This window comes from Paragemmobacter kunshanensis (genome assembly GCF_011059185.1).
In the GTDB taxonomy this organism is placed as follows: domain Bacteria; phylum Pseudomonadota; class Alphaproteobacteria; order Rhodobacterales; family Rhodobacteraceae; genus Paragemmobacter; species Paragemmobacter kunshanensis.
The window spans coordinates 112,303-167,379 of record NZ_JAALFE010000008.1; the positions used below are offsets into that span (position 1 = coordinate 112,303).

A 55,077-nucleotide genomic window follows, 5' to 3' on the forward strand; every position below is an offset into this window, starting at 1 on the left:
GCTTCGCGCTGTATATAAGTTGGGGATCAGGGGGCTGCAAGCACTCGCCCCGATGGAATTTCCGGGCAATCCGAAGGAATGGGCCGATGGCGATACCAGTTGAAATCCGGGGTCTGCGCTACTTTCCCGGCCTGCTCGATCCCGATGCGCAACAGTCACTTGTGGCCGATCTGCGCAAGGTGGTTGCCGCGGCGCCCCTCTATGCCCCCGTCACGCCCGGCGGTCGCCCGATGAGCGTCCGGATGACATCCGCCGGTCGCCTGGGCTGGATCACCGATGCCCGGGGCTACCGCTATGAACCGCGCCATCCCGCCGGTCAGCCCTGGCCCGCGATACCGCCGGATGTGCTGGCCCTCTGGCACAGCCTTGTCGGGCTGCCGCGCGAACCGGATTGCTGCCTCGTGAACTTCTACGGCGAAGGGGCGAAGATGGGCCTCCACCAGGACCGCGACGAAGGCGACTTCTCCTTCCCCGTCCTGTCCATCAACCTGGGGGACGAAGCGCTCTTTCGCATCGGCGGCACTGATCGCAAGGATCCGACGGAAAGCTTCTGGCTGAAATCCGGCGATGTCCTTCTGATGGGCGGCCCCGCCCGCCTGGCCTGGCACGGCATCGACAGGCTGCGCTTCCGGTCCTCGCGCCTCTTGCCCGGGGGCGGGCGGATCAACCTGACCCTGCGGGTCGTCGCCGACGGTTCTATTTCCCCATCGTCCAGCTGACCGAGGCCCGCTTGCCGGTATAGTATTCCCCGATCAGCCCGATCGTCAGGCAGGCCAGCATCACATAGATCGGATAGTCGATCGTCGTGTAACGCGGCGCATAGTTCAGAAAGATATAGCCGCGTCCCTGGTCGATCGTATGGAACAAGGGGTTCCAGTCGAAGAAGGCCAGCACCGCCGTGGGCATGGCATTGGCCACGAACATCTTGCCCGAGGCGATCATGTTGATCCGCGTGTAAACCGCGGCAACCATCCCGAACAGCCGCGGCTGCCAGGGATTGGCGGCCCGGAACATCATCCCGATGGCAATCCCCGTGGCCCAGGACAGGATCAGCATGGCGACCATGCCCACCGGATCGTCAAAGGTCAGCGGCGTGATGACGGCGTGATAGACATAAAGGATGATCGAGGCGGAAAAGACCTGCAGATACAACGTCCCCAGCGCCGCCGAGGCAACGGCGATGATCGTGTTCATCGGGGCATGCTTCATCATGGCCGAAGTCGGCCCATCCGCCCGGATGACGGCGTTCATCGTCTTCACATGGGTCATGTACAGGAACACGCCCGACATCAGGAACAGGATGTAATCCCCCCTGATGGAATTCGGCCGCGCGCCCGCGAAGGTGAACATCACGTAAAAGCCGATGATCATGATCGAGGACTGGATCACGTTCAGCACAAGGCCCATCACCGCGCTGGTATGCGATTTCCGCACATTGTGGACCGCGCCGTGAAAGACAAGTTCCAGCATCCCGAATGCTGTTCTTGTCCGGGTTCGCCTGACATCAGCCTGAAATCGCACGTCGCGTCCCTCGCACCTCTGCCTGCCTTCGCCCCTCTTGGCGGCAAAGCTTTCGGCAAGCTTGCCCGGGAAATCTTGCCCTCGGCTTTACGGCGGATGATAAGGCGGGCCAGTGTCCAGTTCAACTGCGGTGCCGTGTCACCGCATAGCCGAGGTGTGAAATGCAGTTCGACCGCCTGATCCCCTGTATCCGCCGCCTTGCGCTTGAGGCAGGCGACCGCATCCTCGAAGTCTACAACAGCCCCGAATTCGAGGTGAAGGCAAAGTCGGACGCCTCACCCGTGACAGAGGCGGACGAGGCGGCCGATGCCATCATCTCGGCAGGCCTGCGCGCGGCTTTTCCCGATCTGCCCCTGATCACCGAGGAACAGGCCGAAAGCCACGCCCTTTCGGCCCGCACCTTCCTGATCGTGGATCCGCTGGACGGCACCAAGGAATTCGTGCAGCGCCGTGGGGATTTCACGGTGAACATCGCCTATGTGCAGGACGGCGTCCCCCTGCGCGGCATCGTCTATGCCCCGGCCAAGGGCCGGCTCTTCTACACGCAGCCCGATGGCACCGCCGTCGAAGAGAGGGGCCCCTTCGACAAGGCCGAACCCGGCCCCCTGCAGCCCATCCGCGTCTCCAAGCCCGACAATGCCGCGCTCATGGTGGTCGCCTCGAAATCGCATCGCGATCAGGCGACGGACGATTACATCGGCAAGTATTCGGTCCGGGATTCCCGCAGCGCAGGCTCCAGCCTGAAATTCTGCCTTGTCGCCACGGGCGAGGCCGACCTCTACCCGCGCCTTGGCCGCACGATGGAATGGGACACGGCGGCAGGCGATGCCGTGCTGCGCGGGGCAGGGGGGCATGTCGTGCGCTTCGACACGCATCAACCGCTGGAATACGGCAAGCCGGGCTGGGACAATCCCTTCTTCATCGCCCATGCCCCCGGCGTGATGCTGCAGAAATGATCGCCCGCACCGGCCTGGCTTTCGTGGCCCTCTGCCTTGCCCTGCCTGCCCGGGCCGATTTCATCGAAACGGAATGGCTCGTCTCCGCTTTCTCGGGCGAGGCGTGGTTCATCGACCCGGCCGCCACGATCGGGGCCAGCCAGTATTTCGAAAGCGGATATGCCGAAGGCGTCTTCTACAGTTGCGATTTCGCCGGGCAATCCATGGTCTACACCCCCTGGTCCGTCGAAGACTTCCTCGCCAATCCCGAATTCGCCGATTTCGCCCGGCTGACCGACCCCCGCCTTGCCCAGGCCGAGGAACTCTTCGTTCACCGCATCACCTGCGAGGGATCGGGGGATCCGGCCCTGCGCCGGACGCTTTATCCCTTCGTCACGACCAATGGCCGCGATGTGGCCTTCTACCCCTTCGAAGGGGGCATCTTCACGCTGGAGCCCGTCAAGTGACCGTCCTCATCGCCATTCCCGCCCGCTACGCCTCTACCCGCTATCCCGGCAAGCCGCTGGTGGAACTGAACGGCCCCGATGGCCCGAAGACCCTGATCCGCCGTTCGTGGGAGGCGGCGATGGCCGTCGGCGGCGTGGATCGCGTCGTCGTGGCCACCGATGACGACCGCATCGCAGGTCATGCCCGCGCCTTCGGGGCCGAGGTGGTGATGACCTCCACCACCTGCCAGAACGGCACCGAACGCTGCGCCGAGGTTGCGGCGCAACTTCCCGGCTTCGATATCGTGGTGAACCTTCAGGGCGACGCGCCCCTCACCCCTTCCTGGTTTGTCGAGGATCTGGTCTCCGGTCTCCGCGCGAACCCTGCGGCCGAGATTGCCACCCCCGTCCTGCGCTGCGAAGGGGCGATGCTGGCCAAGCTTCTGGAAGACCGGCGCAATGGCCGCGTCGGCGGCACGACCGCCGTCTTCGATGCGGCCCGGCGCGGGCTCTATTTCTCGAAAGAGGTGATCCCCCACACCGCGCGGCCCTATGCCGATGATGAACCGACACCGGTCTTTCACCATGTCGGCGTCTATGCCTATCGCCCCGCCGTCCTTGCCGCCTATCCGTCCTGGCCTGTCGGCCCCCTCGAAACGCTCGAAGGGCTGGAACAGCTTCGATTCCTGGAGAACGGCCGCCCCGTCCTCTGCGTCGAGGTGCAGTCGAAGGGGCATGAGTTCTGGGAGCTGAACAATCCCTCCGATGTTCCCGTCATCGAATCCATGATGTCCCGCAGGGGATGAAATCTGCGCGGCTTCCCGCAGCCCTGACGGGAAACTGTGCGCTGGACCTTGCGATCCGGGCACAGCCGCAGTAGCGCAGGGCGGATTGTTTCCATATGCCGAAAATCGCTGCTATTCTGCCATAATGCTGCGTCAATCTGCGTGTGTTAGGGATTATGATGTCGGCGGGTGAATCCCCGATCGGATGCGGGGGCAAAAGTGGGTGCTGAAATGAAAGTCAAGAAGGTCACGAAGGCCGTATTTCCTGTTGCCGGTCTTGGAACGCGGTTCCTGCCGGCCACGAAGTCGATCCCGAAAGAGATCATGACGCTCGTCGACCGCCCCCTGATCCAGTATGCGATCGACGAGGCGCGCGCCGCCGGGATCAAGGAATTCATCTTCGTCACCTCACGCGGGAAATCCGCGCTCGAGGATTACTTCGACAACGCCCCCGAACTTGAAAGCGCGCTGCGCAAGTCCGGCAAGGATGACCTTCTGGAGATCCTGAAGGAAACCAACATGGATAGCGGCGCGATTGCCTATATCCGGCAGAACCGCCCGCTTGGCCTTGGCCATGCCGTCTGGTGCGCCCGCCGCCTGATCGGCAACGAACCCTTCGCCGTGCTTCTGCCCGATGACGTGATCGCCGCGGAAAAGCCCTGCCTCCAGCAGATGGTCGAGGCCTATGAACAGACCGGCGGCAACATGGTTGCGGCCATGGAAGTGGCGCCGGAAAAGACGAAATCCTACGGTGTGCTGGATATCGCCGAAGACATGGGTGCCATCGTCAAGGCCAAGGGCATGGTCGAAAAGCCCGCCCTCGGAACCGCGCCGTCCAATCTGGCGGTGATCGGGCGCTATATCCTGTCGCCCAAGGTGCTGACGAACCTCAACCGCATGAAGCAGGGTGCCGGTGGCGAAATCCAGCTGACCGATGCCATCGCCGAGGAAACGGCCGAAGGCCGCGTCTTTGGCTATCGCTTCCGCGGACAGCGCTATGATTGCGGATCAAAGGCGGGCTTCCTGCAGGCGACGGTTGCCTTCGGCCTGTCTCGGCCCGATCTGCGGGACGAATTCTCGTCCTACCTGCACGAGATGCTGGCCCTGCAGAAAGCCGCCCAGTAACCGGGCAGCGGCCAGGGTGGCAGCCTCGCCAGCCGATCTTCTGTCTGCCTATCGCCTGCGCTGGAAACGGCGCAGGTTGCTTGCCCGCGCCATTGCCAGCCGCCATGACCTGATCGCCCGGCGCGATCGCACCTCCGCCATCGGGAAGGGCGCGATCCTCGGTTTCTCGACCGTCCGCAACGAAGCGGTCCGCCTGCCGTGGTTTCTCGATCATCACCGTCGTCTGGGCGTGTCGCATTTCCTGATCGTCGACAACGGCTCGGACGATGGCACGACCGAACTCCTCGCCGATCAGCCGGACGTATCGCTCTGGGTCACCTCTTCCTCCTACAAGGCGTCCCGCTTCGGGATGGATTGGCTGACATGGCTTCTGATGCGCCACGGCCACGGCCATTGGTGCCTGACGGTCGATGCCGACGAACTTCTGATCTACCCCTATTGGGACAGCCGCGATCTGCGCGCCCTGACGGAATGGCTGGATCGGCAGGACCGGCCGATGTTCGGCGCCATGATGCTGGACATCTACCCCAAGGGCCCGGTTGCCGATCACCCCTACCACGCGGGCGAGGATCCGCTTGCCGTTCTTCCCTGGTTCGATCCGTCAGGCTACGGGATCCGGGTCCAGCAACCCATGGGCAACCTCTGGATCCAGGGTGGCCCCCGCGCGCGGATGTTCTTTGCGTCGGAACCCCGCCGCGCGCCCACCCTGAACAAGGTGCCGCTGGTAAAGTGGCATTGGCGCTATGCCTATGTGAATTCCACCCATTCGCTGCTGCCCCCCCGGCTCAACCGCATCTACGATGTCGACGGGGCCGAAGCGCCCTCGGGCCTGCTTCTGCATACCAAGTTCCTGCAGACCGTTGTTGATCGCGCCCGCACCGAAAAGGCGCGTGGCGAGCATTTCTCCAACTCTGCGCAATATGACCGCTACTATGATGCACTGACCGAGAACCCAAATCTGTGGTGCCCGGCTTCCCGCCGCCTGACGACCTGGCGCGCGCTGGAATCCCTCGGTCTGATGTCGCGGGGGGGCTGGATCTGATGCGTGAAATTCTCCGCATGCACCCGCGCGCATCCGCGCCAATCTCCAGCAATTGTTTACTTATGAAGGCTCTAACACTAGAGTTGCGCGAAACAGGTCGCTGCGCCTGCCCAGGGGCGGCGATCACGTCGCGAACGAACCGGGGTTTTTCGGGTCTTGCAGATCCTTCGCACGGGGCATCGCGAAGGGTCGCATTGGGGAGCAGGCAGGTCGAGTGGGTTTGATTGGTGCATATCGTCTCAGGCTGCGCCGGAGAAGTCTGCACGTCCGCGCCGCCCTGAAGCGGCGCGAACTCCTGTCTGTTGTGAACCGCACGGGTGCGATCAGAAGCGACTCGATCATCCTTCTTTCCACCATGCGGAACGAACGGATCCGCCTGCCCTATTTCCTGCGCTATTACCGCGATCTGGGGGTCAATCACTTCCTGATCGTCGATAACGGATCCGACGACGGGTCGCGCGACTATCTTCAGAACCAGCCCGACGTATCGCTTTGGTCCACCGACGGAAGTTATCGAAAGTCCCGCTTCGGGATGGACTGGATCACCGCGCTGCAGCGCAAGTATTGCCATGGACTCTGGACGCTGGTCGTCGATCCTGACGAATTCCTGGTCTATCCCTTCTGCGAAACCCGGCCCCTGCGGGCGCTGACGGACTGGCTCGATACATCCGGGGTCCGGTCCTTCTCGGCCATGATCCTGGACATGTATCCCAAGGGGCCGCTGGACACCCAACCCTATCGCGAAGGCCAGGATCCGTTCGAAATCGCCCAATGGTTCGACAGCGCGAACTACTCGGTCAAGCGCAATCCCGGCAATGGCAACCTCTGGATCCAGGGCGGCCCCCGCGCGCGCGTCTTCTTCGCGGAAGAACCGAAGCAGGCCCCCGCGCTGAACAAGATCCCGCTGGTCAAATGGAACCGCGCCTATGCCTATCTCAGTTCCACGCACATGCTCATGCCGCGTGGCCTGAACCTCGTCTATGACGAATGGGGTGGGGAAAAGGCCTCGGGCTGTCTCTTGCATGCCAAGTTCCTCGATACCTTCGCCGCCAAGGCGGAAGAGGAGTTGCAGCGCGGCCAGCACTATGCCGACAGCGCCGAATACCGCGCCTATCGCGAAGGGATGAAGGCCCATCCCGATCTTTGGTGCAAATGGTCGGAACGCTATATCAACTGGCGCCAGCTTGAAATTCTGGGGCTCATGTCCAAGGGGAACTGGGCATGACGCGGCAGGAACCCAACGGCACACTCGGCTTTGTCATGCTGTGCCACACGGCGCTGCATCGCGCCGCCGATACCGCGCGCCACTGGGCCGAACGCGGCTGCCCCATCGTCATCCATATCGACAAGCGCGTCTCGAAATGGAGCGTCGAGAAACTTCAGGCCGATCTTGCCGATCTCGACAATGTCCGCTTCTCGGAACGCTTCGCCTGCGAATGGGGCACCTGGGGCATCGTCGCCGCCACCCAGGCCGCGGCCGAGGTTCTGTTGCAGGATTTCCCTTCGGTCCGGCATGTCTATCTCGCCTCCGGCTCCTGCCTGCCGCTGCGCCCGGTTCGGGAACTGATCGCCTATCTCGACGAACGTCCCCGCACCGATTTCATCGAATCCGTCACCACCGAAGAAGTCGGCTGGACGATTGGCGGGTTGAACATGGAACGCTTTACCCTGCGTTTCCCGTTTTCCTGGCGCACCCAGCGCTGGCTGTTCGACCGCTATGTGAAACTGCAGCGTCGGCTGGGTTTCCGGCGCAGCATTCCCAACGGCATCGTGCCCCATCTGGGCAGCCAGTGGTGGTGCCTTACCCGCCAGACCCTGACCGCCATCCTTCAGGGCCCGGAACGCGCGCTTTATGACCGCTATTTCCGCCGTGTCTGGATCCCGGATGAAAGCTATTTCCAGACGCTGGTCCGCCAGGTTTCCAGCAATGTCGAAAGCCGCTCCCTGACGCTGTCCAAGTTCGATTTCCAGGGCAAGCCGCACATCTTCTATGACGATCACCTGCAGCTTCTGCGCCGGTCCGATTGCTTTGTGGCGCGCAAGATCTGGCCGAATGCCAACAAGCTTTACGCCACCTTCCTTTCGGATGATGCCGAAGGGCAGGCGGGCGGCGAACCCAATCCCGGCAAGATCGACCGGCTGTTCTCCAAGGCCGTCGAACGCCGCGTGAAAGGCCGCCCCGGCCTTTACATGCAAAGCCGTTTTCCCAACGAACATTGGGAAAACGGCCGCACTGCCGCGCCCTATTCGGTATTCCAGGGCTTCTCCGACGTGTTCGAGAATTTCGAAGGCTGGCTCGGCAAGGTCACCGGAACCCGCGTTCATGGCCATCTCTTTGCCCCTGATCGCGTCGAATTCGCGGGGGGCGAGGCCGTCTTCAACGGCGCGCTCTCCGACAGCGCCGCACTGCGCGATTACAACACGAAATCCTTCCTCGCCAATCTGATCTGGGCCACCCGCGGCGAACGCCAGTGCTTCCAGTTCGGGCCGGGTGACAATCAGGAACTCAACTGGTTCATGGCGCTGGATTCCAATGCCCAGATCTCGGTCATTTCCGGCGCCTGGGCGGTGCCCCTGTTCAAGTCGAACCTCAACTTCGCTGATATCCGCCGCGAAGCGGCCCGGTTGCAAAAGATCGAACTCGAACATCTGTCGATCCTGCGAAACGGGGCATCCAAGGCGCGCATCCGCATCTGGAACCTGGCGGAATTCATCGAGAACCCGATGGAACCGCTGCAAACCATCGTGGATGAGATCAGCCCCCGCTCCCTGCGCCGCCTGACCGAGGCGCCGCGCATGACCGATCTCGAAGGGTTCGGTCAGTTCCTGCAGAACCTGCGCAATCAGGGCATGCAGCCCGTCCTCATGGGGGATTTCCCCGCCACCTCCGATCTGCGCCCCTCCGAAGCCCGCAGGGGCAGACCCTATCTAGTGAAGTAGTCCAGTGACCCGCCCCTTCGACAGTTTCGTGATGTTCGCCGAAATGCGGACAGGTTCCAATTTCCTCGAAGCCAATCTGAACGCCATTCCCGGCATCATCTGCCATGGCGAGGTGTTCAATCCGGTCTTCATCGGCAAGAAGGACCAGACAGAGTTTCTGGGCATCACCCTTGCCGAACGCGAGGCAGACCCTGCCCGCCTGCTGCGCCGCATGCGCGAACGCACGCCGGGCCTGTCGGGCTTTCGCTATTTCCACGACCACGATCCGCGCATCTTCGATCTTGTGCTGGACGATCCGCGCTGCGCCAAGATCGTGCTGACGCGCAACCCCGTCGAAAGCTATGTCAGCCTCAAGATCGCCAAGGCGACAGGGCAGTGGAAACTGACCAATCCCAAGAACCTCAAGCAGGCGAAGGCGCGGTTCGAACCGCTGGAATTCGAAGACCATCTCGAGGAACTGCAGCAATTCCAGATCCGCCTTCTGAATGCACTTCAGGCGCGCGGCCAGACGGCCTTCTATATCGACTATGAAGATATCCCCGATCTGGGCGTGCTGAACGGTCTGGCCGCCTTTCTTGGCGTCGAAGGCCGCCTGCAGGCCATCGATTCCTCGCTGACGGTGCAGAACCCTGAACCCATAGCCGACAAGTTGATCAATCCGGCAGAGATGGGGAAATCCCTGTCGCGGCTGGATCGTTTCAACCTGTCGCGCACGCCGAATTTCGAACCCCGCCGCAACGCGGCCATCCCCGGCTATGTCGCGGCGCAGGATGCGCCCCTGCTGTTCATGCCAATCAAGGGCGCGCCCGTGCAGCCGCTGATCGACTGGCTTTCCACGATCGGCGGGCTGGAACGGGATTTCACGCACAAGACCCTGCGCCAGTGGAAACGCTCGCGCCCCGGCCATCGCAGCTTTACCGTCCTGCGCCACCCGCTGGACCGCGCCCATCGCGCCTTCTGCGCCCTGGAACAGGGCGGCTTGCAGCCGGAACAGCGCGGCATCCTTGCGCGCGTGCATGGCGTGAACCTGCCGCGCCCCGGCACGCCCTTCACCGATCCGGCGGAACGCCGGGCGGCCTTTCTGGCCTTCCTGAAATTCCTCAAGCGCAACCTGTCGGGCCAGACCGGCTTTCGCACCGATGCGGGATGGGCCAGCCAGACCACAACCCTGCAAGGCTTCGCTCAGTTCCAGCCGCCCGATCTGATCCTGCGGGAAGAGACGCTCACCGAAGGGCTGGCCTTCCTGTGCAGCGAGATCGGCCTTCCCGCGCCGCAGCTTCTGCCCCTCCGCGATGCCTGCGATGACGCGCTGGACGCCATCCGCGATGGCGAACTGGAAGAGGCCGCGCGCGACGCCTATCAGCGCGATTATCTGGGCTTCGGCTTCTATCCGAAACGCTGACGCCGTCAGGCCGCCTGCGAGGCCCGCGCCTCCGTCAGGATCGCATGGATCTTGGCCGGGTCGCTGTTGGCCCGCAGCTTCGACACCACCGCCTGATCGCGCATCGTCCGGCTCACCAGCGCCAGCGCCTTCAGGTGATCCACGCCCGAATCCTTGGGCGCGAACAGCGCAAAGACAAGGTCCACCGGCTGCCGGTCGACGCTGTCATAATCCAGCGGCTTCTCCAGCCGGATGAAGATGCCCCGGATCTGGGTCAGGTCTTCAAGGCGGGCATGGGGCAGGGCGATGCCATGCCCCACGCCTGTCGGTCCAAGACTCTCGCGTTCCTGCAGGCCATCAATCGTCTGGGCAGCACTCATGCCATAGGCCTGCGCGGCAAGCTCTCCCAGTTCCTGGAAAAGCCGCTTCTTGCTCGTCAGCTGCCCGATGACGCGAACGGCCCCGGGGATCAATAGTTTGGAGAGGTCCATGAACTTTCGTTGGTCCTGTGCCCGGCCCGTGCGGGCGTCATTTGCTGTTGCGCGGGTCGATCCAGCCGATGTTCCCGTCTTCGCGACGGTACACGACATTCACGCCGCCATGTCCTTCATTGCGGAACACAAGCATCTTCTGACCACCCAGCTCCAGCTGCATCACGGCTTCGCCGACGGTGATCGAAGGAATCTTCGTCTCCATCTCGGCAATCACGATGGGCTGCGGCAGGTCCGAGTGGTCATCATCCTCGGGCTCCTCAGTTGGCGCGAGGATATATGACGACCCTTCGGCGAATTCAACAGGGGCCGTCCGGGCGCTGTGGTGGTTGCGCAGCCGCCGCTTGTAGCGGCGCAGCTGCTTGTCCATCTTCTCGCGGCAGGATTCGAAGGCGGCATAGATCTCGTTCGCATGGCCCTTTGCCTGGGCCGACAAGCCGGTTGAAAGATGGATCGTCGCTTCGCAGACATGTTCATGCGCGGCACGGGAAAAGATCACGACGGCATCAGTGGGGCGCTGGGCATATTTCTCGACGACTTCGCCAAGCTCGGCCTTCACATGGGTCTGAAGCGCTTCCCCGATGTCGATCTGTTTCCCGCTGATCTGATAACGCATGATGCTTCCTCCGCGTGAATGCGATCCAGCCGCCCGGCCGTTCCGAACGGGCGGATCCTCGTTAAACTGAGTTGGGATTGAAGGTGCGATCCATCAAGAGAGCCAACCGTCAAAGCGGCGGTGTCGGCAGATCCGGACATGGCGAATAGCGCACGCATCACGGGTATTTGGCATCCGCCACGGCCATCTTGTCAACCGAGTCGTAGGGATGGGTTCCCGACCCGCCCGCAAGGGGCAGGTCTCAGCCGATGCGGAAATTCTGGCCCAGATAGACGCGCCGCACCGTTTCGTCGCGCACCACCTCATCGGTGGTTCCGCTCATCAGCACCTTGCCGTCATGCAGGATATAGGCGCGGTCCACGATCTCCAGCGTCTCGCGGACATTGTGGTCGGTGATCAGCACGCCGATGCCGCGCGATTTCAGATCCTGCACCAGATGCCGGATTTCGCCCACGGCGATGGGATCCACCCCCGCGAAAGGTTCGTCCAGAAGCAGATATTTCGGATCCGCCGCCAGACAGCGCGCAATCTCCACCCGCCGCCGTTCCCCGCCCGAAAGCGCCAGCGCCGGCGCGCGCCGCAGATGGGTGATGGAGAATTCCGACAGCAACTCCTCCAGCCGCTCGCGCCGCTTGTGGCGGTCGGAATGGGTGATCTCCAGCACGGCAAGGATGTTGTCCTCCACCGACAGGCCGCGAAAGATCGAAACTTCCTGGGGCAGATAGCCGATGCCCAGCCGCGCGCGGCGATACATGGGCAGCAGCGTCACATCGCGCCCGTCGATCAGCACCTCGCCGCCTTCGGGCGTCACCAGCCCGGCGATGGCATAAAAGCAGGTCGTCTTGCCCGATCCGTTCGGCCCCAGCAGCGCGACAACCTCGCCGCGGTTCAGATGCATCGAAACATCCCGGATCACCGGCCGCCGACGATAGCTCTTGCGCAGGCTCCGAATGGCAAGCCCCGCGGAACCCGCGGTCACCGTCAGATCCGGACCGCCCTTCAAGGATTGGCCTTTCCCGGCACGAAGACGGTCTGCACCCGTCCCTCCATGCTGCCCGTTCCGGCATCCAGGTCATAGACAAGCCGGTTGCCCGATATCGTCGTCTGCCCCTGCGTCAGCAGCACGTCGCCCGTCATCACCACTTCGCCCGATGCGATGGTATAGACCGCCGCATCCGCTTCGGCGGCATCGGTCGGGCTGGCAAACATCACGCGACCATCCAGGAAAACCCGGGAAACGCCGGTTCCATCGGGCAGATACTCGATCCGGGCCGTTCCGGCCGAAATCGTCATCTCGCCCTGCGTGACCTTCACATTCCCTGCGAATGTGGCCTGTCCGCTGCCCTGATCCACGCTCAGGCTGTCCGAAGTCACCTCGACCGGCAGCGATGTATCCTGACGCAGGCCCTTCAATTCGATGCTGGTCTGCGCCACGACAGGCAGTCCCGCGATCGGCACCAGCGCCAAAGTCAGAAAAAGGGCGCGCAAGGCCGCGGGCATGGGATCCTCTGATTGATCAAAATTCACTCTGCCGGTTGATATACCAGCTTCACCGCCCCGTTGAAAACCAGAAGATAAGATTGATTGCCATCCCCGGCCTGCGTCAGCCGCATGGATTGGGCGGTAATGCGCCCCGCCGGCCCTTCCGAGGTGACAGGCACGTCCGACCGGATATCCGTCACGTCAAGACGCGCGGTCATCGCCTCGGATGCCACGCTGTAGCCCGTTGCATGATCCAGCCGCACATGGCCGCTGAAGGCGATCTCCTTGCCCGAAGGATCCATCCGCGCCGTCTCGGCCACCAGCGCCGTGCTTTCCCCATCGGGCGTGGTCAGGCGGGCGCGCACGCCCGTGGCATTCGCGCCGCCCCCGTCTTCCCCGCCCGGTCGCGCTTCGTCCGCCGTCACCTCCAGCGCGGCGCCGTCGCGCGTCGTTCCGGCATAGGTGGGGGCCGTGATGCGCGGCTCGCGCAGGCGGGCTTCCACATCGACATCGGCATAGGGCAGGGCGTCTTCGGGATTGATCCGGTTCGACACAAGAAACAGCGTCGACAGAATCGCAAGCGCCGCCAGCGGCAGCAGCACCTTCAGCGCCGCCACCAGCCGCGACCAGCCATCAAGCGCGGCCCGCCGCGCCATCAGGCAATCCCGGCGCGCAGGCAGTCATGGATATGCAAAAGCCCCGTCACGCTCTGGCTTCCTTCCGGATCGACCACGAACAGGCAGGTGATCTTCCTGTCATTCATGATCCGCACCGCCTTTTCCGCCAGCGCCTCGGGCCCGATCGTCCGGGGCGCCGCCGTCATCACATCCCCCGCCGACAGGTCCAGCAGGCCCGCCATGTGGCGGCGCAGGTCGCCATCGGTGATGATGCCCTGAAGGTATCCTTCCGCATCCGTGACGCCAACCACGCCAAACCCCTTGGCCGACATGATGAGCAGCGCTTCGCTCATCGGGGCGTCATGGGAAATCAGCGGCGCGTCGGCATGCATCAGATCCCGCACGCGCGACAGTCGCGCACCCAGCTTTCCGCCCGGATGGAACACCCGGAACTGATCCGGCGTAAAGGCCCGATGCTCCATCAGCGCCACGGCCAGCGCATCCCCCAGCGCCAGCGTCATCGTCGTCGATGTCGTGGGCACGATCCCCGTCTCGCAGGCTTCCGGCGCGTCGGGCAGCAAGAGCGCCACATCCGACTGCCGCAGCAGGGTAGACTCTGCCCGCCCCGCCACCCCGATCAAGGGGATGTCGAACCGCCGCGTATGGGCGATGATATCCGCCAGTTCCGGCGTCTCGCCGCTGTTCGAAAGCACCAGCGCCACATCGCCCTTCATCACCATGCCCAGATCGCCATGGCTGGCCTCGGCCGGATGCACGAATTGCGCGGGCGTGCCCGTCGATGCCAGCGTCGCCGCGATCTTGCGCGCCACATGCCCCGATTTGCCCATGCCCGACACGATCACGCGGCCCTCGGCGCGCAGGATCATCTCCACCGCCGCCGAAAACGCCCCGTCAAGGCTGTCGGCCAGCATGCCCAAGGCTTCCGCCTCGCGCCGGATCACGCGGCGGGCGGTGGTCAGGAAATCAGTGGTGGAAGATGTCATTGGGCTCTTCCCATCCCAGCAGGTCCAGTTCCGCCCGCGCGGGCAGGAAGTCGAAACACCGCTGCGCCAGGTCCATCCGCCCCTCGCGCACCAACCGCGCCTGAAGCGCATCCTTCAGCGCATGCAGATAAAGCACATCCGACGCCGCATATTCCTTCTGCGCCTCGGTCAGCACCTCGGCGCCCCAGTCGCTCGTCTGCTGCTGCTTCGATACATCCACCCCCACCAGCTCCAGCAGCAGGTATTTCAACCCGTGCCTGTCGGTGAAGGTGCGGATCAGCTTCGATGCGATCTTCGTGCACCAGACCGGCGCCGTCGTCACGCCAAAGGCCTTCTGCAGCGCCGCGATGTCGAACCGCCCGAAATGGAACAGCTTCAGCGTGGCGGGGTCCACCAGCAACCGCTCCAGATTCGGCGCGGATCTCTGGCCCCGCGCGATCTGCACCAAATGCGCGTCGCCATTCCCGTCCGACAACTGCACCACACACAGCCTGTCCCGCCGCGGGTCCAGCCCCATCGTCTCGGTGTCGATGGCGACCACCGGGCCAAGGGTCAATCCGTCGGGCAGGTCGTTCTGATGCAGGAAGATGGCCAAGGTCCGCGTCCTTTCGGCAATGTCTGCGGCTGCATTACCGACGCCCCGCGCAGGGGTCAACGGAAACGGGCCGAAATGGCAAAAGGGCGCAGGTTTCCCCGCGCCCCTTGGCAAGATCGACATGGTGCCCAGAAGAGGACTCGAACCTCCACGCCTTGCAGCGCTGGTACCTGAAACCAGTGCGTCTACCAATTCCGCCATCTGGGCCCAAGTCGATGGAGCGCGATGTAAAGAAGCCCGCAGGTGGTGTCAACGGGCGGCGCGAAGAATCTTCACCCCGTCCCCAGATAGGCCGAAAGCGCCGGGGGCGGATCGGCGAACAGCGCCTCGGTCGGCATGGGCGGATGGGCGCGCCCTTCGGCCACCAGCATCGTCAGGCCCTCCAGTCGTCGCGCATCCTGGGGGTCATGCGTCACCATCAGCACGGTCGCGCCCGTCTCTTCCGCCACCGCGCGCACCAGCGCCAACATCTCGGCCTTCAGCGCGGGGCCCAGCGCGGCAAAGGGCTCGTCCAGCAACAGCAGGGGCCGCGCCCGCAGCAACGCCCGCGCCAGCGCCGCCCGCCCCTGCTGCCCGCCCGACAACTGCCCCGGCCTGCGCCCGCCAAGGCCCGCCAGCCCCGTCCGCTCCAGCGCCTCCACGATCCGCGCCCGCGCCGCATCGTCCAGCCGCCCATCCGGCGACAGGCCAAGGGCAAGGTTCCGCTCCACCGTCAGATGCGGGAACAGGTTCTGGTCCTGAAACAGGATCGTCACCGGCCGCTGCCCGGGGGGCAGGTCGCCGATCTCTGCCCCGTCCCAGAGGATCCGCCCCGAATGCGGTGCCACGAAACCGGCAATCGCGTTCAGCAGCGTCGATTTCCCCGCGCCCGAAGGCCCCAGCACCGCGCAGCGCGCGCCTTTTGGCAGGGTCAGATCCGCCTCCAGCCGGAAACCCGGCTCTTCCAGCACAAGTCGGTCAAGCTGAAGCATGGCGTCCGATCCCGTCAAACAGCGCGAACAGCGCAAAGGATATCCCCATCAGGATCAGCGCCGCCGCCGCCGCCGCCTCCATCCGGTAGCTGCCCATCAGCCCGTGGATGAACAGGGGCAGCGTGGCGTTATTTTCCGCCGCGAACAGCGTGATCACCCCCAGATCGCCCATCGACAGCGCCGCCGTGATCCCTGCACCAAAGCCAAGCGGCCGCGCAAGGCACGGCAGCGTCACCAGCCGAAACCGCGCCCACCGCGTCAGGCCCAGCGCCTGTGCCAGCCGGTCATGCCCCTGATGCAGCGCCCGCGCCTCGGGCAGCAGCAGGCGATAGGCATAGGGCAGCGCCAGCGTGGCATTCACCGCAATCGTCACGGGCAGCGCCATCGCCGATGGCGAAGCCACCCCCCGCAGCGCAAGGAACAACCCCGTCCCGATCACCAGCGAAGATGCCGCCAGCGGCAAGGTCGCCGCCGCATCGAACAGCCGATGCCCCGCCGCCCGCCGCCCCGCCGCCAGCGCGAGCACCAGCGCCGCCCCCGTCACCAGCACCGTCGTCGCCAGCGCCACCAGAACCGACCGCAGCGTCGCCGCCCACATGCCGCCCGGCAGGTCGTCCATCCCTGTCAGCCCCCGGATCACCAGCGCGCCCAGGGGCAGCATCAGGAACCCCGCCGCCAGCGTGATCGCCGCCACATCCATCCCCTTGCGCCAGCCCCCCGGCGCGGGCATCTCCACCCGTCGCCCCAGCCCGGTGCCAAAGCCGGTATCCCGGATCAGCGACCAGCCCAGCGCCAGCGCCGTCAGGCAGAGCGCGAATTGCAGCATCGCCAGCGTCGCCGCCCGGCCCGGCGCGAAATCAAAGCGCAGCGCCTGATAGATCGCCAGTTCCACCGTCGTCGCCGCAGGCCCGCCGCCCAGCGTCAGGGCCACGGCGAAACTCGCCAGACAGATGGTGAATACCGTCAGCATCGCGCCGGGCAGCGTGGCCTGCAGCATCGGTGCTTCCAGATGCCGGAACTGCGCGCCCGGCGTCAGGTCCAGCGATTGCGCCAGCCGGAACCGCTCGGCCGGAATCGCCTGCCAGCCCAGCAGCAGCATCCGCGTGGCAAGGGGCAGGTTCAGGAACACATGCGCCAGCACCACGCCATGCAAGCCGTAAATCGACAGGCGCGGCAGGCCCAGCGCCGCCAGCCCGTCATTCATCACCCCCGCACGGCCAAAGATCGCGAGCAAGCCCAGCACCGCCACGATCACCGGCAGCAAGAAGGGCGCGCCCATCAGCGTGATCAGCGCCCCCCGCCCGGCAAAGCGCCGCCGCGCCAGGGCGCGGGCCACCGGCACGGCCAGCAGGCCCGAGATCACCGCCGACAGCGCCGCCTGCGTCACGGTAAACCGCACCGCTGCCCAATCCGCCGCGCCCGGCATCGCCGCGCCAGCATGAAGCGCCACCACAGCCACCGTTCCCAGCGTCATCGCCCCCAGCAGGGCGGCGACCAGCGCCGCCCCGACAGGTGGCCTCAGCGTGCCAATGCGGCCTGCCATTCGGCCAGCGCCCCCTCGCGCAGAGCCAGGGCCTCATCCGCCGTCAGCAGAAGCGAGGTTTCGGGCGTGATCAACGTCTCAAACCCCGCGGGCAACCCCGCCGCAGGCGTCACCGCCGGATACATCCAGTTCGTCGTCGGGATCACGGCCTGAAACGCCTCACTCCCCATGAAGGCCAGAAAGGCATCTGCCAGATCCGGCTGATCCGTCGCCGCCAGCTTTCCCGCCACCTCGACCTGCAGGTAATGCCCTTCGCTGAAGGCCGCCGCCGCCTTGCTGGCGTCTTCCTCGGCAATCAGGTGATAGGCGGGCGATGTGGTATAGGACAGGACCATGTCCGCCTCGCCTTCCAGGAAGAGGCCATAGGCCTCGGACCAGCCCGGCGTCACCGTCACGATATTGTCGGCCAGCCCTTCCCAGATTTCCCCCGCCCTGTCGCCATGGGCGGCCTTCACCCACATCAGCAGCCCCAGGCCGGGTGTAGAGGAGCGGGGATCCTGAATGATGATCTTCACATCCGAAGCCGCCAGTTCCTCGAAACTCTTCGGCGGCGCGGGCAGCTTGGCCTTGTCATGCACGAAGGCGAACCAGCCCCAGTCATAGGGCAGGAAAACCGGGTCATCGAAGGCCACCGGCAGGGCGTTCTTCCATCCCTGCCCATGGGGTGCAAACAGGCCCGTGGCGGCGGCGGCGGCGGTCAGGTTGGTATCCAGCCCCAGCACGATATCCGCATCCGATGCCGCGCCTTCCATCTGGATCCGCGCCAGCAGCGCCGCCCCATCGCCTGCGGCCACGAATTGCAGATCGCAGGCGCAACTCGCCTCGAACGCCTGTTCCACCGCAGGGCCGGGCCCCCATTCGGCGGTGAAACTGTCATAGGTCAGAACAGTCAGCACGGGCTTGTCCTGTGCCGTGGCCATGGTGGCAACGGTGGCAAGTCCCAGCGCAAGGATCGAAGTCTTCATGTTTCTCTCCAATTGCGACGGGTGGTCGGAGATGGAGAGATCCATGCACCTTCCCTCCGCCGGTATGATCCGGTTCAGGTTCAACGGGTCCGCTTGCGCATCTCAGCCTGTGGACAGGCACCCCGAGGTGGGGCCGAAGATAGGCAAAGCCCCGGCAGGTGCAAGCGGAAATCGGGGGGGCCATCCGCCCCCCCCGAACCCCCCTTCTCCCCGGCTTTCCGCCGTCGGGCGGATCTGTTGCCGTGTCATGGGTATTTTCGCCAAGGTGAAAGGGCTTTGCGCCGCGCGGGGGATTGGCCTATGGACAGGTCCGGATCAGACGGAGCAGGCAGGCATGTCCTTCAACACCTTCGGCCATATCTTCCGCGTCACCACCTGGGGCGAAAGCCACGGCCCCGCGCTGGGCTGCACGGTGGATGGCGTGCCGCCGGGCGTTGCGTTGAGTGAGGCCGACATCCAGCCCTGGATGGACAAGCGCAAGCCCGGGCAGAACAAGTTCACCACCCAGCGCAAGGAAGCGGATGAGGTGCGCATCCTTTCGGGCGTGTTCGACGGCGTGACCACCGGCACACCCATCCAGTTGATGATCGAGAACACCGACCAGCGGTCCAAGGATTACGGCGACATCGCCCAGGCCTTCCGCCCCGGCCATGCCGACATCACCTACCACCAGAAATACGGCCTGCGCGACTATCGCGGCGGTGGCCGGTCCAGTGCCCGGGAAACCGCCGCGCGGGTGGCTGCAGGGGCCGTGGCGCGCGCCGTGCTGGCGCGGATGGTGCCGGGGCTGCGGATCACCGGCTACATGGTGCAGATGGGCGGGCGTGGCATCGACCGGGGGCGGCTTGAACTTGCCGAGGTGGAACGCAACCCTTTCTGGTGCCCCGATCCCGTCGCCGCCGCCGATTGGGCGGCCTATCTGGATGAGCTGCGGCTGTCTCACAATTCGGTCGGTGCCGTGATCGAGGTGGTTGCCGAAGGGGTTCCGCCGGGGCTGGGTGCGCCGCTTTATGGCAAGCTCGACAGTGATCTCGCCTCGGCCATGATGTCCATCAATGCGGTCAAGGCGGTGGAGATCGGCGATGGCATGGCCGCGGCCAGCCTGACCGGGGTGGACAATGCCGATGAGATCCGCATGGGGCCGGATGGGCCGGAATTCCTGTCCAACCATGCCGGGGGCATCCTTGGCGGCATCTCCACCGGCCAGCCCGTCATCTGCCGCTTTGCGGTGAAGCCCACCTCCTCCATCCTCACCCCCCGCCGCACGATCAACGCCAGCGGAGAAGAGATCGACCTCATCACCAAGGGCCGGCACGACCCCTGCGTCGGCATCCGCGCCGTCCCGGTGGGCGAGGCGATGATGGCCTGCGTGATCCTCGATCATCTGCTCCTGGATCGCGGGCAGACCGGCGGTATGCGTGGGCGGATCGGGTAATCCGCACGCGGCCAGGTTCAGACAGGGCGGCGGCTGACCTGCACCGCAAGGATGCCGGCCGCGACGATGGCCGCTCCGACGATATCCGTCCCACGCAGGGATTCACCCAGCAGCAACGCCGCGATGGCCGTGCCAAAGGCCGGGTTCAGGAAATGGAACGTCGCCGCGCGTGTCGCCCCGATGCGGCGCACCAGCGCGAACCAGATCAGCGTCGCGGCAAGGCCGGGGATGAAGATCTGATAGGCAAAGGCCAGCGCCAGGGGCAGCGTCGGTGTCAGTCGGAAGGGTTCCGTCAGTGCGGCGATCCCGGCCAGCGCGGCGGATCCCGCCAGCATCTGCAACCCCACGATCAGAAGCAGCGGCCCGAACCCGCCCTGCGCGCCCGAGGCCGATCGCAGGGTCAGGGTGGCAATCGCCAGCGCCAGCGCCCCCATAAGACACAGTGCCGTGCCCAGAGGGTCTGCCCCGCCCGACAGGCGCGTTCCCATGATCAGGGCGGTTCCGGCAAATCCCGCGATCAGGCCCGCCAGGCCAAGCGGCGGCAGCCTTTCGCCCCGCAGCGCCCAGGACAGGGCCGCCACCATCAGCGGCATCGACGCCGCGATGATCACGGCCAGCGAGGCCTCCACCCATTGCATGGCAACGAAGTTCAGGCCCAGATAGGCGGCATTCTGCAACAGCCCGAAGGCCGCGACGGATCGCCATTGCGCGCGCGTCAGATCGAACCGCGCCCCCAAGGCCAGCGCCACGCCGATGGCAAGCCCGCCGGAAATCGCAAAGCGCAACGCCAGCGCCGCAAGGGGGGCCGCATCGGCCACGATGATGCGGGCAGTGGCAAAGGCCGAAGACCACATCAGGGCAAAGATCAGCCCCATCGACAGGGCGCGCAGGTCCATCGGGTTCTTCCATGTGAAAGGGCCGCCCGTTGCGGGGCGGCCCTGCATCTGGCCATGGCCTGCAATCAGGCGTTGACGCTGTCCTTCAGCGCCTTGGCGATCGAGAACTTCACCTGCTTGTCGGCGGGCTTGGTCACGGTCTCGCCGGTGGCGGGGTTGCGCACCTGACGCTCGGGGCGGGCGCGGCAGACGACCTTGCCCAGGCCGGGCAGCGTGACAGCGCCGCCTGCGGCCACTTCACGGGCCACGACAGCAGCGATCGCGTCCAGCGCGGCGCCAGCGGTTTTCTTGTCCGAACCCATCTGTTCGGCAAGAGAGGCCACAAGCTGGGTCTTGGTCATCGGTTTCGACATGTGATGTTCCTTCGTTTACTGGTCCCGTTATCAGGCGGGGCTGTCCCTGTCCTTGAAGTGACTTTCGTCGCTAAAATCTGTTTTGCCGAACAAATCAAGCGCATTCTGACCATTTGGTCCCCTTTACGCGGCGTGGCGCCGCGGAAAGGGCCGCGAAGCGTTACAGAAAGGCCGTCTCGTCAAAGCTGCGCAACTTTCGGCTGTGGATCCGCTCGATCGGCATGGCACGCAGCCGCTCCATCGCCCGCACCCCGATCTGCAGATGCCGCGCAACTTGCGTCTTGTAGAATTCCGATGCCATCCCCGGCAGCTTCAACTCGCCATGCAGGGGTTTGTCCGAAACGCAAAGCAGCGTGCCATAGGGCACCCGGAACCGGAACCCGTTCGCCGCGATGGTGGCGCTTTCCATGTCCAGCGCGATGGCCCGCGATTGCGACAGGCGCTGCACCGGGCCGGACTGGTCGCGCAATTCCCAGTTGCGGTTGTCGATCGTGGCCACGGTCCCCGTCCGCATGATCCGCTTCAGTTCATAGCCTTCCAGCTGTGTCACTTCCTCTACCGCATCCTCCAGCGCGATCTGGATCTCGGCCAGCGCCGGGATGGGCACCCAGACGGGCAGGTCGTCGTCCAGCACATGGTCCTCGCGCAGATAGGCATGGGCCAGGACGAAATCGCCAAGGCTCTGCGAATTCCGCAGCCCGGCGCAATGGCCCACCATAAGCCAGGCATGCGGGCGCAGGACGGCGATATGGTCGGTCGCCGTCTTGGCATTCGACGGGCCGACGCCGATATTGACCAGCGTGATCCCGTTCCCGTCGGCGCGCTTCAGGTGATAGCTGGGCATCTGCGGCATCTTGGCCGTGGGCGGCAGCACCCCGTCGGGCGTGGTCAGGATCAGGTTCCCCGGCGCCACGAATTCCGTATAGCCCAGGTCCGGCTCGGCAAGCACCTTGCGGGCATAGGCTTCGAATTCGTCGACATAGAACTGATAGTTGGTGAACAGGACATGGTTCTGGAAATGCCCCGCATCCGTGGCGGTGTAATGCGCCAGCCGCGCCAGCGAATAATCCACCCTCTGCGCGGTAAAGGGGGCAAGCGGGCGCGACCCGTCGGCATGCACCTGCCGCGTGCCGTTCACGATGTCATCATTCGTGGTGGCCAGATCGGGCACGTCAAACACGTCGCGCAGCGAAAATTCCAGCACGCCTTCCTGCGGGACGGAAACCTTGGGGTTGCCCGCCACCGCGAAATGCACCGGAATCGGCGTCTCCGACGGCCCGATCACCACCGGCTGCCCATGGTGGCGCAGCAGAAGCTCGATCTGCTGGATCAGGTAGTTGCGGAACAGATCCGGCCGCGTGACCGTGGTCGAATAGGTGCCCGGCTCGGCCACATGCCCGAAGGACAGACGCGAATCCGCCTTCACATGGCTTGTCGTGGTCAGCCGGATCTCGGGATAGAAGGCCCGGATGCGGGCCTCGGGCTTGCGCCCGGTCACCGCCCTGGTGAAGTGCAGCGACAGGAATCCCGTCGCCGCAAAAAACAACTCCTCCAGCCGATCCACCGCCGCGACGGCATCGGTAAAGGCTTCATGGGCCGGGCTTTCCGGCGTCAGGATGGAATGGGTCTCTTCGGTCATTGCCTTGTTCTTGTTCTTTCGGCGCATGCAATTCGATCAGCCATCTAATCCGAATCCGGGGCCTCTGCGCAAGTGAAGGCTTTGCAACAGCTTGCAGCGCCTTCCAAGGCGCGGAATAGTCCGCCCATGAACAGCCCCGCTTCCCCGCCCGCAAAGACCCTGCTCTCCATTGGCCACGGCTATTCCGCCCAGGCGCTAGCGCGCCGGCTGATCCCGCAGGGCTGGTCGGTGATCGGCACCACCCGCAACCCCGCCCGCGCCGCCGCCTTCGCGGCCGATGGGATCGAACCCCTTCTGCTGCCCGGCCCGCTTGCCCCGGCGCTTGCCCGCGCAAGCCACATCCTCACCTCCGTCGCCCCGGATGCATCAGGCGATCCGATCCTGCGCGACCATGCCGAAGAGCTTCGCGCCGCCCGCCCCGATTGGCTGGGCTACCTCTCCACCACTGCCGTCTATGGCGATCATCAGGGCGGCTGGGTGGATGAGGAAACCCCCCTCACCCCCGCCACCGCGCGCGGTCAGGCCCGGGTCGATGCGGAACGGGGCTGGGCCGCCCTCGGCCTGCCGCTGCACATCTTCCGCCTTGCCGGCATCTACGGCCCCGGGCGCGGCCCCTTCGAAAAGGTGCGCGACGGCACCGCCCGCCGCATCCTCAAGCCCGGCCAGGTCTTCAGCCGGATCCATGTCGATGACATCGCGCAGGTTCTGGTCGCCTCGATGCAGCACCCCCGCCCCGGTGCCATCTACAACCTCTGCGACGATGATCCCGCCCCGCCCGAAGACGTGATCGCCCATGCCGCCGAACTGCTCGGCCTGCCGCTGCCCCCGGCCATTCCCTATGATCAGGCCGATCTCACCCCCATGGCGCGCAGCTTCTATGCCGAAAGCAAGCGCGTCCGGAACGACCGGATCAAATCCGAACTCGGCATCACCCTTCTGCATCCCACCTATCACCAGGGCCTTGCCGCCCTCCTCGCCTCGGAAAGCTGACCGTCCCACCCGGCCCCCTCTCCCGCTTGCGGGGGAGGGGTGGCCCGCCCCGGCGGGCCGGGGAGGGGGCGCCCCCTTTGGCAGATCACGCGGCTGTTACCTTTTCCCGTCCGCCGGGGTTGAAATGATATCTCCCATACCCACCTTCTGCGGGCGGGCCGGGCCCCTCTGACGCTTTCCAGCGCCATGTCGGACCGCATCGAGTGCGTCTCGATGTCATGCCCGGACCTGTGATCGGCTGGCCTTCGGACGCGTCAATACATGTCTCGAAAGGTCAACGGGGATGGAATTTCTACTACTCTTGTTTCTGGGCAAGCCGCTCTGGATGTGGCTGCTCTTCCTCACGCTGGTCGTGGCGCTGCTCGCCTTCGATCTCGGCGTCCTGCACAAGGATGGCGATCACGAAATCGGCGTCGGCGAAAGCCTGAAGCTCTCCGCGATGTATATCACGCTCGGCCTCGCCTTCTCGGGCTTCGTCTACTGGCAGATGGGGTGGGAGCCGACAGCCCAGTATCTGACCGCCTTCGTCGTGGAAAAGACGCTGGCCATGGACAATGTCTTTGTCATCGCGCTGATCTTTGCCTTCTTCGCCGTGCCGCGCGCCTATCAGCATCGCGTGCTGTTCTGGGGTATCCTCGGGGTGATCGTCCTGCGCGGTATCATGATCGGGCTGGGCGCGACCATCGTCGCCTCCTATTCCTGGGTGCTCTACATCTTTGCCCTGTTCCTGATCTTCACCGGCATCAAGATGCTCTTCGTCGGCGATGGCGACCATGACATCGCCAGGAACCCGCTCCTGAAATTCATCAAGCGCCGCTTCCGCGTGACGGATGACCTGCACGGCAACGCCTTCTTCGTCCGGCAACCGGATGGCACGGGAAAGATGGTGCGCTACGCGACACCCCTCTTCATCGCGCTGATCCTGATCGAGATCGCCGACCTGGTCTTTGCGGTCGATTCCGTGCCAGCGGTCTTCACCATCACCACCGATCCCTACATCGTCTACACCTCGAACATCTTCGCCATCCTCGGCCTGCGCGCCCTCTACTTCGCCCTTGCCGCGATCCTGCACCGCTTCGCCTATCTCAAATACGCGCTGTCGCTGCTTCTGGTCTTCATCGGATCGAAGATCTTCATCGCCGACGCGATGGGATGGGAAAAGTTCCCGCCCAGCTGGTCGCTCGGGATCACCTTCGTCCTTCTCGGTGCGGGTGTGATCTTCTCGCTCTGGAAGACGAAGGATCAGGCAAGGGCCGATCTGGCAAAACCCGCCGAATAGCCCTATCTGGATCCCACCTGCGCCCGGCCCCATGGCCGGGCGCTTCGATTCCACAAGGTAGACCAAAGATGATCGCCCTGCGTTCCCAAGTTGCCGCCTTCCTCGACCGTCCCGCCGTCACCCGCTTCATCCTTGCGGTGATCCTCTTCAACGCCGTCATCCTTGGCCTTGAAACCTCAAGGCCCGTGATGGCCGCCGCAGGCGGCATCATCCTGCTTCTCGACCGGCTCTGCCTTGCCATCTTCATCGTCGAACTGGCGCTGAAACTCTTCGCGCTGGGCGGGCGCTTCTTCCGCTCGGGCTGGAACCTCTTCGACCTTGCCGTCGTCGGCGTGGCCCTGCTTCCTGCCTCTGGCGGTCTCTCGGTCCTGCGGGCGCTACGCGTGCTGCGCGTGCTGCGCGTCATCTCCATCGCGCCCAGCCTGCGCCGCGTGGTCGAAGGCTTCCTGCGCGCCCTGCCGGGCATGGGCTCGGTCCTGCTGCTGACCCTGATCCTGTTCTATGTCTCCGCCGTCATGGCGACCAAACTCTACGGTGCCAGCTTCCCCGACCGTTTCGGCGACCTTGGTGCCACCGCGCTCACGCTGTTTCAGGTGATGACGCTGGAAGGCTGGGCCGATGCCGTCGTCCGCCCTGTGATGGAGGTTTATCCCTATTCCTGGATCTTCTTCATCAGCTTCATTCTGGTGACGACCTTCGCCGTCATCAACCTGCTCGTCGGCCTTGTCGTCAACGCCATGCAAGAGGCGGCCGAGGCCGACAAACCCGATCACGCTGCCGAACGCCACGCCGAACTGATGGCACGGATCGAAAGGCTGGAACGCAGACTGTCCGAACGCGGCTGAACGGGGGGGCGGGCCGTCAGGCCCGCTTGCCCACCACGGCCACGCCCAGCGCCTGCAACACCTTCGCCTCGATCTGCGCCGCGTCCATCCCGGCGACCTGATACATCCGCTCGGGGCTCGCCTGGTCGATGAAGATGTCGGGCAATACCATGCTGCGATATTTCAGCCCCCGGTCGAACACGCCCTCATCGGCCAGCAACTGCGCAACATGGCTGCCAAAGCCGCCCACCGCGCCTTCTTCCACCGTGATCAGCGCCTCATGGCTGCGCGCCGCGTTCAGGATCAGATCCCGGTCCAGCGGCTTGGCAAAGCGCGCGTCGATCACCGTCGGCGCGATCCCGCGTTGGGCCAGCGCCTCCGCCGCCTTCAGAACCTCGGCCAACCGCGTGCCAAAGGACAGGATCGCCGCCCGCGCCCCTTCGCGGATGATCCGCCCCTTGCCGATCTCCAGCGGCACGCCCCGCGCGGGCATCTCGCAGCCCACGCCCTCGCCGCGCGGAAAGCGGAACGCGATCGGCCCCTCGTCATGCGCCACGGCGGTGGCTACCATATGCACCAGTTCCGCCTCATCCGCCGCCGCCATCACCACGATGCCCGGCAGGTTGGCAAGGAAAGCCACGTCGAAACTGCCCGCATGGGTGGCCCCATCCGCCCCCACCAGCCCCGCCCGATCAATGGCAAAGCGCACGGGCAACCGCTGGATCGCCACGTCATGCACCACCTGATCGTAACCGCGCTGCAGGAAGGTCGAATAGATCGCGCAGAAGGGCTTCATCCCCCCTGCCGCCATGCCTGCGCTGAACGTCACCGCATGCTGCTCGGCGATCCCCACATCGAAACAGCGGCGCGGAAAGCGGTCGGCAAACAGGTTCAGCCCCGTGCCATCCGGCATCGCCGCCGTGACAGCCACGATCTTCTCGTCCCGCTCCGCCTCGGCGATCAGGCTTTGCGCAAAGACCTTGGTATAGCTCGGCGCATTCGAGGCCGCCTTCGCCTGCACGCCGGTCAGCACATCGAACTTGCCCGTTGCATGGCCCCGGTCGCGCGCGGCTTCCGCCGGGGCATAACCCTTGCCCTTCTTCGTCAGCACATGAATCAGCATCGGCCCCGTCGCCCGCGCCTTCACCGTGCGCAGCACCGCCAGCAACTGATCCATGTCATGCCCGTCGATGGGGCCGACATAATCGAACCCCAATTCCTCGAACAGGGTTCCGCCCACGGCCATGCCCTTCAGCATCTCCTTCGCCCGCCGCGCGCCCTGCTGGAACGGCTCGGGCAACAGGCTGACCGCGCTCTTCGCCGCCGCCTTCAGATCCTGGAACGGCGCCTCGGCATAAAGCCGCGACAGATAGGATGACAAAGCGCCCACCGGCGGCGCGATGGACATCTCATTGTCGTTCAGGATCACGAACAGCCGCTTCTTCAGATGGCCTGCATTGTTCATCGCCTCAAAGGCCATGCCCGCGCTCATCGACCCGTCGCCGATCACGGCAATCGCATCGCCCGGATCGCCGCCCAGATCGCGCGCCGCCGCAAATCCCAGCGCCGCGCTGATGGAGGTCGACGAATGCGCCGCCCCGAACGGATCATAGGGCGACTCGCTCCGCTTGGTGAATCCCGACAGCCCGCCCTCGGCCCGCAAGGTGCGGATCCGGTCCCGCCGCCCGGTCAGGATCTTGTGGGGATAGCACTGATGCCCCACATCCCAGATCAGCTTGTCGCGCGGCGTATCGAAGACGGCATGGATCGCCACCGTCAGTTCCACCACCCCCAGCCCCGCGCCCAGATGGCCGCCCGTCACCGAAACGGCGGAAATCGTCTCGGCCCGCAGGTCATCGGCCAGTTGCCGCAACTCGCGGTCCGACAGGGCCTTCATGTCGGACGGATGGCTCACACGGTCCAGCATCGGTGTCGTCGGTCGGTCGGTCATCCTGCCCTCCAGCGGGCCAATGGGCCGCGTCACATGTCGCGGCTGATAACGAAGCGCGCGCAGGCGATCAAGTTCGCCGCCCTGTCGCCATAGGGGGCCAGATGGCCCGCCGCCGCCTCGATCAAGTTCCCTGCGCGTGCCTTCGCCGCCTCCAGCCCCAAGAGCGACACGAAAGTCGCCTTCCCGGCCTCGGCATCCTTCTGCAGCCGCTTGCCCGTCTTGGCCACATCGCCCTCCACATCCAGCACATCGTCCCAGATCTGGAAGGCCAGCCCCAGCTTTTCGGCATAGGCGCGCAAGGGCGCAGGGTCCGCTCCCGCGATCATGGCCCCGGCTTCCGCCGACCAGCGGATCAGCGCGCCGGTCTTGCCCGCCTGCAACGCGGTAATGTCCTCAAGCGTCAGCGGCGCCGCCGCCGTCTCGGCGGCAATGTCCAGCGCCTGCCCCAGCACCATGCCCTCGGCCCCGCTCGCTTGCGCCAGCCCGGCCACCAGCGCGATCCGCACATCCCCCGATCCCAGCGCCGGCTCGGCCAGCAATTCAAAGGCCAGCGTCTGCAACGCATCGCCGGCCAGCACGGCGGTCGCCTCATCCCATTTCACATGAACCGTGGGCTGGCCGCGCCGCAGGTCATCGTCATCCATGCAGGGCAGGTCATCATGCACCAGCGAATAGGCATGCAGCGCCTCGACCGCCGCCGCCGCGCTGATCGCCTGCGCGTCGCGCAGCCCATGCATCCGTGCGCCTTCCAGAACCAGAAACCCGCGCAGCCGCTTGCCCCCGCGCAGCGCATAGCGCATCGCCGCAACCACCGGCACTTCGGCCCGCCCCTCCAGCGCCGCCATCAGCCGCGCCTCGATGGCCGCCGCGTCCCGCGTCAGAACCGCCTGAAAACTCACATCCCCTCCGCCGGGGTCGTGCCGACAGCGCGGCCCTCCTGCGCGCGGATCACTTCCACCTTCGCCTCCGCCGCCTTCAGCTTGTCGGCGCAGTGCTTCTTCAGCGCCGCCCCCCGCTCATACAGCGCGATGCTTTCCTCCAGCGCCACCTCGCCCCGCTCAAGCTGGTTCACCACCTGCTCCAGCGCCGCCATCGCCTCTTCGAAACTCATCTCGGACACAGCCTTTGCCGTCATCTGCTCCGCTCCTCCAGAACGCCCACATGCGCCGCGACCGAAGCCGCCAACGCCTCAAGATCATATCCACCTTCCAGTGTCGAGACGACCCTCCCCCCCGCATGCCGCGCCGCCACATCGCACAGCCGCCCGGTCAGCCAGTCATAATCCGCCACCTCCCATTCCAGATTGGCCAGCGGATCGGCCGCATGGGCATCGAACCCGGCCGAGATCAGCAGGAATTCCGGCGCAAAAGCCTCCAGCGCCGGCAGGATCACCCCCTCATAGGCTGCCCGCATCGCCGCGCCGCCCGATCCGGCGCGCAAGGGCGCGTTCACGATCTGCCCATGCGCCCCGCGCTCCTGCGCGCTGCCCGTGCCGGGATAAAGCGGCATCTCATGGGTCGATGCAAACAGAACCCGCCCCTCGTCCCACAGCAGGTCCTGCGTGCCATTGCCATGATGCACATCGAAATCCACCACCGCCACACGCCTCAGCCCGTGATGATCCAGCAACCGCTTCGCCGCAATCGCCACGGTGCCGAACAGGCAGAACCCCATCGCCCTGGCGGTTTCCGCATGATGGCCCGGGGGCCGGGCGGCCACAAAGGCCGCCTTCGCCTCACCCGCCATCACGGCATCCACCGCCGCGCAGATGCCCCCCACCGCGCGCAGCGCGGCATCCAGCGATCCGGGCGACAGGATCGTTTCGCCATCCAGCGCTACAAATCCCGCCTCCGGCACCGCCCGTCGCACCTTGTCCAGATATCCCTCGGGATGACAGCGCAGCACTTCGGCCGCCGCGCCCATCGGGCAGGCGCGCCGCTCCAGGGCCAGCCCGGCCAGCCCGCGCTCCACCGCCGCCAGCCGCTCCACCCGTTCCGGATGGCCCGGCCAGGTCACATGCCGCGCGCAATCCTCATGCGTGAATACCAGCACCCTCTCCGCCTCTCGCTCCGTTTCCGTTCCGGCGAAGGGGGGTCCGGGGGGACGGCTGTCCCCCCGGCCTTCTCCTCAGCCCTGCTCGTCCTGGCACTCCAGCACGGCCGCAAGCCCCGCCATCGTTCCCGTCAGGTCAATCGACATGACCTCCGCCCCGTCATGATACAGCGTCATGGTCTGCCGCTCGGCGATGGACATGAAGAAATCCACGTTGTCGAAGATGATATCCGCGCCCGGCACGCCTTCCAGATACATGCCGCGCGCCTCGCCTTCGAAACCCTCGCCATCAAGGTCAAAGCTGATCGGATAGATCGCGCCTTCCTCGATATCGCCCCAGGCTTCGTTGAAGGCGGTCACATATCCCGTCCCGCTTCTCCGATCCAGCCCGACCCGCACCACCGATCCATCGGAAAAGGCGCTCTGGATCAGGCAGCCATTGCCCAGCGTGGGGTCGATCATCACATCCCAGTAATCCGACGATCCCCAGGGCTCCAGGCTCTGCGCCCAACCGGCGCTTCCCGTCGCACCCATCACGGCCAGGGACAGGGCCGCCACCGTTCTCTTGAACATTCCAACCTCCTACATCTGGAATCGACTCCGTCGATCCGAACACCACACCCGGCACTGGTTACAGAAAACTCAATCCGGCTGCAGCAAGTATCCCTCGCCCCGCACCGTCTGCAAATAGCGCGGCACCTTCGGATCATCCTCGATCTTGCGCCGCAGGCGCGTGATCTGCACATCCACCGCCCGCTCCTGCGCGCCGCCCTCGTCGCGGCCCAGATCGCCGGCCAGCCTGTCGCGGCTGATCGCCTGCCCGGGCTGCGCCGCGAAGATCCGCATCAGCGCGGCCTCGGTCGCCGTCAGGCGCACCAGATCCGTCCCGCGCCACAACTCGCCCCGATCCATGTCATAGCGCACCGGCCCCAGATGCAGCACCTTCGGCGCCTGCTGGGCGGGTTGCGCCTGGGGCACGCGCCGCAGGATGGCGTTGATCCGCAGCAGCAACTCCTTCGGCTCGAACGGTTTCACCAGATAGTCGTCCGCCCCGGCCTCCAGCCCCTCGATCCGGTTCTGCGTCTCGCCCCGCGCGGTCAGCAGCAGGATCGGCACCGCCATCCGCCCGCGCAATTCCCGCGTCAGCATGATGCCGTCCTCGCCCGGCATCATCACATCCAGCACGATCATGTCGAATTCCAGGCCCGCCAGCAGCCGCCGCGCCTGCGCGGCATCGCGCGCCACCGTCACCAGATAGCCGCTGCGCATCAGGAACTTCTGCAAGAGCCCCCGGATGCGTTCGTCGTCATCGACGACCAGAAGATGTGCCTGCGGTTCCGTCATTTTTCCCCCTCGCGCAGCGATTGATACTGCCGCCGCATCTCCGGGTCCATCATCGCTTCCAGCACCGTGCGAAACCCCTGCACCGCCGCTGGCCCCGCTGCGCGATAGGCCGCCCGCATCCGCGCCCGCTGCGCATCCGACAATTGCCGCTCCAGATCCTGCCCCTTGGCCGTCAGATGCAGGTTGCGCTCGCGCTTGTCGGTCTTTCCCACCCGCGCCTCCACCAGCCCATCCTCGATCAGCGTCCGCAGCACCCGGTTCAGGCTCTGCTTCGTCACCCCCAGGATGCCCAGCAGGTTCGATACCGTCGTCCCGGGCGAGCGATGGATGAAATGGATCGCCCGGTGATGCGCGCGCCCGTAATCCATCCCCTCCAGGATCCGGTCCGGATCGGCCGTGAAGCCGCGATAGGCGAAGAACATCGCCTCGATCCCCTTGCGCAACTGCTCGTCGGTCAGGAACAGCAGGCTTTCCCCGCCCGTGGTGCTTTCGGCCATCGGCATTCTCCTCGTCACCCCGAATTTACGTCAGCCTTGTTGACTTTCCAAGAACCAACTGTTAGCTGAAACCCGGTTTGACGCAACTTTATGTCCGATGTGGACCTAAACAGCGCAACATTCGCAAATTCTGCCCTTGGGAGTGGGACATGACTGGCTATGACGATCGTGACGGGTTCATCTGGATGGATGGCAAGCTGGTGGATTGGCGCGGCGCCAATGTCCATATCCTGACCCACGCCCTCCACTATGCCAGCGCCGTCTTCGAAGGCGAACGCTGCTACAATGGCAAGATCTTCAAATCCACCGAACATTCCGAACGTCTGCGCAAGTCGGGCGAATTGCTCGACATGCCGCTGCCCTTCTCGGTGGAAGAGATCAACGCCGCCAAGGAGGCGGTGCTGAAGGCCAACAACCTGACCGATGCCTATGTGCGCGCCATCGCCTGGCGCGGCGCGGGCGAGGATATGGGCGTGGCAAGCAAGCGCAACCCGATCCGCCTTGCCGTGGCCTGCTGGTCCTGGGGCAATTACTATGGCGACGCGAAATTCAAGGGCGCGAAACTCGACATCGCGAAATGGAAGCGCCCCTCGCCCGAAACCATCCCCCATGCCGCCAAGGCCGCTGGCCTTTACATGATCTGCACCATGTCCAAACACGCGGCCGAGGCGAAGGGCTGCTCCGACGCCATGATGTTCGACTATCGCGGCTACGTGGCCGAGGCGACGGGGGCGAACATCTTCTTCGTCAAGGATGGCGAAGTGCATACGCCGATCCCGGACGCGATCCTGAACGGCATCACCCGGCAAACCGTCATCGGCATGCTCAAGGACATGCAGATCAAGGTCCACGAACGCCGCATCGAAGCGTCCGAGCTTGAAGGCTTCCAGCAGTGCTTCCTCACCGGCACCGCGGCCGAGGTCACGCCCGTCGGCCAGATCGGCGACTACAATTTCGAAGTGGGTGATCTGACCAAGCGCATCGCGACCGAATACGAAAAGCTCGTCCGCGCCTGATTGCGGGCCAACACCTCAGCCGCAGGCGTCAAGCCTGCGGCACCAGGGCGAAGGCGGCGCGCGCGACCTTCGCCAGTCGCCCCTGATCGCAAGTTCGGCCCACTGCGAGAGGACCCCTTTCGTCCCGCGATGGCCCGCTTCCGGCATTGGCAGGCGTTGCTTGCCGCCTGGGCTATCTGCGCTGATCCGTCCGGGCTTTGCCGGATCCCCTTCCACAAGACTGATCATCAGAACGGGCAAACCGGCACCGGGCGCCAGGCCCAGAACCGCTCGCAGCCGCCGGACCAGCGCCAGCACGCCGCGACCATCCGGCGCGCGTGCGCCCTTGCGTAACCTGACAGAGATCCGCATCGCCGTCAGATCGGTTCCAGCGCCACCCGCGACCGACAGGTCGACGACGTCGCGCGCCTTCACGAACCGCCGCAGGACGCGCCGCACCTTTGCCGCAAGGCCCGTCTGGGGATGTCGTCCGTCCTCCTGCTGCATCGCCCGCTCCATCGCTTCGATGGGGCAGTTTGCGGCAGAACCCTTGCGATCCGGTTTACAGCGGATCCCGGATCAGCGGCGTTGTCGAACAATGCAACCCGCCGCCATTCTTCTGCACCTCGGCATAGGGGATCGTCACCCATGTCACCCCGGCCGCCGCCAGCCGGTCCAGCGTGCGGTTCGTTGCGCCTTCGGGCATCAGCACGCGCCCCGGCGCGATGGCCAGCGAATTGACGATCCAGCCATTGTCCGCCGGGTCCGTCTCGATCCAGCGGATGCCTCGCGCCTTCAGGTCCTCGAGGAACGAATAGGGCAGCCCCATCGGATTGAGGATTGCCAGATCCCGGTCGATCATCAGGAAGCTGACATCCAGATGGATGTCATAGCCCACCAGATCGACGATCAGCAGCTCCACCCCCTGTCGCGCCAGCACCTCGCGCACCTGTTCCGCCCCGTCGCGGTTCACCCGCACCCCAACGCCGATGGCGCAGGTCCGCGGGTTCAGCCAGGCGAAGCTTCCCCCCTCCATCACCCCCGTCCCGTTGATCGTGCGCAGGATCGGGATGCCCAGCCGGCCCAGCGTGCGGGTGATCGCCAGCTCCTCGCCCCGGCGGATGCGCGCGCCCATCCGGCAGATGATCGCCCCTCCCTTCACCATGATCAGCGGATCGCGGGTATAGACCTGCTTCAGCCGGTTTCCGGCATCCCCATCCACATGGTGAACGATCACCCCCTCAGCCTCCAGCGCCGCCACGAAATCGGCGTGCTGGCGCTGCATCAGCGGGATGTCGGGCGGGCTGTCCGATTGGTAATACCATCCCACCGCCGGATCCCCGAAGGACCCGATCTCGGGCAGGCGTTTCGCGGGATCCACCACCCCCATCTCCGGCCCCGGACGGTGCATCAGGATCTCGCGGATGCGACCCACGTCATTGTCGATCCCCCAGACCTTGCCCCAGGTCGCCGCCAGTTCGCCCGGATCTTCGAATCCCGGTTCCGCGCCCGCGGCAAAGGTCTTGATCGTCTGGGTATAGATCCAGTGCGGATTGCTCATGGCCGGCCCCTGATTGCTGTCACGGACCAGCCTAGGCGGCACCCCACAAGGCCGCAAGGCGGCTGTGGGGTGCAACTGGCAGGCGTCGCGTCAGGCGATCACCGTTTCCACGGTGATATTGCCCTTGGTCGCGTTGGAATAGGGGCAGATGAAATGCCCGCGCTCGGCGATCTTCTCTGCCACGGCCCGATCGACGCCCGGCAGGCTGACCACCAGCTTCACCTGCAACCCGAACCCGCCATCCGACCGCGGCCCGATGCCCACATGGGCATTCACCGTGGCATTGTCCGGCACCGTGCCCAGCTTCTCACTGCTGGCCGCAAAGCGCATCGCGCCCAGATAGCAGGCCGCATAACCCACCGCGAACAGCTCTTCCGGGTTATGCCCCGCACCCGACCCGCCCAGTTCCTTGGGGCTGGTCATCGTGACAGTCAGCTTGCCATCCACCAGCTTGGCCACGCCATTGCGGCCGCCGCCGGTCGCCTGCGCCTCGGTCCAGTATTTCGGATCAACCGTCATGTTCGCCCTCCTTTAAATCGAATACGATTATATCGTGTGCGATTAAACTACAGCCCTTCAGGCCCGATGTCAATCGCTTGCGGTTCAATCGCGCGCGATATATCCTGCGACGATGGACAAGCCGACCTGCCTCCCCCCTCCCCAGATGCTCTGCTTCGCGCTCTATTCGGCGGGTCATGCCATGCAGGCCGCCTACAAGCCGCTGCTCGATCCGCTGGGCCTGACCTATCCGCAATACCTCGCCCTTGCCGCGCTCTGGGACAGGGATGGCCAGACCGTTGGCCAGATCGGCAGCACCCTTCTTCTGGACAGCAACACGCTGACGCCCTTGCTCAAACGTCTCGAACAAGGTGGCTGGATCGCCCGCCAGCGCAACACCGGCGACGAACGGCAAGTCCGCATCACCTTGACCGAGGCAGGGCGCGCCCTGCAGGAAAAGGCGGCCAGCGTGCCGCTCTGCTTTCTCGATCAGACAGGTCTCGCGCCGGATCAGGCGGCCGCCCTTCGTGACAGCCTCCTCGCCCTGCGCGACAGGCTCCGCCCGCGCTAGGCGCTGCGCCCCCGGTCGATCCGCAGGAACTGCACCAGCCGCGACGGCCCGGCCCCGCCCCGCGGGCGATGCCATGTCTCGCGGGGGGTGCGGGCAAGGCGCAGGAACTGCTTCAGGCGGGCCCCGGTCGACGGGCTGCGCTTGTCGGCGAGATGCTTGCTCATGTCATCCTCCCAAGACTGACGGAGGATCAGGCTAACATCGAATCGCGCCATCCCAAAATGCCGAAAGCCCACCCATCCGTCCGTCTGCCCCGCACCGCCGAGGCGGCACCTCAGCGCAGGCGGTCCACCGCCCATCGCGCGGCATCCGCCACGGCGGCATCGGGATCCTCAAGCAGCCCGGCCGCAACCGGGCGCAATCGGGGCAGCCCGGAATTGCCGATGGCATAAAGCACATTGCGGATGAACCTGTCCCGCCCGATCCGCTTGATCGGGCTGCCGGCAAAGCGCGCGCGAAACCCCGCATCGTCCAACCCCGTCAATTCCGCAAGCTCCGGCGCGCCGACGCGCGGCTGATAGCCGATCTCCGTTGCCGCCTGCGCGAACTTGTTCCACGGGCAGACGGCAAGGCAATCATCACAGCCATAGATCCGGTTGCCCATCAGGGGCCGCAGCGCCACATCCACCGGCCCGCGATGTTCGATCGTCAGATAGGAAATGCAGCGCCGCGCATCCAGCTGATAGGGCGCGGGGAAAGCCCCGGTGGGGCAGATGTCCAGACAGGCGGTGCAACTGCCGCAATGGCTGACCTCTGGCGCATCCTTGGGCAGGTCCAGCGTGGTGAAGATCGCGCCAAGGAAGAACCAGTTGCCAAGGCCCCGCGACAGCAGATTGGTATGCTTGCCCTGCCAGCCCAGCCCCGCCGCCTGCGCCAAGGGCTTTTCCATCACCGGCGCCGTATCGACGAAAACCTTGATCGCCGCCCCGTCCCCCGCCTGATCCAGAAGCCAGCGCCCCAGCCGCTTCAGCCGCCGCTTGACCAGATCGTGGTAATCCTTCCCCTGTGCATAGACGCTGATCGCCGCGAGGCCAGGCTGTTCCAGCACCGCCAGCGGGTCCTCCTTGGGCGTATAGGGCTCGGCCAGCATGATGACCGACCGCGCCTCAGGCCAGAGCGCGGCGGCACTCCCCCGCCACTCCGTCCGTTCCGCCAGCCAGCCCATCTGCCCATGCCGCCCGTCATTCAGAAAGGCAGCCAGCCGCGCCGCCGCCTCGGGCACCGCATCCGGCGCGCAGATGCCCAGCGCGGCGAACCCCTCGATACGGGCCTGCGCCTCCAATCTGGTCCTCAGATCATGCATCTTCGTCTCGGCCCAAATACCCACTGATCCGGACGCCCCGCGCGCTGCGGTCAGAAATCCAGATCCGCGTAATGCTGGGGCGGCGGGAAGCCCGGCACCTGATCGGCCAGCAACGTGCGGAAGCAGGGGCGCGACTTCACCTTCGCATACCAGTCCTTCACGGCAGCCGACCGGTTCCAATCCACATCCGAGATATAGTCGAGGCAGGACAGATGCGCCGCAGCCGTCAGATCGGCCAGCGTCATCACATCCCCGGCCAGCCAGCGCCGCTGATCCAGCAGCCAGCCCATGTAATCGAGGTGATACTTGATCCGGCTCGCCCCGAATTTCACGTTCTTGCTGTCCGGATAGCCCTGACCCATCACCTTCTTGTTCACCCGCTCATAAAGCAGCTTCGACGTCACTTCCTCATGGAACTTGTCGTCGAACCACGCGCAGAGGCGGCGCACCTCATACCGGGCCTCGGGATCGCGCGGCATGAGTTGCGGCGTCGGAACCGATTCCTCCAGATACTCGCAGATCGCCTGGCTTTCCGACATCACCCGATTGTCCCAGCGCAGCACAGGCACCTTCCCCGCCGGATTGCGGCGCAGGAAATCGGGCGAGGGTTCCCAATAGCGCTCCTCCACCAGTTCCACCTCCAGCCGCTTTTCGGCCAGCGTCAGGCGGACCTTGCGGCAATAGGGCGACAGCGGAAAATGATAGAGTCGGATCATCTGGATCGGGCTTCCCGACAGGGCATGTAACGGTCAGATGTCTCTTGCCCCGTCAGGGGGCGGAATTCAACGGTTCATTCCTGAAAACAGCCGGCCCGCCCATCAGCGGCAATGGTTTCCGCCCCCGAAAGGATCGCACGCGTGCGCGACCTGACAAAGTTCGAAGGATTCGAGGCCGACCTTCCCTTCGGATCCGGCAGCACCGCAGCCAGCCTTGCCGCCTGCGTCGCCGTCAGGTCGCGCGCATCCACCCCGAAATGATGCTGCGCCGCCGCCTGCACGCCAAAGACGCCCTCGCCGAATTCCGCCACGTTCAGATAGACCTCGAGGATCCGCCGCTTCGTCCAGACGGTTTCCACCACCGGGGTCAGAAGCCCCTCCAGCGCCTTGCGCAACCAGGATCGGCCATGCCACAGGAAGACGTTCTTCACCATCTGCTGGCTGATGGTCGAAGCGCCGCGGTTCGATCCCTCTGCCACCGCTTCGCGGATGGCCGCCATGTCGAACCCCCAATGCAGGCAGAAATTCGCATCCTCCGCCGCCACGGCAGACCGTGCCATGACGGGGGCGATCTCTTCCATCGGAACCCAGTCCTTCTCGATCCCGCCCAAACGCGCCGTCTCGCCAAGCTGGTAAAGGTTGATGGGGGGCGGCAGGAAGGAAAAGAGAAGGATCAGCACCCCGAAGGCAGCGGCGATGCCGCCTGCAATACGCCCGGCCCAGCGCAGGGCGCGCCGCTTCAGCGGCGCCTGCGCCTTGGGCCCGGCCGTCTTGCGTGGCTTTCGTGTCGTCTTCTCGGGGCTGTCGGTCATCGCGGGACAATAGCCATGCACTGGGTGGCCGGGTCAAGGCAGGCCGCACCACTGCCGCGCCTGCGTTTCCCCGCGCCCACGATTTTCCTGCGAAAAATCAGGCGCGGCGGCCCCTGAATTTTCGCATGAAAATTCGTTGGGGCCGCCCTTGCCTCACTCGGCCGGAACCTTCGCGGCCTCGTCCGACAGGGGATGCGCCAGATGCGGCAGCATTTCCTTCGGGCAGACCTGCAGGAAGTTCCGCTTCTCCACCTCCCAGTCCGACAGGATGCGCGCGGCGATGCGCGATCCGGTCTCGGCATGGTGCCGCTCGATCAGGCCGCGCAATTGCGCCTCCCAATGCGGATGCCCGATGCCGCAGGTCAGGATCGACTCGAGGTTCATGAAATCCTCGGCCACCCCATCGGGATCGTAGACATAGGCCATCCCGCCCGTCATCCCCGCGCCGAAGTTCGCGCCGATCCGGCCAAGGATCACCGCCACACCTCCGGTCATGTATTCGCAGCCATTCGACCCACAGCCCTCGACCACGACCTTCGCGCCGGAATTGCGCACCCCGAAGCGCTCGCCCGCGCGGCCGCTGGCGAACAGAAAACCATCCGTGGCGCCATACAGCACCGTGTTCCCGATGATCGTGTTCTCCTCTGCCGCCAGCGGCGAAGACATCATGGGCCGCACCGTGATCGTGCCGCCCGACAGGCCCTTGCCGACATAGTCGTTGGCATCCCCCTGCACTTCGATCTTCAACCCGCGCACGGCGAAGGCCCCCAGCGACTGACCGCAGGACCCCGTCAGCTTCACCGTCAGATGGTCGTGCTGCAGGCTGTTCTTCATCCCGAACTTCTTCACGATATGGCTGGAGGCCCGCGTCCCGATGGTGCGCAGCGTGTTCCGCACCGCATAGGAAAGCTGCATCTTCTCGCCATCCTCAAAGAAGCGGTGGCCGTCCTTGATGATCTCCGCATCCAGCGTATCCGGAACCGCGTTGCGCGGCTTGGACCGGTCATAGGTGATCTTCGACGCCCCATCGACCGTGATCAGAAGCGGGTTCAGGTCCAGATCGTCCAGCGCCGCCGATCCGCGGCTGACCTGCGTCAGCAGGTCCGCCCGCCCGATGATCTCGTCCAAGCTGCGCGCCCCGATCGAGGCGAGGATCTCCCGCACCTCCTGCGCATAGAAGGTGATCAGGTTCACCACCTTGTCCGCATTGCCGGTGAACTTGGCACGCAGCGCCTCGTTCTGGGTGCAGACGCCGACAGGGCAGGTGTTGCTCTGGCACTGGCGCACCATGATGCAGCCCATGGCGATCAGGGCGGCGGTTCCGATGCCGTATTCCTCGGCCCCCATCATCGCGGCCATCACGATATCGCGCCCGGTCCGCAGCCCGCCATCCGTGCGCAGCGTGACCCGCTCGCGCAGGTTGTTCATCGCCAGAACCTGATGCGCCTCGGTCAGGCCCATCTCCCAGGGCAGGCCCGCATATTTGATCGAGGTGGCCGGAGAGGCCCCCGTCCCGCCATTATGGCCGGAAATCAGGATCACATCGGCCTTGGCCTTGGCCACGCCCGCCGCAATGGTGCCCACACCCGAGGCCGAGACCAGCTTCACCGTCACCTTGGCGCGCGGGTTGATCTGCTTCAGGTCATAGATCAGCTGGGCCAGATCCTCGATCGAATAGATGTCGTGATGCGGCGGGGGCGAGATCAGCGTCACCCCCGGCGTCGAATGGCGCAGCCGCGCGATCAGCGCCGTCACCTTCATCCCCGGCAACTGCCCGCCTTCGCCGGGCTTTGCCCCCTGCGCGACCTTGATCTCCAACTCCTCGCAGGCGTTCAGATATTCCGCCGTCACACCAAACCGGCCCGAAGCCACCTGCTTGATCTTGGCCGAGGGGTTGTCGCCATTCGGCTCTGGCACGAAATGCGCCGGGTCTTCACCACCCTCGCCGCTGTCCGACTTCGCGCCGATCCGGTTCATCGCCACGTTCAGCGTCTTGTGCGCCTCAGGGGAAAGGGCGCCCAGGCTCATCCCCGGCGTGACAAACCGCTTCCGGATGGAGGTGATGCTCTCCACCTCCTCGATGGGCACGGGCTTGCCCAGTGCCTTGATGTCCAGAAGGTCGCGGATATGGATGGGCGGGTTGGCGCGCATCGCGGCCGAATACTGCTTCCACAGGTCATAGCTCGCCCGGTCGCAGGCCGATTGCAGCATATGCATCGTCTGCGCTTCCCAGGCGTGCTTTTCGCCCGACCGCCGCGCCTTGTAGAACCCGCCGATAGGCAGCACATCCGCGCCCCCCAGCCAGCCTCTGGCGTGAACCTCTTCCAGCTTCTGCTCGATCCCGGTCAGGCCGATGCCGGAAATGCGGCTCTGCATGCCGGGGAAATACTCTGCCACCATCGCACGCGACAGGCCCACCGCCTCGAAGTTCAGCCCCCCGCGATAGCTGGAGATGACCGAGATCCCCATCTTCGACATGATCTTCAGCAGGCCCGCATCAATCGCATCCCGATAGCGCCGCATCGCATCGGTCAGGCTGCCTTCCAGCAGGCCGCGCGCGATGCGATCCGCCAGCGAATCCTGCGCCAGATAGGCGTTCACCGTGGTCGCCCCGCAGCCGATCAGCACGGCAAAGTAATGCGGGTCGATGCATTCCGCCGACCGCACATTGATCGAACAGAAGGTCCGCAGCCCCTTGCGCGTCAGCCAGCTATGCACCGCGCTGGTGGCCAGGATCATCGGCATCGGCACCCGCGCCTCGCCCTGATGCTGATCGGTCAGCACCAGATGCCCCGCACCCGACCGCACGGCATCCTCGGCCTCGGCCCGGATCCGCTCCAGCCCCTGACGCAGATCGTCCAGCCCCGGCGAAACCGGGAAGGTGCAGTCGATGAAGGCGACCTGATCGCCGAACTGCTTTACCATCACGTCGAATTCGGCATTCGCGATGAAGGGGCTTTCCAGAACCAGGATCTCGGTCTGGCTGGAATTCTCGTCCAGCACGTTGCGCAGGTTGCCGAACCGCGTCTTCAGGCTCATCACCCGGCCTTCGCGCAGGCTGTCGATGGGCGGGTTCGTCACCTGGCTGAAGTTCTGCCGGAAGAAATGGCTCAGCGGGCGATAGACCTTCGACAGCACCGCCGCAGGCGTATCATCCCCCATCGAGGCGACCATCTCCTTGCCGTCCTCGGCCATCGGGGCCAGCACCTGCTCCAGTTCCTCCACCGTATAGCCGGCGGCGATCTGGCGGCGGCGCAACTCGGCGCCGGTGAACATCGCGCCTTCCGGCACATCCCGCAGCAGGCTGTTCAGATCGACGATCTTCTCGATCCATTCGCCATAGGGCTGGCTGGCGGCCAGTTTGTCCTTCATCTCGGCGTCGTGATAGAGCTTGCCCCCCGCCATATCGACGGCGATCATCTGCCCCGGCCCCAGCGCGCCCTTCTCGCGCACCGTGGTTTCATCCACCGGCACCATCCCGGCCTCGGATCCTGCGATCAGCAGCCCATCGCCGGTGATGACATAGCGCATCGGCCGCAGACCGTTCCGGTCCAGCCCGCCACAGACCCAGCGCCCATCCGTCATGGCCAGGGCGGCCGGGCCGTCCCAGGGCTCCATCACCGAATTGCAATAGGCATACATGTCCGCCCAGGCCTGCGGCATGTCGGTCGTGGTCTTCGACCACGCCTCGGGCACCATCATCGTCTTCGCCATCGGGGCAGACCGCCCCGACCGCACCAGCACCTCGAAGACCGCATCCAGCGCGCCGCTGTCGCTCGTCCCCGACGGGATGATCGGCTTGATATCCTCGGCCGCGTCGCCAAAGTTGTTGCTGGCCATGCGGATCTCATGGCTCCGCATCCAGTTCACGTTGCCCTTCAGCGTGTTGATCTCGCCGTTATGGGCCAGCATCCGGAAGGGCTGCGCCAGCCACCATTGCGGGAAGGTGTTGGTGGAATAGCGCTGGTGATAGATCGCAAAGGCGCTCTCGAACCGCTCGTCCATCAGATCCGGGTAGAACACCGCCACCTGCTCGGCCAGCATCATGCCCTTGTAGATGATGCTCCGGCAGGACAGCGAACACAGGTACAGCCCCTGGATCTGCGCCGCCAGCGCCGCCTTCTCGATCCGGCGGCGGATGATGTACAGCTCGCGCTCGAACTGCTCCTGATCAATGTCCTTCTCGCAGCGGATCAGGATCTGCTCGATCTCGGGGCGGGTCGCATTGGCCTTGTCGCCCAGCACCTCGGTATTCACCGGCACATGCCGCCAGCCATAGATGTAATGGCCCATCCGCAGGACTTCCGTCTCCACGATGGTCCGGCACCGCTCCTGCGCGCCGAAATCCGTGCGCGGCAGAAAGACCTGCCCGACCGCGATCAGCTTGTTCGCGTCCGGCTCATGCCCGGTCCGGCGCACCACATCGTAAAAGAACTTCACCGGGATCTGCACATGGATGCCCGCGCCATCCCCGGTCTTGCCATCGGCATCCACCGCGCCCCGGTGCCACACCGCCTTCAGCGCGTTGATCCCGTTCTCCACGACCTTGCGCGAGGGCTTGCCGGAAATCGCAACCACCAACCCCACGCCGCAGGACGAATGCTCGTCCTCGGCCTTGTAAAGCCCGTTCTGATCCAGCCAGGCCCGCTTGGCTTCCTCGGCCTTCACCCAGGCGTCGTCATAAATGGTCATGGCTGGTCTCCTTACGACTTTGGCGTGAACGGCAGCGATGACATCACGGCATCGCAATCGAACAGGGGCTGGGTGCTGGCAAAACCGGGCTCGCCCGGAAAGATGAACTGGATCGGGCTGCCGTCCAGCGGCAGATAGGTTCCGTCCCCGCCATCCCATTGCGACGGGCCGGAAAAGAACAGCCGCCAGTCGGGATGGATATATTCGTTCCCGCGCGACCGGCGCAGGACATTCCCCGAAAGATCCGTCTCGGTGAAGTTGAACTCGGTCTCCTGCAGGGTGATCCCGTCGATCACCACCTGCCGCCCGGTCAGCCGGTCACTCCCGCGCACGCGGGTCCGCTCGCCGGTATCATCCGACAGGCCGAAGATGAAACTGTCATTCCCCGTGGCCAGCAACCCGCTGAACGAGGCCGGGTCCTGCGGGTTCGGGTCCAGCGTCTGCCGCACCGGCGGGTCAAGCTCGAAGCTCTCCACCCATTGCGCCTCGCTGTCGATGCGCGAGGTGAAATAGGGCCCCTCCTGATCGAAATCCGTGCGCCACTGGTCGCCCGCCGCATCGGCGCTGCAGGTATAGTGGTTCGACACCCGGCATCCCTTGGATTGCACCGTCAGAAAGGTGGTGCAGCCTTCGGGCGCGGCAAAGGATCCGGCCATCGCGGGCAGGGCAGACCCCATCACGATGCAGGCGGCCAGGCGGGGCAGGGCGGCGCGTCTCATGCGGCTTTTCCTTTGCTGCGGGCGTTCAGGCTTTGGCTCAGAAGATCGGCCAGCGCGTCCCCGCGCCGGGCAAAGGCAAGGTCCACAACCTCGGGCAATAGGCCTGCCTGCTTGATCCGGGTCGCCGTGTCATGCCGGGCACCGGGCAGGAAATACAGGTTGGTATTCGCCGCCTGCGGCAAAAGCCGCGTCTGCGGCTTTTCCAGCCGCGACATGCCCATCACGATATGATGCGCAGTCCCCGCTGCCATCAGATCCGCCGCACAGCGGATGCGGATCGCCCCGATCCTGCTGCGATAGCGCGCCCAGCGCCCCTCGTCCGGCACAAGCGCGGGGTCGATCGACATCTGCGGCGAAAAGGCCAGCGCCGCCTGCACCGGCACAAAGCCCCCGATCACCAGCGCGGCAAACCCCCCCATGGAGTAGCCCAGCGTCACCGTCTCATCCGCGCCCACTTCCTCGCGCGCGGCCTCGATCACCTCGACGATATCCTCGATCAGCCCCGGCGCGTTCAGCCAGCTGCGCTGCGGATCGGCGATGAACACCGCATTGTCCCGCCCATCCGCCGTGGCGCTGCGCGCGAATTCCAGGATCGGCGGCGTGTTCGGCCCATGCCCCACCGATGAGAACACCACCACCAGCCGCCGGCTGCGGCCCCGATGCCACCAGACCCACAGCCCGCGGTCCTTGCGCAAAAGCGTGATGTCCAGACGCGGCGCTGCCGTCATCTGCCCATCCTCCGCCTCTGAACCCGCTGTTTCCCGCACGGTGAAACGCCTCTCCTACTCGGCCGCCACCTGCGCGGGCTGCGCCAGATAGTCCAGAATCGCCTCTGCCGCCTCGCGCCCGTCGCGGATCGCCCAGACGACAAGGCTCGCCCCGCGCACGATGTCGCCCACGGCATAGACGCCGGGCAGGCTGGTCTCATGGCTGCGGAAATCCGCCCGGATCGTGCCCCAGCGCGTGACGGCAAGCTCCGGCACACCCCACAGCGCGGGGATCTCCTCCGGCTCGAATCCCAGCGCCTGCACCACCAGATCGGCAGGCTCCACATAATCCGCGCCCTCGATCACCTCGGGCGATTGCCGCCCCGTCGCGTCCGGCGCGCCAAGCCGCATCCGCTGCACCATCACGCCCTCGACCGATGCCGCCCCGGTGAATCCCTTCGGCGCCGTCAGCCAGACGAACTCCACGCCCTCTTCCTCGGCATTCTGCACTTCGCGCTGCGATCCCGGCATGTTCGCCCGGTCGCGGCGATAGAGGCACTTCACCGATGTCGCGCCCTGCCGGATGGCGGTGCGCACGCAGTCCATCGCCGTGTCGCCGCCGCCGATCACCACCACGCGCTTGCCTTCCGCGTTCAACGCGCCGCTGTCGAATTCGGCGACCTCGTCGCCAAAGCTCTTGCGGTTCGACGCCGTCAGGTAATCCAGCGCCTTCACGATCCCCGCCGCGCCCACACCGGGGGCAGCGATGTCGCGCGCCTTGTAGACGCCCGTCGCGATCAGCACGGCATCATGCTGGCCCCGGATCGCATCAAAGCTGATATCCACGCCCACTGTGCAATTCAGCACGAATTGCACACCCGCCTCTTCCAGCTGCTCGATGCGCTGCATGACCACGGGCTTTTCCAGCTTGAATCCCGGAATCCCATAGGTCAGCAGACCCCCCGCGCGGTCATAGCGGTCATAGACCGTGACCTGCACGCCCTTCCGGCGCAGCATGTCCGCCGCCGCCAGCCCCCCGGGCCCCGCGCCGATGATTCCCACCGATTCCGTCCGCTCTGCCTGCGGCTTGATCGGCTGCACCCAGCCGTTCTCCCAGGCCGTATCGGTGATGTATTTCTCCACCGACCCGATGGTCACCGTGCCATGGCCCGATTGCTCGATCACGCAATTGCCTTCGCAGAGGCGATCCTGAGGGCAGATCCGCCCGCAGATCTCGGGGAAGGTGTTGGTCGCCTGCGAAATCTCATAGGCTTCCTGCAACCGCCCCTCGGCCGTCAGGCGCAGCCAGTCGGGGATATTGTTGTGCAGCGGGCAATGCGACTGGCAGTAGGGCACGCCGCACTGGCTGCACCGCCCCGCCTGTTCCGCGGCCTTCTCGGCGGCATATTCGCGATAGATCTCGTGGAAATCCTGCGCCCGCAGGTTCGCCGGCCGCTTCTCGGGCGTCTCCTTGGCAACGGTCACGAACTGAAGCATGCGGTTCTTTGCCATGAGGCGCCCTCTCATCCGGGAAATCTCGGGTGCGCCTTCTTACTTTGCCCGCTCAGGGAATAAAAGTCAGTATATGTGACCTATTATGCGGTTTTTCCGGCAATGGGTCAATTTTGCTGTCCGATTTCCCCTGAAATAGGTCAGCACGGTTTCCAAACCTGATCAAAAACCCAGCGATAACAGGATCAAGGCCCCCGTCCCCACGATGATTCGCCACCAGCCGAAAACCGCAAACCCATTCCGGCTGACGAAATCCAGCGTCCAGCGCACCACCAGAACCGCCGAAAGAAAGGCCAGCGCAAAGCCCACGCCGATGTCGACAGCGGCCGAGAAATCCAGCACATCCCGGCTTTTCCACAGGTCATAGGCAAAGGCCCCGGCCATGGTCGGCATGGAAAGAAAGAACGAAAACTCGGCCGAGGCGCGCTTCCCGACCCCCAGCATCCGCGCCCCCACGATGGTGGCCCCCGACCGGCTGACGCCCGGCACCATCGCCAGGCACTGGATGAACCCGATCGCCAGCGCCTTGCGCAGCGGCAGGTCCATCGCCTCGTCATGCACGGGCACGGGCGCCACGCGATCCACCACCACCAGCACGAATCCACCCAGGATCAGCATCACCGCAATCAGCATCGGCGTCTCGAACAGCACCGTCTTGATGATGTCATGCGCCAGCACGCCGATGACCACCGCAGGCAGGAAGGCGATCAGCACCGACATCGCAAAGCGGAACGACGCCGGATCGCTGTGCATGGTCGACAGAACGCGCCACAGCTTCGCCGCATAGACCGTCAGGATCGCCAGCACCGCGCCCAGCTGGATCACCACCTCGAAGGTGCGTCCGGGGCTGTCGAATCCCAGGAAATGCCCCGCCAGCAGCAGATGCCCGGTCGAGGAGACGGGAATGAACTCGGTCAGCCCTTCCAGAAGGCCCAGAAAGGCAGCAATCAGCGTATTATCCATCAATCCGTCCTAGCGATCCCTCAGCCGTGTCGCGCGCACCGATCCATCGGCCTGCACTTCACCGCGCATTTCCGCAGCGCCACCCATGCCGGGCCAGTCATCCACCCGCGTGCCGCCATCCACCACGAAGGCGGCCCCGTCGATCTCTGCCTCGCCCGTCACAAGGCCCCGCAGCCGGACCTGCCCCCCTGCCGGAACAGGCGCGGCGACGCCCGCGCCATCCCGCGCGCCCTGCGCGATCCAGTCCCGGATCAGGCGGATATCCTCCTCCGGCAACCAGGGCGGCCCGTCGAACGGCATGCGCGGCGCGGCAAGCCCCACCACCCGCCGCCAGACCTCTGACATCTCCGGATTGCCCGGCACGATCACCACCCGGTCCGGCGGGCCAAGCACATGCGCCAGACTGTCCAGCCGCAACCCTTCCGGCGGCGCGCCCATCTTGGAATTGTCCGAATGGCACTTCACGCAGACCTTCAGAAAGATCGGCTCCACATCCGGCCAAAGCACATCCGCGCCCGGCGCCGGCCGGCGCCGCTCCGGCAAGGCCGCCACCTCGCCACCCTCGGGCATGCCCGCGGCGATCCAGTCCGAAACCAGCGCGATCTCCCCCTCTGAAAGGAAGGGCGGCCCGTCCAGCGGCATCTGCGGTTCCGCTTCCCCGCGCAGACGCTGCAGGATGGGGCTGTTCATGTCGCCCGCGATGGCGACCGGGCCATTCTCGCTGCCCGCCAGCACCCCGGCATGGCTGTCAAGCCGCAGGCCCAGCGGTGCATCCTCGCCGGAATGGCACATCACGCAGCGTTCGGCGAAAAGCGCGGCCACCGCCCCGAAATCCGCGGTCTCCTGCGCGGCGGCGGCCCCGGACAAAAGGCACAGCGCCAGCGCCACGCGCATCCGATCAGACCTTGCGCAGGTTCTTGGCCGATTCCTTGATCGCGGCATACTGCCCCGACGGGCGATAGCGCCACAGATATTCCGGCAGGACCGGGCCCATCGCCGTCGGCGTGATCCCCAGATCGGCCAGCCCCTTCGCCCCGGGTGATACCACATTGTCGGCCCTCAGGTTGCGCACCTGATCCCGCGTGATCAGCCCGTTATGGAACAGGCCCAGCGTCACCGCCTGCAAAAGGTCGAACGCCCCGCCCATGATCGAGGCCGCAAAGAAGGGCACATTCACGATCAGGCGGCGGCGGCGGATCACCTGCAGCATCTGGCGCATCAGGTCGCGGAAGGTCGCCACATCCGGCCCACCCAGTTCATAAATGCCCGGCGCGGCCTCGGCCTTGATGCCCTTCACGGCGGCCTGGGCGACATCGTCCACATAAACCGGCTGGAACCGCGTGCCCGCCCCCACCACCGGCAAGACCGGCCCGAAGCGCGTCATCGCGGCGAAGCGGTTGAAGAAGCCATCCTCGTTCCCGAAGATGATCGAAGGCCGCAGGATCACCGCCCCCGGAAAGGCCGCCAGAACGGCCTTCTCGCCCGCCGCCTTGGTCTGCTGATAGACGGACGGGCTGTCCGCATCCGCCCCGATGGCCGAAAGATGGACAAGCCGCGCCACGCCCTCTTCGGATGCGATCCGCGCGATTCGCCCCGCGCCTTCGGCCTGCACGGCCTCAAAGCTGTTCTTGCCCGACCGGTTCAGGATGCCGATGCAGTTCACCACCGCATCCGCCCCCCGCATCGCCGCCCGGACCGAGGCATCGTCGCGGATGTTGCAGGCCACAGGCTCCACCTGACCGACCACGCCATAGGGCTTCACGAACAGCGCCTCGTTCGGGCGGCGCACCGCCACACGCACGCGCCAGCCCTCCTTGGCCATGCGCCGCGCGATGTAACGGCCGACAAAGCCCGAACCGCCATAGATGGTGACAAGCTTGCTCATGTCCGGTTCCCCAATTCTTGTTGACAGGGTGATTACACCCTCGCGCGGTCAAGGCCAAGCACCCTTGCGCCGCAGGGCAGCAGGAACGATTTTGCTGCGAAAAATCTCGTCGGACTTTCCCTGAAAGTCCGCTTTCAGAATTTTCGCAGAAAATTCGTGCCCCCGACCCCGCCAAAAGGAAAAGCCCCGTCCGGGGACGGGGCTTTCCGAAAGATTTCGACAGGTGGTGTCAGGCGGCCTTCTTGCCCTTCACGCCCGCCCAGATCCGCTTGTTCGTCAGATACAGGAGCGAGGCGAGGATGATCAGGAAGATCACCGCCTTGAAGCCCGATTCCCGGCGATCCATCAGCTTGGGTTCCGCCGCCCACATCAGGAAGGAGGACACATCCTCCGCCATGTCGGCCACGGTCGCCGGATGCCCGTCGGCATAGGTCACCAGATCATCCGACAGCGGCTCGGGCATCGCGATCCAGCTTCCCGGAACGGTCGAGACGCCATGCTCGTCCTTGCAGCTGTCCGGCACGCCGCCATTCGGGAAGGCGGTGTTGTAGTAATAGCCGTCGATCCCGTCCGGCGCGCATTCCGGGTTTTCCTCGTAATGCGTCAGGATGGAATAGATGTATTCCGGCCCGCCCATCCCGTTGAAAAGCTGGCTCAGCCCGGTGCCGTAGGGCCCGTGGAACCCGGCGCGCGACTTGGCCATCAGCGACAGGTCCGGCGCGGTTTCCATCCCCGAAACCGGGAAATGGTCCGTCGGCACGCCTTCACGGTCCTCGCCGGTATCCCGGTCGGTCACCGTGAACTGCTTGGCATAGGCGCGAACCTGATCCTCGGGCAGTTGCGGGCCGCCTTCATCGGCCAGCGTCCGGATCGGCACGTATTTCAGCCCGTGGCAGGCCGAGCAGACCTCGGTATAGACCTGAAGCCCGCGCTGCAGCTGGAACTGGTCGAACTTCCCGAACGGGCCCTCATGCGCGAAGGCCAGATCCGTCAGCTCGGCATGGCCGCCCGCGGCAAGCGCCGCCCCGGAGGAAATGGCCAGGGCCGAGGCCGCGGTGAGTGCGATTTTCCTGATCATCTTGCTCAGTTCCCTTCTCACTCGGCCGGATGCGCAGCGGCAGAACCGCCCGCCTTGCCGTAGTGGGCATTGAAGTCATCCTCGATCGTCGCCGGCTGCGGCAGCGGCTTCTCGATCACGCCAAGCAGCGGCAGGATCACGAGGAAATAGGCGAACCAATAGGCCGAAGCGATCAGCGAGATGGTCGCATAGGGCTCTTCCGCAGGCATCGCACCGACCCACATCAGGACGATGAAATCGACGACCAGCAGCGCGAACCACCATTTGAACATCGGCCGATACCGGCCCGACCGCACCGAGGAGGTGTCCAGCCACGGCGCCAGCGCCATCACCGCGATCGCCCCGAACATCGCCAGCACGCCAAAGAACTTGGCATCGACGATCCCGAAGGTGATCCATTCCGCCGCGATCACGACCCAGACATCCGCCGTGAAGGCGCGCAGGATGGCGTAGAAGGGCAGGAAGTACCATTCCGGCACGATATGCGCGGGCGTCGCCAGCGGATTCGCCTCGATATAGTTGTCGGGGTGGCCCAGATAGTTCGGCATGAAGCCCACGATGGCAAAGAACACCGCCAGGATCACGGCCAGCGCGAACAGGTCCTTGATCACGTAATAGGGCCAGAACGGCACCGTATCCTTCGCCGCCTCTTCCTTGGAACCGCGGCGCACTTCAACACCCGTGGGGTTGTTGTTGCCGGTGGTGTGGAAGGCCCAGATATGCACCGCGACCAGCGCCGCGATCACGAAGGGCAGCAGATAATGCAGGCTGAAGAAGCGGTTCAGCGTGGCATTGTCCACCGCAGGCCCGCCCAGAAGCCAGGTCTGGATCGCACCGCCCACGCCGGGAATCGCGCCGAACAGGCCGGTGATCACCGTCGCACCCCAGAAGGACATCTGCCCCCAGGGCAGCACATAGCCCATGAAGGCCGTGCCCATCATCATCAGATAGATCAGCATCCCGATGATCCAGGTCACCTCGCGCGGCGCCTTGTAGGACCCGTAGTAAAGACCGCGGAAGATGTGCAGGTAAACCGCCACAAAGAACAGCGACGCGCCGTTCGCATGCAGGTAGCGGATCATGTAGCCGCCATTCACGTTGCGCATGATGTGTTCGACCGATGCAAAGGCATAGTCCACATGCGGCGTGTAATGCATCACCAGGATGATGCCGGTGACGATCTGCAGCGCAAGGCAGAAGGTCAGGATGATCCCCCAGATCCACATCCAGTTCAGGTTCTTGGGCGTGGGGATCATGATCGTGTCATACAGCATGCCGACGATCGGCAGGCGCTTGTGCAACCACTTCTCGCCGCCCGTCTTGGGCTCGTAATGGTCGTGCGGAATTCCGGCCATCTGTCTGTTCCTTACCCGAGCTTGATCGTCGATTCGTCGATGAAGGCCGCAATCGGCACATCGAGGTTGCGCGGCGCCGGTCCCTTGCGGATGCGCCCGGCCGTATCATAGTGCGACCCGTGGCAGGGGCAGAACCAGCCCCCGAACTCCCCGGCGCCATCGCCCAGCGGCACGCAGCCCAGATGGGTGCAGACGCCCATCATCACCAGCCACTCGCCCGCTTCGTCCAGCGTGCGGTTCTCGTCCGAGGCGTCGGCCTCCGGCTTGTTGGCATTCTCGCCATTCGCGTCAGGCAGGTCCGTCAGCGGCGTGCTGCGCGCGGCCTCGATCTCTTCCGGCGACCGGCGGCGGATGAAGACCGGCTTGCCCAGCCATTTCACCGTCAGCTGCGTGCCGACTTCCACACCCGAGACATCGACAAAGATCGACGACAGGGCCTGAACATCGGCCGACGGGTTCATCTGGTTGATCAGCGGCCAGACAGCGGCGCCCGTGGCAACCGCCCCGGCCCCTGCCGTTGCATAGTACAGGAAATCCCGCCGGGTACCTGCGTTGTCGTCAGCGTGGGACACGAGATCTTCTCCCTTCCAGAGGCGCGGGGCTGTCCCGCGACCCATAAATGGTGGGGCCGCGGTCACCCGCAGCCTTGCCGGGCGGCTTTTAGACAAGACGCGCCAGATCGTCCAGCGGACAAACGGGCGCAGACCGCCCCGGAGAGACAGGAAAAATCACCCCTGTGTCTTCCCGGGCGCGTTCGCCTGACCCGAGTCTGGTTCTTTTGCCCCGCCGCGCAAGCCGGTGCGACAACTCGCCCTGCCCGGACCGCATGGCGCCCGGCCCCAGGACGGGGCGCAGGGCCGGCCTAATGCGGCAGCGTGGCCTGCATGCTGGCACGCCCGGCAAACCGGGCCGCCCAGGCGGCAAGGCCGGGCCGTCCGGTCCGCCAGCCGCGCGCATCGTGGCGAAAGTCCAGATAACCCAGCGCACAGCCCACCGCGATCTGCCCTGCATCCAGCGGCCCCTCCAGATGCGCCATCCAGCGCGTCTCCAGCGCGTCCAGCGCCCGGTCCACCTTGGCCCATTGCCCCTCGACCCAGGGCGCAAAGCGCAGCGCCTCCGGCCGCAGCCGCCCCTCATAGACCATCAGCAGCGCGGCATCCAGGATGCCGTCCGCCGTGGCCTCCACCGTCAGCGTATCCCAGATCCGCGTATCCGAAGGGTAAAGCCCCGCCCCGGCCCCGCCATGGGCGCGCGCGTCCAGATAGCGGCAGATCACCCGGCTGTCATAAAGCGCAGGCCCTTCCGGCCGCTCCAGCGCGGGCACCTTGCCCAGAGGATTGGCCTCCAGCGGGGCGTTTGCAGGATCGACCGGGCTGCCCGATCCTGCGACCAGTTCCACCTCGGCCAGTTGTCCCGTCTCGTGCAGCAGGACCATGACCTTGCGGACATAGGGCGAGGTGGGAGAGAAAAAGAGGCGCATGTCACGGGCTCCGTCGGTTCAGCCCGACCCTAGGCGCAGGACCCGCCGCCGGAAAGCGGTTTGTGACCCACAAACCGCGCCGGAATTTGACACAAATTCCGGACCCCAACCGTCGCTCGGCCCGGACCCGATTTCTGCGTGCAGAAATCGTCGCGAAATCTGCGTCAGATTTCGCTTCCCCGGACAGGCCAGGCCGGTTCCCTTACCCGACCTCCCGCATCAGGGCCGCGATCTCCGCCGCCAGCCCGCCCTGCGCCTCAAGCGCCGCGATCACCCCGGCCCGCGCCTCGGGCGGCTTGTTCTGGTTCAGCTTCCAGGTGGCCTGCACCTCCGTCACCTCCAGCCGAAAGGGCAGGATGCCCCGCATCATCCGCTCCATCACGCCCGCGCCCATCTTGTGCTTCGTCCAGGGCCGCTTGCCCGCGATCCGCCCCTCGAACTCCGCCGAAAGCGCATCCACCTGCGGCTCCAGCCCCTCGGGCTCCATCGGCGACAGCACGCCCCGCAGATGCACCGCCACGTAATTCCATGTCGGCACCTGATCCGGCATTCCGTACCAGTCGGGCGAGACATAGGCATCCGGCCCCTGTACCGCCAGCAGGGCAGGGGCGGGCAGCCCCGCCCGGGCGATCCCGTTCGACCGCGCCAGATGCACCTCCACCACCCGTCGCGCCCCGGCCATCACGAAGGGCACATGGGCGGCCAGCGGCCCCTCTGCCCCATTGATGCACAGCATCCCGAAACCGCGCGCGGCGGCAAAGCGCAGGTTCTCGTCCTCGGGCATGGCGCGGAAGGCAGGATTTGGATGCATGGCGACCCCCGTGATCGATTCGCGATTGTCTGGTTAACGTGACGGCAAGGCCGCGCCGTGCCTATGCCGTGCATACGCCCTGCTGCACTGGCTGTCTGCACCGGCTGTTGCACCGGTTTTCGGCCGTTTCCCCGAATTAATGCAGCGTTCCCGGGCACTTGGCCCCGGCGCAAAACAAAAGGCCGCCCAAGGGGCGGCCCTGTCCTCCGGTCACCCGGAAAAGATCAGCCCTGACGGGCCTTGTACCGCTTCTGCGTCTTGTTGATCACATAGACGCGGCCCTTGCGGCGCACGACCTGGCAATCGCGATGACGCGTCTTGAGCGAGCGGAGCGAGTTCGCAACCTTCATCGTTCTTCTCCCATTCGCGGCGCGCAGCGCCTTGAAATCCTTGATGTTTCCCTTTCGGAAAACGGCGAAATGGTGGGCGGTACTGGGATCGAACCAGTGGCCACTACGATGTCAACGTAGTGCTCTACCGCTGAGCTAACCGCCCACGTTCCTTCACATTTCCGCCCGATATCAATGAAAATGACGCGGGCGGGTCCGCGTCGGTCGTCGGGTCTATAAAAGGAGTCGTCCCCGGGTTCAAGGGGTTTTGGCAACGCGGGAAACACGGCTATATCTGACGCATGATCAACGACGCCTTCACCCTCCACCTCCCCCCCCGCCGGACCTCTCCGGTCATCTTCTCGTCGCCCCATAGCGGTGCGGAATACCCGCAGGCCTTTGTTTCCAATAGCCTTCTTGATCACCACATGATCCGGTCATCGGAAGATGCCTTCGTGGATCGCCTGTTTTCCGCCGCCCCTGATCACGGCGCCCCCCTCATCGCGGCCCGCATGCCGCGCGCCTATCTCGATCTCAACCGCGCCGCCGACGAACTCGACCCGGCGGTGATCGAAGGCATCGACCGCGCCCCCCACAACCCCCGCGTCTCTTCCGGGCTTGGCGTGATCCCCCGCGTCGTCGCCGGTGGCCGCGCGATCTATCGTGGCAAGCTTTCGCGGAAAGAGGCCGAACTGCGCCTCCTCAACGTCTGGCATCCCTATCACGCCGCGCTGAAAACCCTTCTCGATGAAAGCCTTGCAACCTTCGGCGAGGCCATTCTCATAGATTGCCACTCCATGCCGCATGAGGCGATCGAGGCCCATGCCCGCCCCGGCCATCCCCGCCCCGATGTCGTGCTGGGCGATCGTTTCGGCGCCGCCGCCTCGCGCGATGTCATGGACCGGGTCGAAGCCGCCTTCGCCGAGGCGGGCCTGCGCACCGCGCGCAACGCCCCCTTTGCCGGCGCCTATATCGCCCAGGCCTATGGGCGGCCCTCGCGCCGGCAGCATGTGGTGCAGATCGAGATCGACCGCGCACTCTACATGGACGAAGATCGCATCGTGCCCCGGCCGGATTTTCAACGATTCCAGGGCGTTATCACAGGCGTCATCGCCCGGATCACCGCCTTTTCGACAGGCGACCGCCTGCCGCTCGCGGCCGAGTGATCAGCGCAGGGCGCGCCCCTTGATGATCGCGTCCTTGCCGAATTTCGCCCGGATCGCATCCGCCGCGCGTTCGGCCTTGGCCCGCTTCCCGGCATCGGGATCCAGCAGATCACCCGACCGATCCGCCTGGTCCTCGTCCACCAGATCCGCCAGCGCCACGCCGATCAGCCGGAAGGGCCCCTTCGCCCCGGCCTTGTCGAACAGA

General features: G+C 65.2%; 58 protein-coding genes, 2 tRNA genes and 1 riboswitch (1 of these 61 only partly in view). Of the genes, 16 read left to right on the forward strand and 44 right to left on the reverse strand.

Annotation, left to right across the window (positions count from 1 at the left end):
* The first annotated feature begins 86 nt into the window (after window positions 1–86).
* The gene (locus G5V65_RS10045; protein ID WP_165049567.1) at window positions 87–719 is read left to right on the forward strand and encodes an alpha-ketoglutarate-dependent dioxygenase AlkB family protein; all 633 of its coding nucleotides are present in this window, start codon (window positions 87–89) and stop codon (window positions 717–719) included.
* Here G5V65_RS10045 and G5V65_RS10050 read toward each other — a convergent pair.
* Complete coding sequence (locus G5V65_RS10050; protein WP_165049569.1) at window positions 697–1,470, reverse strand: ABC transporter permease; 774 nt, start codon at window positions 1,468–1,470, stop codon at window positions 697–699. The genes G5V65_RS10045 and G5V65_RS10050 overlap by 23 nt on opposite strands.
* A gap of 212 nt (window positions 1,471–1,682) precedes the next feature.
* Here G5V65_RS10050 and cysQ point away from each other — a divergent pair, with 212 nt between their 5' ends.
* The 8 genes from cysQ to G5V65_RS10090 all read left to right on the forward strand — a co-directional run bounded on the left by cysQ (window position 1,683) and on the right by G5V65_RS10090 (window position 10,196).
* Window positions 1,683–2,477 carry a 3'(2'),5'-bisphosphate nucleotidase CysQ gene (cysQ, locus tag G5V65_RS10055; protein WP_165049571.1) on the forward strand — a complete coding sequence of 265 codons (795 nt, stop codon included), beginning with the start codon at window positions 1,683–1,685 and terminating at the stop codon, window positions 2,475–2,477.
* Entirely contained in the window at window positions 2,474–2,923 is a 450-nt protein-coding gene (locus G5V65_RS22370) for a hypothetical protein (protein WP_165049573.1), read from the forward strand. Before cysQ ends, G5V65_RS22370 begins: the two co-directional genes overlap by 4 nt.
* Window positions 2,920–3,708, forward strand: a complete 789-nt coding sequence (locus tag G5V65_RS22375; protein WP_165049576.1) for a 3-deoxy-manno-octulosonate cytidylyltransferase — start codon at window positions 2,920–2,922, stop codon at window positions 3,706–3,708. Before G5V65_RS22370 ends, G5V65_RS22375 begins: the two co-directional genes overlap by 4 nt.
* 210 nt (window positions 3,709–3,918) lie before the next feature.
* Complete coding sequence (galU, locus tag G5V65_RS10070) at window positions 3,919–4,812, forward strand: UTP--glucose-1-phosphate uridylyltransferase GalU (protein ID WP_165049578.1); 894 nt, start codon at window positions 3,919–3,921, stop codon at window positions 4,810–4,812.
* Between the two features lie 16 nt (window positions 4,813–4,828).
* Window positions 4,829–5,854 (forward strand): glycosyltransferase family 2 protein, encoded by a 1,026-nt coding sequence (locus G5V65_RS10075; protein ID WP_343162835.1) that lies wholly within the window; start codon window positions 4,829–4,831, stop codon window positions 5,852–5,854.
* A 214-nt stretch (window positions 5,855–6,068) separates the two neighbouring features.
* Window positions 6,069–7,079: a glycosyltransferase family 2 protein gene (locus tag G5V65_RS10080; protein WP_165049580.1), complete on the forward strand. Its 1,011-nt coding sequence runs from the start codon at window positions 6,069–6,071 to the stop codon at window positions 7,077–7,079.
* A complete protein-coding gene (locus G5V65_RS10085; protein WP_241250519.1) occupies window positions 7,076–8,794 on the forward strand; it encodes a beta-1,6-N-acetylglucosaminyltransferase in 1,719 nt (572 codons plus the stop codon). Before G5V65_RS10080 ends, G5V65_RS10085 begins: the two co-directional genes overlap by 4 nt.
* 4 nt (window positions 8,795–8,798) lie before the next feature.
* Window positions 8,799–10,196, forward strand: coding sequence for a nodulation protein NodH (locus G5V65_RS10090; protein ID WP_165049582.1), 1,398 nt, complete (start codon window positions 8,799–8,801; stop codon window positions 10,194–10,196).
* Window positions 10,197–10,201: 5 nt separating this feature from the next.
* Here G5V65_RS10090 and G5V65_RS10095 read toward each other — a convergent pair whose 3' ends face one another.
* From G5V65_RS10095 to thiB, 11 genes are all read right to left on the reverse strand, one after another.
* Window positions 10,202–10,666: a PTS sugar transporter subunit IIA gene (locus G5V65_RS10095; RefSeq protein WP_165049584.1), complete on the reverse strand. Its 465-nt coding sequence runs from the start codon at window positions 10,664–10,666 to the stop codon at window positions 10,202–10,204.
* A 37-nt stretch (window positions 10,667–10,703) separates the two neighbouring features.
* On the reverse strand, window positions 10,704–11,282 hold the full coding sequence (gene hpf, locus G5V65_RS10100; RefSeq protein ID WP_165049587.1) for a ribosome hibernation-promoting factor, HPF/YfiA family: 579 nt from the start codon (window positions 11,280–11,282) through the stop codon (window positions 10,704–10,706).
* A gap of 241 nt (window positions 11,283–11,523) precedes the next feature.
* Window positions 11,524–12,267 (reverse strand): LPS export ABC transporter ATP-binding protein, encoded by a 744-nt coding sequence (gene lptB, locus G5V65_RS10105; protein ID WP_394352236.1) that lies wholly within the window; start codon window positions 12,265–12,267, stop codon window positions 11,524–11,526.
* Between the two features lie 14 nt (window positions 12,268–12,281).
* Complete coding sequence (gene lptA, locus G5V65_RS10110; RefSeq protein WP_165049591.1) at window positions 12,282–12,782, reverse strand: lipopolysaccharide transport periplasmic protein LptA; 501 nt, start codon at window positions 12,780–12,782, stop codon at window positions 12,282–12,284.
* A 23-nt stretch (window positions 12,783–12,805) separates the two neighbouring features.
* Window positions 12,806–13,420, reverse strand: coding sequence for an LPS export ABC transporter periplasmic protein LptC (gene lptC / locus G5V65_RS10115; protein ID WP_165049593.1), 615 nt, complete (start codon window positions 13,418–13,420; stop codon window positions 12,806–12,808).
* Window positions 13,420–14,385 (reverse strand): KpsF/GutQ family sugar-phosphate isomerase, encoded by a 966-nt coding sequence (locus tag G5V65_RS10120; RefSeq protein ID WP_165049595.1) that lies wholly within the window; start codon window positions 14,383–14,385, stop codon window positions 13,420–13,422. The genes lptC and G5V65_RS10120 overlap by 1 nt, the downstream gene beginning before the upstream one ends.
* Window positions 14,366–14,980, reverse strand: coding sequence for a ribonuclease D (locus tag G5V65_RS10125; protein ID WP_165049597.1), 615 nt, complete (start codon window positions 14,978–14,980; stop codon window positions 14,366–14,368). The genes G5V65_RS10120 and G5V65_RS10125 overlap by 20 nt, the downstream gene beginning before the upstream one ends.
* A 122-nt stretch (window positions 14,981–15,102) precedes the next feature.
* Window positions 15,103–15,187 (reverse strand) — tRNA-Leu (locus G5V65_RS10130).
* Between the two features lie 65 nt (window positions 15,188–15,252).
* A complete protein-coding gene (locus G5V65_RS10135; RefSeq protein ID WP_165049599.1) occupies window positions 15,253–15,951 on the reverse strand; it encodes a thiamine ABC transporter ATP-binding protein in 699 nt (232 codons plus the stop codon).
* Window positions 15,938–17,494 (reverse strand): ABC transporter permease subunit, encoded by a 1,557-nt coding sequence (locus G5V65_RS10140; protein WP_165049601.1) that lies wholly within the window; start codon window positions 17,492–17,494, stop codon window positions 15,938–15,940. The genes G5V65_RS10135 and G5V65_RS10140 overlap by 14 nt, the downstream gene beginning before the upstream one ends.
* Window positions 17,470–18,459, reverse strand: a complete 990-nt coding sequence (thiB, locus tag G5V65_RS10145) for a thiamine ABC transporter substrate binding subunit (RefSeq protein WP_165049603.1) — start codon at window positions 18,457–18,459, stop codon at window positions 17,470–17,472. Before thiB ends, G5V65_RS10140 begins: the two co-directional genes overlap by 25 nt.
* Before the next feature lie 34 nt (window positions 18,460–18,493).
* Window positions 18,494–18,594: riboswitch (TPP riboswitch) on the reverse strand.
* A 199-nt stretch (window positions 18,595–18,793) separates the two neighbouring features.
* Between thiB and aroC the strand changes: the two genes are divergently transcribed.
* Window positions 18,794–19,894: a chorismate synthase gene (gene aroC, locus G5V65_RS10150; protein ID WP_165049605.1), complete on the forward strand. Its 1,101-nt coding sequence runs from the start codon at window positions 18,794–18,796 to the stop codon at window positions 19,892–19,894.
* Between the two features lie 17 nt (window positions 19,895–19,911).
* On the opposite strand, the gene G5V65_RS10155 is transcribed toward aroC, so the two are convergent.
* The 3 genes from G5V65_RS10155 to G5V65_RS10165 all read right to left on the reverse strand — a co-directional run bounded on the left by G5V65_RS10155 (window position 19,912) and on the right by G5V65_RS10165 (window position 22,782).
* The gene (locus tag G5V65_RS10155) at window positions 19,912–20,790 is read right to left on the reverse strand and encodes a DMT family transporter (protein ID WP_165049607.1); all 879 of its coding nucleotides are present in this window, start codon (window positions 20,788–20,790) and stop codon (window positions 19,912–19,914) included.
* 65 nt (window positions 20,791–20,855) lie between these two features.
* The gene (locus G5V65_RS10160) at window positions 20,856–21,143 is read right to left on the reverse strand and encodes an HU family DNA-binding protein (RefSeq protein WP_165049608.1); all 288 of its coding nucleotides are present in this window, start codon (window positions 21,141–21,143) and stop codon (window positions 20,856–20,858) included.
* 160 nt (window positions 21,144–21,303) lie between these two features.
* Window positions 21,304–22,782 carry an AMP nucleosidase gene (locus G5V65_RS10165; RefSeq protein WP_165049610.1) on the reverse strand — a complete coding sequence of 493 codons (1,479 nt, stop codon included), beginning with the start codon at window positions 22,780–22,782 and terminating at the stop codon, window positions 21,304–21,306.
* A 126-nt stretch (window positions 22,783–22,908) separates the two neighbouring features.
* On the opposite strand from G5V65_RS10165, the gene G5V65_RS10170 reads away from it, so the two are divergent.
* From G5V65_RS10170 to G5V65_RS10180, 3 genes are all read left to right on the forward strand, one after another.
* Complete coding sequence (locus G5V65_RS10170) at window positions 22,909–23,772, forward strand: SDR family oxidoreductase (protein WP_165049613.1); 864 nt, start codon at window positions 22,909–22,911, stop codon at window positions 23,770–23,772.
* A gap of 283 nt (window positions 23,773–24,055) precedes the next feature.
* Window positions 24,056–25,051 (forward strand): TerC family protein, encoded by a 996-nt coding sequence (locus G5V65_RS10175; RefSeq protein ID WP_165049615.1) that lies wholly within the window; start codon window positions 24,056–24,058, stop codon window positions 25,049–25,051.
* Between the two features lie 68 nt (window positions 25,052–25,119).
* Window positions 25,120–25,896: an ion transporter gene (locus G5V65_RS10180; protein WP_206526748.1), complete on the forward strand. Its 777-nt coding sequence runs from the start codon at window positions 25,120–25,122 to the stop codon at window positions 25,894–25,896.
* A 16-nt stretch (window positions 25,897–25,912) separates the two neighbouring features.
* On the opposite strand, the gene dxs is transcribed toward G5V65_RS10180, so the two are convergent.
* The 7 genes from dxs to G5V65_RS10215 all read right to left on the reverse strand — a co-directional run bounded on the left by dxs (window position 25,913) and on the right by G5V65_RS10215 (window position 31,719).
* Window positions 25,913–27,826 carry a 1-deoxy-D-xylulose-5-phosphate synthase gene (dxs, locus tag G5V65_RS10185; protein ID WP_165049617.1) on the reverse strand — a complete coding sequence of 638 codons (1,914 nt, stop codon included), beginning with the start codon at window positions 27,824–27,826 and terminating at the stop codon, window positions 25,913–25,915.
* A gap of 29 nt (window positions 27,827–27,855) precedes the next feature.
* Window positions 27,856–28,725: a farnesyl diphosphate synthase gene (locus G5V65_RS10190; RefSeq protein WP_165049619.1), complete on the reverse strand. Its 870-nt coding sequence runs from the start codon at window positions 28,723–28,725 to the stop codon at window positions 27,856–27,858.
* Window positions 28,722–28,961 (reverse strand): exodeoxyribonuclease VII small subunit, encoded by a 240-nt coding sequence (locus G5V65_RS10195; RefSeq protein WP_165049621.1) that lies wholly within the window; start codon window positions 28,959–28,961, stop codon window positions 28,722–28,724. Before G5V65_RS10195 ends, G5V65_RS10190 begins: the two co-directional genes overlap by 4 nt.
* Window positions 28,958–29,878: a histone deacetylase family protein gene (locus G5V65_RS10200; protein WP_165049624.1), complete on the reverse strand. Its 921-nt coding sequence runs from the start codon at window positions 29,876–29,878 to the stop codon at window positions 28,958–28,960. Before G5V65_RS10200 ends, G5V65_RS10195 begins: the two co-directional genes overlap by 4 nt.
* Before the next feature lie 75 nt (window positions 29,879–29,953).
* Window positions 29,954–30,451 carry a hypothetical protein gene (locus G5V65_RS10205; protein ID WP_165049626.1) on the reverse strand — a complete coding sequence of 166 codons (498 nt, stop codon included), beginning with the start codon at window positions 30,449–30,451 and terminating at the stop codon, window positions 29,954–29,956.
* Window positions 30,452–30,520: 69 nt separating this feature from the next.
* On the reverse strand, window positions 30,521–31,222 hold the full coding sequence (locus G5V65_RS10210; protein ID WP_165049628.1) for a response regulator: 702 nt from the start codon (window positions 31,220–31,222) through the stop codon (window positions 30,521–30,523).
* Window positions 31,219–31,719, reverse strand: coding sequence for a MarR family winged helix-turn-helix transcriptional regulator (locus tag G5V65_RS10215; RefSeq protein WP_165049631.1), 501 nt, complete (start codon window positions 31,717–31,719; stop codon window positions 31,219–31,221). The genes G5V65_RS10210 and G5V65_RS10215 overlap by 4 nt, the downstream gene beginning before the upstream one ends.
* Window positions 31,720–31,868: 149 nt before the next feature.
* Between G5V65_RS10215 and G5V65_RS10220 the strand changes: the two genes are divergently transcribed.
* Window positions 31,869–32,735 (forward strand): branched-chain amino acid aminotransferase, encoded by an 867-nt coding sequence (locus G5V65_RS10220; protein ID WP_165049633.1) that lies wholly within the window; start codon window positions 31,869–31,871, stop codon window positions 32,733–32,735.
* A gap of 15 nt (window positions 32,736–32,750) precedes the next feature.
* Here the strand turns inward: G5V65_RS10220 and G5V65_RS10225 are convergent, their stop codons facing one another.
* The 3 genes from G5V65_RS10225 to G5V65_RS10235 all read right to left on the reverse strand — a co-directional run bounded on the left by G5V65_RS10225 (window position 32,751) and on the right by G5V65_RS10235 (window position 34,794).
* Window positions 32,751–33,221 carry a hypothetical protein gene (locus G5V65_RS10225; RefSeq protein ID WP_165049635.1) on the reverse strand — a complete coding sequence of 157 codons (471 nt, stop codon included), beginning with the start codon at window positions 33,219–33,221 and terminating at the stop codon, window positions 32,751–32,753.
* Between the two features lie 55 nt (window positions 33,222–33,276).
* Window positions 33,277–34,275 (reverse strand): dimethylarginine dimethylaminohydrolase family protein, encoded by a 999-nt coding sequence (locus tag G5V65_RS10230; RefSeq protein ID WP_165049637.1) that lies wholly within the window; start codon window positions 34,273–34,275, stop codon window positions 33,277–33,279.
* Window positions 34,276–34,365: 90 nt separating this feature from the next.
* A complete protein-coding gene (locus G5V65_RS10235) occupies window positions 34,366–34,794 on the reverse strand; it encodes an organic hydroperoxide resistance protein (RefSeq protein WP_165049639.1) in 429 nt (142 codons plus the stop codon).
* Between the two features lie 145 nt (window positions 34,795–34,939).
* Between G5V65_RS10235 and G5V65_RS10240 the strand changes: the two genes are divergently transcribed.
* Complete coding sequence (locus tag G5V65_RS10240) at window positions 34,940–35,344, forward strand: MarR family winged helix-turn-helix transcriptional regulator (RefSeq protein WP_206526749.1); 405 nt, start codon at window positions 34,940–34,942, stop codon at window positions 35,342–35,344.
* Here the strand turns inward: G5V65_RS10240 and G5V65_RS10245 are convergent.
* The 18 genes from G5V65_RS10245 to G5V65_RS10330 form a co-directional block, all read right to left on the reverse strand.
* Window positions 35,341–35,508, reverse strand: coding sequence for a hypothetical protein (locus tag G5V65_RS10245; RefSeq protein ID WP_165049643.1), 168 nt, complete (start codon window positions 35,506–35,508; stop codon window positions 35,341–35,343). The two genes, G5V65_RS10240 and G5V65_RS10245, sit on opposite strands and share 4 nt — an antisense overlap.
* 110 nt (window positions 35,509–35,618) lie before the next feature.
* Window positions 35,619–36,647 carry a tRNA epoxyqueuosine(34) reductase QueG gene (queG, locus tag G5V65_RS10250; protein ID WP_165049645.1) on the reverse strand — a complete coding sequence of 343 codons (1,029 nt, stop codon included), beginning with the start codon at window positions 36,645–36,647 and terminating at the stop codon, window positions 35,619–35,621.
* A 50-nt stretch (window positions 36,648–36,697) separates the two neighbouring features.
* Window positions 36,698–37,363, reverse strand: coding sequence for an FtsZ-binding protein FzlA (gene fzlA / locus G5V65_RS10255; protein WP_165049647.1), 666 nt, complete (start codon window positions 37,361–37,363; stop codon window positions 36,698–36,700).
* Between the two features lie 74 nt (window positions 37,364–37,437).
* Window positions 37,438–38,175 (reverse strand): monofunctional biosynthetic peptidoglycan transglycosylase, encoded by a 738-nt coding sequence (mtgA, locus tag G5V65_RS10260; RefSeq protein WP_165049649.1) that lies wholly within the window; start codon window positions 38,173–38,175, stop codon window positions 37,438–37,440.
* A gap of 153 nt (window positions 38,176–38,328) precedes the next feature.
* Window positions 38,329–42,867, reverse strand: a complete 4,539-nt coding sequence (gltB, locus tag G5V65_RS10265) for a glutamate synthase large subunit (RefSeq protein WP_165049651.1) — start codon at window positions 42,865–42,867, stop codon at window positions 38,329–38,331.
* Between the two features lie 11 nt (window positions 42,868–42,878).
* Complete coding sequence (locus G5V65_RS10270; protein WP_165049654.1) at window positions 42,879–43,586, reverse strand: hypothetical protein; 708 nt, start codon at window positions 43,584–43,586, stop codon at window positions 42,879–42,881.
* Window positions 43,583–44,314 (reverse strand): hypothetical protein, encoded by a 732-nt coding sequence (locus G5V65_RS10275; RefSeq protein WP_165049656.1) that lies wholly within the window; start codon window positions 44,312–44,314, stop codon window positions 43,583–43,585. The genes G5V65_RS10270 and G5V65_RS10275 overlap by 4 nt, the downstream gene beginning before the upstream one ends.
* A 54-nt stretch (window positions 44,315–44,368) precedes the next feature.
* Window positions 44,369–45,805 (reverse strand): NAD(P)-dependent oxidoreductase, encoded by a 1,437-nt coding sequence (locus tag G5V65_RS10280; RefSeq protein ID WP_165049658.1) that lies wholly within the window; start codon window positions 45,803–45,805, stop codon window positions 44,369–44,371.
* Window positions 45,806–45,967: 162 nt separating this feature from the next.
* A complete protein-coding gene (locus G5V65_RS10285; RefSeq protein ID WP_206526750.1) occupies window positions 45,968–46,771 on the reverse strand; it encodes an undecaprenyl-diphosphate phosphatase in 804 nt (267 codons plus the stop codon).
* A gap of 6 nt (window positions 46,772–46,777) precedes the next feature.
* On the reverse strand, window positions 46,778–47,662 hold the full coding sequence (locus G5V65_RS10290; RefSeq protein ID WP_165049662.1) for a c-type cytochrome domain-containing protein: 885 nt from the start codon (window positions 47,660–47,662) through the stop codon (window positions 46,778–46,780).
* 4 nt (window positions 47,663–47,666) lie between these two features.
* Window positions 47,667–48,653 (reverse strand): complex I NDUFA9 subunit family protein, encoded by a 987-nt coding sequence (locus G5V65_RS10295; protein ID WP_165049664.1) that lies wholly within the window; start codon window positions 48,651–48,653, stop codon window positions 47,667–47,669.
* 229 nt (window positions 48,654–48,882) lie between these two features.
* Window positions 48,883–49,731: a cytochrome c1 gene (locus G5V65_RS10300; RefSeq protein ID WP_165049666.1), complete on the reverse strand. Its 849-nt coding sequence runs from the start codon at window positions 49,729–49,731 to the stop codon at window positions 48,883–48,885.
* A 17-nt stretch (window positions 49,732–49,748) separates the two neighbouring features.
* Entirely contained in the window at window positions 49,749–51,086 is a 1,338-nt protein-coding gene (gene petB, locus G5V65_RS10305) for a cytochrome b (RefSeq protein ID WP_165049667.1), read from the reverse strand.
* A gap of 11 nt (window positions 51,087–51,097) precedes the next feature.
* On the reverse strand, window positions 51,098–51,658 hold the full coding sequence (gene petA, locus G5V65_RS10310; RefSeq protein ID WP_165049668.1) for a ubiquinol-cytochrome c reductase iron-sulfur subunit: 561 nt from the start codon (window positions 51,656–51,658) through the stop codon (window positions 51,098–51,100).
* A 290-nt stretch (window positions 51,659–51,948) separates the two neighbouring features.
* Window positions 51,949–52,566, reverse strand: coding sequence for a glutathione S-transferase (locus G5V65_RS10315; protein WP_165049669.1), 618 nt, complete (start codon window positions 52,564–52,566; stop codon window positions 51,949–51,951).
* Between the two features lie 202 nt (window positions 52,567–52,768).
* On the reverse strand, window positions 52,769–53,377 hold the full coding sequence (locus G5V65_RS10320) for an FMN-binding negative transcriptional regulator (RefSeq protein ID WP_165049671.1): 609 nt from the start codon (window positions 53,375–53,377) through the stop codon (window positions 52,769–52,771).
* Window positions 53,378–53,601: 224 nt separating this feature from the next.
* The gene (gene ykgO, locus G5V65_RS10325; protein ID WP_023666132.1) at window positions 53,602–53,727 is read right to left on the reverse strand and encodes a type B 50S ribosomal protein L36; all 126 of its coding nucleotides are present in this window, start codon (window positions 53,725–53,727) and stop codon (window positions 53,602–53,604) included.
* A gap of 70 nt (window positions 53,728–53,797) precedes the next feature.
* Window positions 53,798–53,872: transfer RNA gene (locus G5V65_RS10330), tRNA-Val, on the reverse strand.
* 136 nt (window positions 53,873–54,008) lie between these two features.
* On the opposite strand from G5V65_RS10330, the gene G5V65_RS10335 reads away from it, so the two are divergent.
* On the forward strand, window positions 54,009–54,872 hold the full coding sequence (locus G5V65_RS10335; RefSeq protein ID WP_165049672.1) for an N-formylglutamate amidohydrolase: 864 nt from the start codon (window positions 54,009–54,011) through the stop codon (window positions 54,870–54,872).
* On the opposite strand, the gene G5V65_RS10340 is transcribed toward G5V65_RS10335, so the two are convergent.
* Window positions 54,873–55,077, reverse strand: the 3' portion of a protein-coding gene (locus G5V65_RS10340; RefSeq protein ID WP_165049673.1) for a DNA polymerase IV. 1,049 nt of this gene lie beyond the right edge of the window; the window shows 205 of its 1,254 coding nt (coding positions 1,050–1,254); its start codon lies beyond the right edge, outside the window; its stop codon occupies window positions 54,873–54,875.

Coding starts and splice junctions, on each gene's coding strand:
- G5V65_RS10050 (WP_165049569.1), bottom strand. CDS start 1,470: ATGCTGGAACTTGTCTTTCACGGCGCGGTCCACAATGTGCGGAAATCG.
- G5V65_RS10225 (WP_165049635.1), bottom strand. CDS start 33,221: ATGCAGCAGGAGGACGGACGACATCCCCAGACGGGCCTTGCGGCAAAG.
- G5V65_RS10235 (WP_165049639.1), bottom strand. CDS start 34,794: ATGACGGTTGATCCGAAATACTGGACCGAGGCGCAGGCGACCGGCGGC.
- G5V65_RS10155 (WP_165049607.1), bottom strand. CDS start 20,790: ATGGACCTGCGCGCCCTGTCGATGGGGCTGATCTTTGCCCTGATGTGG.
- G5V65_RS10295 (WP_165049664.1), bottom strand. CDS start 48,653: ATGAGCAAGCTTGTCACCATCTATGGCGGTTCGGGCTTTGTCGGCCGT.
- fzlA (WP_165049647.1), bottom strand. CDS start 37,363: ATGATCCGACTCTATCATTTTCCGCTGTCGCCCTATTGCCGCAAGGTC.
- ykgO (WP_023666132.1), bottom strand. CDS start 53,727: ATGAAGGTTGCGAACTCGCTCCGCTCGCTCAAGACGCGTCATCGCGAT.
- G5V65_RS10240 (WP_206526749.1), top strand. CDS start 34,940: ATGCTCTGCTTCGCGCTCTATTCGGCGGGTCATGCCATGCAGGCCGCC.
- G5V65_RS10210 (WP_165049628.1), bottom strand. CDS start 31,222: ATGACGGAACCGCAGGCACATCTTCTGGTCGTCGATGACGACGAACGC.
- G5V65_RS10175 (WP_165049615.1), top strand. CDS start 24,056: ATGGAATTTCTACTACTCTTGTTTCTGGGCAAGCCGCTCTGGATGTGG.
- G5V65_RS10165 (WP_165049610.1), bottom strand. CDS start 22,782: ATGACCGAAGAGACCCATTCCATCCTGACGCCGGAAAGCCCGGCCCAT.
- G5V65_RS10215 (WP_165049631.1), bottom strand. CDS start 31,719: ATGGCCGAAAGCACCACGGGCGGGGAAAGCCTGCTGTTCCTGACCGAC.
- G5V65_RS10300 (WP_165049666.1), bottom strand. CDS start 49,731: ATGATCAGGAAAATCGCACTCACCGCGGCCTCGGCCCTGGCCATTTCC.
- G5V65_RS10095 (WP_165049584.1), bottom strand. CDS start 10,666: ATGGACCTCTCCAAACTATTGATCCCCGGGGCCGTTCGCGTCATCGGG.
- G5V65_RS10135 (WP_165049599.1), bottom strand. CDS start 15,951: ATGCTTCAGCTTGACCGACTTGTGCTGGAAGAGCCGGGTTTCCGGCTG.
- G5V65_RS10245 (WP_165049643.1), bottom strand. CDS start 35,508: ATGAGCAAGCATCTCGCCGACAAGCGCAGCCCGTCGACCGGGGCCCGC.
- G5V65_RS10045 (WP_165049567.1), top strand. CDS start 87: ATGGCGATACCAGTTGAAATCCGGGGTCTGCGCTACTTTCCCGGCCTG.
- G5V65_RS10220 (WP_165049633.1), top strand. CDS start 31,869: ATGACTGGCTATGACGATCGTGACGGGTTCATCTGGATGGATGGCAAG.
- G5V65_RS10315 (WP_165049669.1), bottom strand. CDS start 52,566: ATGCGCCTCTTTTTCTCTCCCACCTCGCCCTATGTCCGCAAGGTCATG.
- gltB (WP_165049651.1), bottom strand. CDS start 42,867: ATGACCATTTATGACGACGCCTGGGTGAAGGCCGAGGAAGCCAAGCGG.
- hpf (WP_165049587.1), bottom strand. CDS start 11,282: ATGCGTTATCAGATCAGCGGGAAACAGATCGACATCGGGGAAGCGCTT.
- G5V65_RS10120 (WP_165049595.1), bottom strand. CDS start 14,385: ATGACATCTTCCACCACTGATTTCCTGACCACCGCCCGCCGCGTGATC.
- G5V65_RS10275 (WP_165049656.1), bottom strand. CDS start 44,314: ATGACGGCAGCGCCGCGTCTGGACATCACGCTTTTGCGCAAGGACCGC.
- G5V65_RS10280 (WP_165049658.1), bottom strand. CDS start 45,805: ATGGCAAAGAACCGCATGCTTCAGTTCGTGACCGTTGCCAAGGAGACG.
- G5V65_RS10180 (WP_206526748.1), top strand. CDS start 25,120: ATGATCGCCCTGCGTTCCCAAGTTGCCGCCTTCCTCGACCGTCCCGCC.
- G5V65_RS10270 (WP_165049654.1), bottom strand. CDS start 43,586: ATGAGACGCGCCGCCCTGCCCCGCCTGGCCGCCTGCATCGTGATGGGG.
- mtgA (WP_165049649.1), bottom strand. CDS start 38,175: ATGACCGACAGCCCCGAGAAGACGACACGAAAGCCACGCAAGACGGCC.
- G5V65_RS10085 (WP_241250519.1), top strand. CDS start 7,076: ATGACGCGGCAGGAACCCAACGGCACACTCGGCTTTGTCATGCTGTGC.
- G5V65_RS10290 (WP_165049662.1), bottom strand. CDS start 47,662: ATGCGCGTGGCGCTGGCGCTGTGCCTTTTGTCCGGGGCCGCCGCCGCG.
- G5V65_RS10160 (WP_165049608.1), bottom strand. CDS start 21,143: ATGTCGAAACCGATGACCAAGACCCAGCTTGTGGCCTCTCTTGCCGAA.
- lptA (WP_165049591.1), bottom strand. CDS start 12,782: ATGCCCGCGGCCTTGCGCGCCCTTTTTCTGACTTTGGCGCTGGTGCCG.
- G5V65_RS10205 (WP_165049626.1), bottom strand. CDS start 30,451: ATGTTCAAGAGAACGGTGGCGGCCCTGTCCCTGGCCGTGATGGGTGCG.
- G5V65_RS22370 (WP_165049573.1), top strand. CDS start 2,474: ATGATCGCCCGCACCGGCCTGGCTTTCGTGGCCCTCTGCCTTGCCCTG.
- lptC (WP_165049593.1), bottom strand. CDS start 13,420: ATGGCGCGGCGGGCCGCGCTTGATGGCTGGTCGCGGCTGGTGGCGGCG.
- G5V65_RS10170 (WP_165049613.1), top strand. CDS start 22,909: ATGAACAGCCCCGCTTCCCCGCCCGCAAAGACCCTGCTCTCCATTGGC.
- galU (WP_165049578.1), top strand. CDS start 3,919: ATGAAAGTCAAGAAGGTCACGAAGGCCGTATTTCCTGTTGCCGGTCTT.
- G5V65_RS10320 (WP_165049671.1), bottom strand. CDS start 53,377: ATGCATCCAAATCCTGCCTTCCGCGCCATGCCCGAGGACGAGAACCTG.
- G5V65_RS10195 (WP_165049621.1), bottom strand. CDS start 28,961: ATGACGGCAAAGGCTGTGTCCGAGATGAGTTTCGAAGAGGCGATGGCG.
- petB (WP_165049667.1), bottom strand. CDS start 51,086: ATGGCCGGAATTCCGCACGACCATTACGAGCCCAAGACGGGCGGCGAG.
- G5V65_RS10335 (WP_165049672.1), top strand. CDS start 54,009: ATGATCAACGACGCCTTCACCCTCCACCTCCCCCCCCGCCGGACCTCT.
- aroC (WP_165049605.1), top strand. CDS start 18,794: ATGTCCTTCAACACCTTCGGCCATATCTTCCGCGTCACCACCTGGGGC.
- cysQ (WP_165049571.1), top strand. CDS start 1,683: ATGCAGTTCGACCGCCTGATCCCCTGTATCCGCCGCCTTGCGCTTGAG.
- G5V65_RS10140 (WP_165049601.1), bottom strand. CDS start 17,494: ATGGCAGGCCGCATTGGCACGCTGAGGCCACCTGTCGGGGCGGCGCTG.
- G5V65_RS10230 (WP_165049637.1), bottom strand. CDS start 34,275: ATGAGCAATCCGCACTGGATCTATACCCAGACGATCAAGACCTTTGCC.
- dxs (WP_165049617.1), bottom strand. CDS start 27,826: ATGACCGACCGACCGACGACACCGATGCTGGACCGTGTGAGCCATCCG.
- queG (WP_165049645.1), bottom strand. CDS start 36,647: ATGCATGATCTGAGGACCAGATTGGAGGCGCAGGCCCGTATCGAGGGG.
- thiB (WP_165049603.1), bottom strand. CDS start 18,459: ATGAAGACTTCGATCCTTGCGCTGGGACTTGCCACCGTTGCCACCATG.